This is a genomic window from Ottowia beijingensis (assembly GCF_013423955.1).
Lineage (GTDB): Bacteria > Pseudomonadota > Gammaproteobacteria > Burkholderiales > Burkholderiaceae_C > Ottowia > Ottowia beijingensis.
On the sequence record NZ_JACCKX010000001.1, the window covers coordinates 3,007,897 to 3,065,009 of the forward strand.

A 57,113-nucleotide genomic window follows, 5' to 3' on the forward strand; every position below is an offset into this window, starting at 1 on the left:
CCCGAGGCCGCTGCGGCACCGGCAGCCGCCAAGAAGTCGACCCGCGGCGCGGCGGTGAAACACTGAAGGAACACGCCTTGCAGGCACCGCCTAAAAATTTTTCGGGCACTTGCCAAGCGCGAGAATTTCAGGCTACAATGCAAGGCTTGCAACGCGGGAATAGCTCAGTTGGTAGAGCGCAACCTTGCCAAGGTTGAGGTCGCGAGTTCGAGCCTCGTTTCCCGCTCCAGATTCGCAGCCGGTCCACCAAGCCGGCCGCTGCAACAAAAGGAAGCTTGGCTTCCTTTTTTGTATCGACACTGGCGCGTTAGCAAAGCGGTTATGCAACGGATTGCAAATCCGTCCAGGGCGGTTCGACTCCGCCACGCGCCTCCACTTCTTTCCCCTTGTCTCCTATCCCACGTGCGGCACATCCGGCCGCCGAGCCTGCGACAATGCACGTTTGGCCCCGGTGGTGAAATTGGTAGACACAGCGGACTTAAAATCTGTTTTGTCAAGTCCTTTCTGCTAGAACTACCGAGCCAGAAGGTCAATAGTGACAACAGTTTGCGGGCATCCGAGCTGTAGCTTTGCAGCTAGGCTTGACGGCCAGGGGCCAGCTAGGCGCCAGTAGATGGAGGTAGGTGTTTTCAGTGCGTTGAGCACTACGCCCGAGTGGTGAAATCGGTAGACACAAGGGACTTGAACAATTTGAGCCTTCGGGGAAACGCCCGAAGTGAAGCCCGTCAAAGTCGGCGAACGCCCTGGATGCTCTTGCACCCGAGCCAACGCCGAGCCAAGCCCAAGCTGCCGCTTGGGAAGGTGTAGAGAGCAGACGGCGGGCACCTACGGCCGCAAGGCTATGGTGAAGGCGTGCTCCAGACCACGAACGCCCTGCGTTGAGCAGGGCGGCGGCGAAAGTCGAAGTGGTAAGAAAATCCCTCGCCGAAAGGCGTGCCGGTTCGATTCCGGCCTCGGGCACCAATCCAGAGCCGCCCCTGTTCACGCAGGGGCGGCTTTTCCGTTCTTGGGCTGTGTGCGCTTGAATCCCCGATCCCCGCCATGAACGCCTCCAGCATGTGCGGGATCAGCGTCACGGCATCGATCGCCTCGCCATATGCCTGCGCGTGCAGCGCGGCGTAGCGGTCAAGGTCGGCTTTCAAGCTGGCCGGGCAGGCAAATGTCAGCTTGACGTTCTCGATCTTGGGCAGTGGCCCGAGCCGCAGCTTCTTGGTCGTGCTCATTGCGAAGTTCCCCGATTGAAGAACAGCGGCTGGTACGGTCGCAGCACCAGATCCCGGTTGACGATGATGCGAACCGGCAGGCCGGGCCGGCTGGTCAGCGTCGGCTGGATATTCATATTGCGCCGGGTGATCTCCTGCCCGACCTGATTGATGCTGTCCTGGGCGCTGTCACGTCCGGCGATGACGATGCGGTTGCCGTCCTGGCGGTTCTCCGGCGCGGCCAGCTCTGCGCCGACGCCAAGCAGCGTCGTCAGCACCGCACCGGCAAAGATGCGGTTCCAGTGCCAGTCCACGTCATCCTCCAAGCCCGCGTAGCCGGCCGGGTCGGTGCCGACAAGGTTGTCGAGCGTTAGCGAGGACGTGTCGGGCAGGATGATCCGGTTCCACACCACCTGCACGCGGCTCTGTCCGTAGCTGACCTGGCTGTTGTAGCGCCCGAGGATGCGTGACCCCTGGGGAATCAGCAGGAACTTGCCGGTGGCCGTGTCATAGACCGGCTCCGTCACAGTGCCGATCACGTCGCCCGGCAAGTCCGACTTGATGCCTGTCACCAGCGCGCCGGCGATCACCGTTCCGGCCATCACCTGATAAGGCGACGCGGGCAGCGCCAGATTGCCGGAATTGCGGGTTTCCGTAGAACCGGCTTTCAGGAACGCCTCCTTCTGGTCTTGCCGGTTCTGCACGGCGGTCGGGTCGGCGGGCTGGGCCGCCGTCGAGGCAGGCCCAGCAGCGAGCGGATCGAAGGCCGCAAGCGTGCTTGCAGTCCCCGGCGCTGCCTGCGCGACCGTGGCGGCGGTCTGCCCTTGGCCGCCCGAGCGGAAGAACACCGACGAGGCCGCCGCCGCGTCCGCCTCCTTGCGCAAGGCATCTTCAGGATCATGGCCTGGCGGCGAATAGCCCGGTGTCACCGGCTGCTGCGAAGCGACGATGGCCGGGCCAAGGTCGCCGGGCAACGGCGGCCCCAGCTCGGGCACATCGGGCGGCAAGGCTGGTGGCAGCTTCGAGTAGTCCGTCGGCAGCGCATCCAGCCCTTCGGACTTCGAGACGCGATCGACGTTGTAAAGCTCGGCCTGCTCGCTGGTCCCGCGCCGCTGCGGCTGCAATGACCAGATCGTGGCCCCGAGCACGGCGACCGACAGGCCGCCGGCGAGGATGGCCAGCGTGCGCCGGTTCAGGCGCGTGACCGGGCGCGGCTGGGCGCGCAGCGCCACCGCCTCGGGCGCTACCTTGCCCGTCTGCGGCGTGGCGAGGTCGGGGGTGTCGTCCTGGCTCATGGTCAGTTCCTCCGTGCAACGCCGTCCGTGCGCTCGATTCGCACCACGTCGCCCTTGTCCCCGCCCAGGCGCAGTTCGGCGGCACCGAACAGCCGATCCACGATGTAGTACGGCGAGCGGAAGCGGTAGTTGACCAGTTGCCCGTCGCCTTCTGGCCCGATCACGAACAGCGGCGGCAGCTCGCCTTGCGCGATGCCGGCGGGGAACTGGATATAGACCTTCTGCCCGTCGTCGAAGGCGCGCAGCGGCTTCCACGGCGGGTTGCTACCGCTGACCGCGTAGCGGAAGCGCAGGTTTTCCAGCGACAAGCCGGAGTCCACCGGCGCGGCGGCGCTGGCCGCCTGCGCCTGGCGCTGCAAGGCCAGTATCCGGTCACGCGGATACTCCCAAGAAGCCGACGCCATCCACGTCTTTTCCGTCGAAGCCAACTCCAGCAGGTACGTCCTGCGGTTGGTGGTGATGACGAGATTGGTCTTGAGGCCCGAGCGGATCGGCTTGACCAGCACATTGACGCGCAGGTCAGCACCGCTGCCGCTCGACGTATCGCCCACGATCCAGCGCACGGTATCGCCAGCGGCCACCGTCACCAGCTCCTCGCCCGACTGGAGCGAAATCACGGTCACGCGGCCCACGGCTGCATAGACTTGGTAGAGCGCGCCATCGGTGAACGGCCACACCTGAATCGCGTTGACGTATCCCTCGCGCGTGGGTGCGACGCGCGCCTCGGCATTGGCCCGAGAGACGCGCACCTTCTCGTCGGCTGGCTCCGGCGTGGGCTTGGCGTCCTCGGCTTCGGGCAATGGCTTCAACTGCGCCGGCATCGGCAGCACCTCGGGCACCGCCACCACCTCCACCGGCGCGGGTGGCTCGGGTAGCTGCTGGGCCTGCACTGGCTCATCGAGCGAGATGGTCGGCGGTGGCTTGCCCTGCGTGGCGCAGCCCGCCAGGGCAAGCAAGATCACCGGCAAGGCGGATTTACGGAAAAGATCATTCATGGCTTGGCTCCTTCGGAAGAATCCAGTTCGCGGCTCCACGACAGGCCGTTGACGTAGATGCCCAGGGGTTCTTGCGCAGGCGTTCTTCGGTGCGCGGCGGCTGGAGCACGATGGACACCACGGCCGTCCACCTCTCCAGGCCCGCCGCGGCGCCGTTGACGTAGCGGCGTTCCGTCCAGCGCACGTTGAAAGACGTATCGCTGGCGCGCACGACGCTGGTGATCTGCACCGTCACCGACTCCTTGCCGATGCGCGCGAACGGATCGTTCACACGCGCGTAGTCGTTGAGCACGGCTGCACCCTTGTCTGTGGTGTGGTCGTAGGCGTCCAGCCAGTTCTGCCGCACCACGATCGGGTCGATGGACAGCGACCGAACCAGCGTGACAAAGCGCGCGATGTGGTGCGCCGTCTGCGCATCGCTGGGCCGGTACGGCGTGGCGGCTTCGCCCACGGCGCGCACTTGGCCCGCGTTGTCCACCTCTACGACGTAGGGCGTCACGAAGGACTGCGCCGAGCGCCACACCAGGCCGCCGGCCATCAACAGCGCGAGCGTGAGGCAGCCGAAGGCCATCAGCCGCCAGTTCTTCGCCTGCACGCGCGGCGTTCCGATACGGTCGTCCCACACCTGGCCGGCAGCTTGGTACGGCGTGGCAGGCTGCGGCGTGTCGGCGTAGCGCACCTGCGGTTTTCTGAATCGCATGGTCAGTTCTCCTTGTGAATCGCTTTAGTCGTCGGAGCCGCGCAGGCTCGGGCCTTGCCCCGAGCCGCCACCGTCGCCGCCGCGCAGCGTGTGCGCGGCGGTGGTCGCGGCGTGGGTGAGTTGCTGGCGGCGATGCAGCCGCTTGGCCCAGGCGGGTTGTTCCGGCTTCTGTGCAGCGGCGCCGCCTGCGGGGGCTTCTCCTGCGGAGGCTTGGCCGACTGACGCGCCAGTGTCGGCCGTCGAGCCATTCCAGCCAGCACGGAACGGAGCGGCCATCCGCTGCCCGGCAGCGGAAGCACGGGATGCTGCGGCGCGTCCGGCGGATTGCGCGCCGGTCTTGGCGACGTTGCCCAAGCCCGCCATCGCGCCCTTTGCGCCGCCGCCAGCGGCGGCGGAACCGGCCTGAAACGTCGACTTCGCACTGCTGGCCGCCGACGTTGCGGCGCGCGCACCGCTACCGGCCAGCTTTGCGGCAGCCGGGGCCATGCGCGCGCCAGCAGCCACGGCGCCACCCACGCCCGTCGCGGCGGCACCGATGACAACGGCCGTGCCGGCAGCGCCGACAGCAGCACCGGCCATTGCGCCCGCTCCGAGCTGCGGCGCACCGGACACGAGGCCCGTGGCGATGCCGGGGCCGAAGATCCCGAGCGCCAGCAAGGTGAGCGAGGCCAGCATGATGACCAGCGCGTGGTCGATAGACGGCTCGGCGGGATGGACTTGGAACTGAGCGAACAAGCCCGAGCCGATACCGACGATCACGGCCAGCACGAGAACCTTGACGCCGGAGGCCACCACGTTGCCCAAGACCTTTTCGGCGAGGAACGCGGTCTTGTTCCAGAGCGCGAACGGCACCAGCACGAATCCGGCGAGCGTGGTCAGCTTGAACTCGATCAGCGTGATGAACAGTTGGATCGCCAGCACGAAGAAGCACAAGACCACGACCAGCCACGCGAGGAACATCACCACGATGGGGTCGAGGTTCACGAACACTTCGGGAAAGCCCGCCATCTCGCCGATCTGCTCCAGAATCGGCGCCCCGGCGTCGATGCCGGTTTTCGCCAGCCGGCCCGGCTGCAAGAAGTTCTCCATCGTGATGGCCGAGCCGGTGGCGGTGATGCCCAATCCCGCAAACGAGCGGAACACGATGCTGGCCAGCCAGTTGAAGTTATTGATGATGTAGGCGAAGGCACCGACGTAGAGCACCTTGCGCAGCAGCTTGGCGATCACGTCCTCGCCCTGGCCGGTGGCATGGCTCATGGCCCAATACAGTCCGGCGATCGTCATGTCGATGACGATCAACGTGGCAGTGAGGAACGCCACTTCGCCCCGCAGCAGCCCGAAACCCGAGTCGATATAAGCGGCAAAGGTGTTGAGGAATTGGTCGATGATGGTCACGTCATTCATGGCGTGTCCTCCGGTTCGGCGGGAACGGCCGGCGCCATGCCATCGGCCGGTTCCTCGAAGCTCGGCGGGATCGGCGGCAGGTCGGCCAGCGTCCGGTATTCGTCTGGCCCGGCCTCGCCGGAAAGAAGCGCCGCCGGAAGGCTTCGGCGGCGGCGCGGCAAGCGTCCTCGCCCGTGGCCTGCATGACCTGTCGTGGATGGGCCGTGCATTGTTCGCGCAACGCCTTGAGCCGCACTGGATCGGCGGCCAGGGCATCTGCAAGGTGGCCGACCGGCTGCTCGCCGCAAGCGGCCAGCAGCGCGGTACATAGGACGAGGACGCATCGCATGGCGGCCTCCGTCAGTTGCCGTAGAAGTTTACGGACTGCGGTGTGTACGGCGTGCCGTCACCCAGGAAGCGCCGCCGCACCTCGCGGGCGCGCTCCGTGGCCGCCGCCTGCCGCGCCAGCTCCAGCGAGGCAGCCCGGTCTTGCGTGATCTGAAGCCGCTGCGCTTGGATCGACTGCTTGGCCTGCAAGGCCAGCAACTGGTTCATGGCCTGCATCGCCTGCAGCGCGCCCTCGGCCGACTGGCTCTTGCCCACGAGGTCGGCCAGCACGCTTTCGTCTTCGCCCAGGTTCTGCGACACCTGCGCCTGCATCTGCATGGTGGTCTGCAAGCCGTTGAGCGTGTTCTTCCAACGCTCCTGCGCATCGCGGACCATCTGGTCGCCGGTCACGGTGGCGGCGTACTGCTCCGGATACAGGCGCCGGAACTCCCGATCCAGGTTCGTTACGTCGTAGGCTAATCCCTGGCCTGGGCGATCAGCCGATCGGTCGTCGCCAGATTGGCGCGCAACTGGCCGACCACGCTGGACGGCAGGCTGGCGAGGTTGCGCGCCTGATTCATCAGCATCTGCGCCTCGTTCTGGAGCTGGCGAATCTGGTTGTTGATCTGCTCCAGCGTGCGGATCGCGGTCAGCGTGTTCTGCACATAGTTGGTCGGATCAAAGACGATGCGCCAGGCCAACGCTGGTGACGAGGTCAACAGCGAGAGCGACAACGCGGCGGCGAGCGAAATGGAAAGCGCATGGGTCTTCATGGCTGGTTCTCCTATGGGTGGTCAGCGGTACGAGAGGAACCCGGCGCAAGTCCGGGGAGTGAGGGCAGCAGGTCGGCCGCCCAATCGAGGCTGCGATGGCGCAGCCAGGCGCCCGCGAAGCCGGTTACGCCGGCATCCAGCAGCACGCGATCCATGTCGCGCTGGTCCTGCGGCGTGGAAGCGCCCGCAAAGGCCAGCGTGGCCGGCCCCAGGTCGAGGTCGAACAGGCGATTGCCGAGGCGGGACTGGTAGTAGTAGTCGCGCTTGGGCTGCGCGGTCGCCACGATCTCGATCTGGCGCGAGTTCAACCCGAAGCCCTCGTAGATCGTGCGAATCTGCGGCTCGGTGGCCTGCGGGTTGGGCAGGAAGATGCGGCTGGCGCAGCTTTCGATGATCGCGGGCGCAATGCTCGAATCCTTGATGTCGGCTAGGCTCTGCGTGGCGAAGATGACGCTGACGTTCTTCTTCCTGAGCGTCTTGAGCCACTGCCGGATACGCGCGGCAAACACCGGGTCATCCAGGAACAGCCACGCTTCATCGAGGATCAGCAGCGTGGGCGCACCGTCGAAGCGTTCATCGAAACGCGCAAAGAGGTAATGCAGCACGGCCATGACGGCGGCCTTGCTGTGCATCAACTCCTCCATCTCGAAGCACTGCACGTCGGCCATGCCCATCCGATCGTGATCGGCGTCCAGCAGCTTGCCGTGGGCGCCGCCGAGCACGTAAGGCGACAGCGCCTGCCGCAGCGCGTTCGATTGCAGCAGCACGGAAAGCCCCGTCATCGTGCGCTGCTCCAGCGGCGCACCGGCGAGACTTCCCAGCGCCGACCAGATGGCCGCTTTCTCATCGGGGCCGACCGCCACGCCTTCGTGCAGCAAGCGGCCTTCGATCCATTCAGCGGCCCAGGTGCGGTAGCCCTCGCGGTCGATGCGCGCGAGCGGCTGGAAGGCGATTTCGCCATCCGTGCCCAGGTCGTAGTGTTCGCCGCCCAGGCCGAGGATGGCGGCCCGCATGGAGCGGCCCATGTCGAAGGCGAAGATGCGCGAGCCGCGATAGCGGCGGAACTGCATCGCCAGCGTGGCGAGCAAGACCGACTTGCCCATGCCGGTCGGGCCTGCGACCAGCGTGTGGCCCACGTCGCCGATGTGCGTCACGAGGCGAAACGGCGTGGCGCCATCGGTGCGTGTGACGATCAGCGGCGGGCCGTCGAGGTGGTCGTTCTTCTCTGGCCCGGCCCATACCGCCGACACCGGCATCATGTGCGCCAGGTTCAGCGTCGAGACGATGGGCTGGCGCACGTTCGCATAGGCGTTGCCAGGGATCGAAGACAGCCAGGCATCCACGGCATTGAGCGTTTCGGGGATGGTGACGAAGCCCCGGCCCTGGATGGCGCGCTCCACCATGCGCAACTTCTCGTCTGCGACGGCGGCGTCCTCGTCCGTGACGGTGACGGTCGCCGTCAGATAGCCGAAGGCAACTTGATCGCTGCCCAGCTCCTGCAAGGCAGCGTCGGCGTCGGCGGCCTTGTTGTTGGCGTCGGTATCGACCAGCGGGCTTTCCTGCTGGAAGATCGTTTCGCGTAGCAGCGCGATGACGTTCTTGCGCTTGGCGAACCACTGGCGGCGCAGGCGGGCGAGTTCTCTTTCCGCCTCGGCTTTGTCGAGGCAGAGAAAGCGCGTGCTCCAGCGGTACGCAAAGCCAAGGCGGTTGAGGTCGTCCAGAATCCCCGGCCAGGTCGAGGTCGGGAAGCCCCGCACCGACACCACGCGCAGGTGCTGGTCGCCCAGCATGGGCGCCAGGCCACCGACCAGCGGCGAGTCGGTCAGCAGCGCGTCGATGTGGAACGGCACTTCGGGCACGCCGACGCGATAGCGCCGCGTCGAGATGGTCGCGTGCAGGTAGGTCAGCGTCTGCGCGTCATCGAGCCAGTCAATCTCCGGCATCACGCCGTCGAGCAGGTCAAAGACGCGATCCGTTTCCGCGACGAAGGCTTGCAGCCGCTCGCGCCAGTCCACGCCATTCGTCGGCGTGTTCTCGTAGAGCATCTTGGCTGCACGGGCGCGGGATTCTTCCGGCGGCAGGTAAAGCAGCGTCAGGTGATAGCCGCTCTCGAAGTGATTGCCCGATTCCTCGAAGGCGGCCCGGCGTTCTTCCTCCACCACCCAGGAAAGCGGCTCGGGAAACTCCGAGTGCGGATAATCGGCCGCAGGCCGACGCTCGGCTTCGATGAACAGCGCCCAGCCCGATCCCATGCGGCGCAGCGCGTTGTTCAGTCGCGCCGACGTGGCGATCAGCTCGCCTTGCGTCGCGCTGTCGAGGTCAGGCCCGCGAAACCGGGCTGTGCGCTGGAAACTGCCGTCCTTGTTCAAGACGACGCCCGGCGCGACCAGCCCGGCCCAGGGCAGCCAGTCGGCAAGCAAGGCCGGCCGCTGGCGGTATTCGGCAAGGTTCAGCATGTCGGCATCCCCTCACACGTCCAGCAGCGGCTTGTGCTTGATGTGCCGGGCGAAGACCTGCATGAACTGCGGATCGACGCGAGCGCCCCACACGGCCAGCGAATGGCCGACGATCCAGAACACCACGCCGGGAATCCACAGTTGCAGGCCCAGGCCGACAGCGGCGGCCAGCGTGCCGTTGGCGATCGCCACGGTTCGCGGCGCACCGCCCAGCAGAATCGGCTCGGTCAGCGAGCGATGCAGCGGTACCTCGAAGCCGTCCGCGAAGGTGTCGGGGGCACTCATACGACGGCCCCGCCGGAGAAGCTGAAGAACGACAGGAAGAAGCTCGAAGCCGCGAAGGCGATGGACAGACCGAAGACGATCTGGATCAGCTTGCGGAATCCGCCGGACGTGTCGCCGAAGGCGAGCGCGAGGCCCGTGGCGATGATGATGATGACCGCGACGATGCGCGCCACCGGCCCTTGAATCGACTCCAAGATCGACTGCAAGGGGCCTTCCCACGGCATCGAGGAACCGGCGGCCTGCGCGGTTCCGGCCAGGAACAGCAGCAGCGCGGCCAGCAGCAGCCCTTGCCCCGCAGGGCGGGCCAGGCAGCGCAGCCGCGCAAGACGCAAAGCCGGATTTGCAGAAAAACGGAAAGCAGGAACGTACATCTGCGTCATGGCAGTTCTCCAAGTGAGTGAGGGGATGGGAAGTCGCCGCAGCGGGTGCGGCATCGGGAAGTGGCGGCAGCTCGGGAAACGGCGTTTCCAGCGCGTCCGCCAGTTGGTAGCCCACGCCGTCGAAGCCGACGACGCGGGCGATGCTCTCGATGCGGCGCTTGCGCCCGCGCCCGGCGATGTGGATCACCACGTTGACCGCCTCTGCGATCAGCGCACGCGGCGGGTTCACCGCCACTTCGAGAATCAGTTGCTCCAAGCGCAGCAGCGCGCCGAGCGCGGAGCCGGCATGGATCGTGGCGATTCCGCCGGGATGGCCGGTGCCCCACACCTTGATGAGATCCAGCGCCTCGGCGCCGCGCACTTCGCCAACGACGACGCGATCAGGCCGCAGGCGCATGGACGAGCGAACCAGCTCCGTCATCGACACCACGCCTGCGCGGGTGCGCAGGGGAACGTGGTCGCGGGCGGCGCATTGCAGCTCCACCGTGTCTTCGAGCACCAGCACGCGGTCGCCCGTGGCGGCGATCTCGGCCAGCAGCGCGTTGGCCAAGGTCGTCTTACCGCTGCTGGTGGCGCCGGCGATCAAGACGTTCTGCCGCTCGCGCACGGCGCGAACGAGAAAGCCCGCTTGCGCGCTGGTCATCATCCCGTCGATGACGTACCGCTCCAGCGGAATCACGCCGATGGCGCGCTTGCGCAGCGCGAAGGCCGGCCCCGGCGCTGCCGGCGGCAAGATGCCCTCGAAGCGCTCCCCGGTTTCGGGCAGCTCGGCGGATAAGAGCGGCTGGCCGCGATGGACTTCTGCGCCGACGTGGGCCGCGACGAGGCGGATGATTCGCTCGCCGTCCGCCTCGGGCAGTTCCACGCTCATCGGCGCGCGCCCGCTGGAAAGCCGATCCACCCAAAGGGTGCGATCAGGATTCAGCATCACCTCCACCACGTCCGGGTCTTCGAGCGCGGCGGCGATCAGCGGCCCCATCGCCGTGCGCAGCATCTGGATGCGGCGGTCGAGCGACGTGGCACTCATGGACTGCGGAACGGCGCTCATGACGCACGCTCCTGCGCTTGCGCGGCTGCCGCCGCGTCATCCATCCGCATCGGGTCGGGATGCAGTTCCTCCACCACGTCGCGCACCAGGCTGCGCCCGCGCAGCAGGTGGCGGCCAAGCTGCTCGGTGAACTGCTCGAAGCGCGCCTTGCCCTGGGCACGCGCGGCCTCTTGATGGGCCTCGGGCACGGGCGTGCTGACCGTGAGGTAGTAGCGGATGAACAGCGCCAGCGTTTCGATGGCGATGTTCTGGTCTCGCTCCATGCGCTCGGCATGGCGCGACAGGCGATCAAGCCGCTTCGCGATGGCCGCTTCGCGCTGGTCGGCCGCATCGGGCGACAGCCACGATGCGAGCGCCGCCGCGACGATGGACGACTTGGACACGCCTTTCTTGGCGGCCAGTTCGTCCAGGCGCTTGGCGTGCTCCGGCTGGATGAACAGGTTGAGGCGGTAGTGGCTCATAGCTCGATTCCGTCGTTGGGGTCGAGAGAAGCCAGCCGGGCCGTGCGCTGTATGGCCGGATCAAGCTGGCGCGGAAGGGGAAGCGGCAAGTCGTCGTCGTCATCGAGCAACCCGAGGTCGGCTGCGGGCGCGGCCAGCTCGGGGTCGTAGGCGACGGTTTCGGAGAGTTCGGGCTGACGGCGCGGGCCGCCGTCGTCGGCGGCGTTGCCCAGGCCATCAGCGGACGCAGTGGTCGGAGCGACAGGCACGGTGGGAATCGCCAGCCCGCTCCAGTCGTCGGGCCGCGATGGCGGCACATCGGCGTACTGACCGCCTGCGAGCACAGGCGGCGGCAATACGCGGCGCTTGAAATTGCTGTCCGCGTAATAGCGCAGCTTTTGGCCTTGATCGGCGCCACGCTGGACACCATCACCACGGCTTCATCGGGCGGTAGCTGCATCACTTCGCCCGGCGTCAGCAGTGGGCGCGCGGTCTCCTGGCGCGACACCATGAGATGCCCCAACCACGGGGCGAGCCGGTGGCCCGCGTAGTTGCGCTGCGCGCGCAGTTCGGTGGCGGTGCCCAGCGTCTCGGAGATCCTTTGGCGGTACGCTCGTCGTTGGTGGCGAACGTCACGCGTACATGGCAGTTGTCCAGAATCGAATGGTTCTGCCCATACGCCTTGTCGATCTGGTTGAGCGACTGCGCGATGAGGAAGCTGCGAATGCCGTAGCCCGCCATGAAGGCCAGCGCCGTCTCGAAGAAGTCGAGCCGCCCGAGTGCGGGAAACTCATCGAGCATCAGCAGCAGCTTGTGGCGGCGGGCAATGCCATCGCTGCCATCCAGCGATTCCGTGAGCCGCCGCCCGATCTGGTTGAGGATCAAACGGATCAGCGGCTTCGTGCGGCTGATGTCCGATGGCGGAACCACCAGATACAGCGACACCGGATGTTCGGCCGCGATCAGGTCGGCGATGCGCCAGTCGCAGCGCGAGGTGACTTCGGCCACAGTGGGGTCGCGGTACAGGCCGAGGAAGGACATAGCCGTGGACAGCACGCCCGAGCGCTCGTTGTCGCTCTTGTTGAGCACTTCGCGCGCGGCCGAAGCGACTACGGGATGCGGTGCATCGCCGAGGTGCCGCGTCGTCATCATCCGGTGCAGCGTCAGCTCGAACGGACATGCCGGATCGGACAGGAAGTTGGCAACGCCGCGCAGCGTCTTGTCCTCACCCGCATAGAGCACATGCAGGATGGCGCCGACCAGTAGTGCGTGCGAAGTCTTTTCCCAATGGTTGCGCCGCTCCAGCGCGCCTTCGGGATCGACCAGGATGTCGGCGATGTTCTGCACGTCGCGCACTTCATGCGCACCGCGCCGAACCTCCAGCAGCGGGTTGTAGGCCGCTGACTTCGGATCGGTCGGGTTGAACAGCAAGCAGTGCGAGAAGCGCGAGCGCCAGCCGGCGGTGATCTGCCAGTTTTCGCCCTTGATGTCGTGGATCACGGTGGACGCGGGCCAGGAGAGCAGCGTTGGGACCACCAGGCCAACGCCTTTGCCGGAGCGCGTCGGCGCGAAGGTCAGGACGTGTTCAGGGCCTTCGTGACGAAGGTATTGCCCGTCATGCAGACCGAGGAACACGCCGGCTGGTTGCGTGAGGCCCGCCTTGCGAATGTCCTGCGTGTTAGCCCACCGCGCCGAGCCGTAGGTGGTGACCAGGCGCGCTTGGCGCGAGCGCCATACCGACATGGCGATGGCGACGCCCACGGCGACCATGCCGCTGGCACCGGCAATGGCGCCGCCGGTGTCGAAGACTTCCGGCGCATAAGCGCCGAAGAAGAACCACCACTCAAACAGCTTCCACGGGTGGTAGATCGACGTGCCAAGAAAATCGAACCAGGGCGAGCCAAGGCGTACTTGGTAGCCAAGGGCCGCTGCTGTCCATTGTGTGGCGCCCCACACTCCGGCGATCACGATGCCGAATACCACGGCAATCTGACCGAACAGCACGTTCGTCCCTTGCATGACCTGGCCTCCGATTTCTCCTGCGCTGATTCCTCGCTTGAAAGCAGCACGCATTCGTGCCGCACAGGCGAGGATCAGAGCTGGGTTCGGTGCCGGTCAAAGACCTTTATCGGGAGAAAGGTCGAGCAAAAGCAAGAGTTCGCGCAATAGCGAAGGAAGAAGAAACGCCGCAAGCGCGAGCGCATTGCGGCGTGTAGAGAAATCTTTTTGAGTTTGTGGCGCGGAAACTGCGATCAGAACTTCGGCGGTGTCTCAGGCGGCGTGTAGGGCACGGTTCCATCTCCATAGAACCGCTTGCGCGTGGCCTCGGCCACGCGGTTGCACAACTCGTCACCCAGCTTGGCGCGATCGAGCTTGCACTGTTGGCGAAGCTCCTTGAGCCGTTCAGGGTTGGTCGCAAGTTCCTCAACCGTCGGCACGGCCACCGACGTCGGTGTCTCGGACTGGCCGCAAGCGGCCAGCACCACGGTCAGCAGGAACGATGTGATCTTGTTCATGGCTCACTGTCCTCCGAAATATGAGGTTGAGGCGGGGGCCTGGTCCTGGCGCCGCTGGGCGATTCGATGGAATGCACGCGTTCAATGAATCGCGCCAGGGTTCTCGATGGCTCGCCGGCTGGGCGCAGCAGGTAGGTGGTCAGCACAGGCGAACGGCCTTCGAGGGGACGGGCGACCACGCCAGGCTCGCGGCTGGCCGCAATGTGTGCTGCCCCGGTCAGGCCCAAGGCAAAGCCGGCCGAAACCAGTGCCATCATCAGGTCGCAGGATGCCACTCGCTCGGCAATCAGCGGCTCCGTCTCCGCCCGTCGCAACACCCGCTCGATCTGCTTTGCATGGCCCTCGCACACCTGCGGATCACACAGCACCAGCGGATGACGCAGGACTTCGTCCAAGGGGATGCGCTTGTATTTGAGCAGCGTATGCCGAGCCGGCACGGCCACCATCAGCGAATCGCTCCACACCGGCTCGGCGACAAGCGCTTCACCCACTTCATCCGATTGGGCGAATCCTACGTCGTACAAGTCCTCCTGCAAGCCCTTGATCTGCTGCGACAGCGGAACCTCGAACAAGCGAATCTCTATCTCGGGCTCCTCCTGGCGGCACAACGCCAGCAGGGTTGGCAGGCGCGACGGTGTAATGCCATCGGACAGCGCGATGCGTATTTGGGCGTGAAAGCCGTTGGCCGCAGCCTTCACGCTGTCCCGCGCCTGCTGCAAGGCGGCGAAGACACGTGGCACATGCTCCAGAAACAACTTGCCCGCACGGGTCAGTCGGGTGCTGCGCGTGGTACGCGCGAACAGTCGCGCGCCCAATTCGTCTTCCAGCTCCTTGATGGTTCGTGATAGCGGAGACTGCTCTATGTGCAACCGCTCGGCCGCGCGAGCGAAGTGGAGTTCTTCTGCGACTGCGAGAAAACAACGAAGATGACGTAGCTCCATTCTCTTTATCTCATCACGCTGCATTGCCAGCCGAAGTCGCGCCCCCGCCAGAGAGGCTGACTGTTGCCTCCTTACGAAATACTATTTTTCGTGTGCGCCTTCTCGGCGCCTGCTGTGTGACGATGGCTTTCTAAAGTGATTCTCGAACCACTTTGCGACTCCTTCGGATACGCGAAAGAGTGCGAGAAAGGCGATCACGACAACAGCAACGAAGATGATGTCCTGCAATACCGAGGGCATCGACATCTCCAAGCATACAAATCAAAAACCATATCCGAGCTGCGGATGGCTCGCCGTAAATTCGACGTAAATTCCTGCCCGGCGTCCTCGTCCGAGGATCGGTCCACGCCCTTGCAGTGCGGCGTGTCTTCATCGTGCTTGGAAGGCTCAATGCCTCCTCAAAGTTTACGCAGAATTTATGTGCGAACCCTTTCCCTGAATGGAGAATTTACGGGCCTCTATCGAATACTTGAGTCTGGCTATTTCGCCATTGATTTGCGAAGCAAAACATGCCTCTCAAGAATATTCACCCGACCGCCAAGGTCGTCGCCGTCGCTGGGCTGTTGCTGGGAATGGCGAGCAGCGCGCAAGCGCAGGTTTCAGGCAACGCCACATTGACGTCGGACTACGTTTGGCGCGGGTCCTCTCAAACGCGCGAAGACCCCGCCATCCAGGCGGGGGTCAAGTACGCCCATGAGTCGGGGCTGTATGCCTCCGTATGGGGCTCGAACGTCAAGTTCAAGCCAGACAACGGCGCACGCAGCGAGTTCGACCTTGCCGTGGGATGGAGCGGAAAGATCGCCACGGATTGGGCGCTGGATGTCTATCTCCTGCGCTACCAGTACCCCTCGGCGAATACCAACCTGAACTGGAACGAGATCAACGCGAGCATCACGTGGCGCGACAACTACTGGTTGGCGGTGGGCCACTCGAACAATGCGATGGCCACGGACACGACCGGCACGTATGCGCTGCTCGGCGCCCGCTATCCGATCAACGACCAGTGGCGCATCGAAGGCAGCGTGGCCCGCTACGTCCTCGATAGCGCCTATGCCGACAGCTACACGCACGGCGCGCTCGGTGTCGTTTGGACATTCAAGGCGCCGTTCGAGGCCCGGCTCACGCTGCATGGCTCCGATTCGGCGGCCAAGCGACTGTTTCCCGGCATGGCCGGCTCGCGCGCCGAGTTCGCCATCCAGGCTTCTTTCTGACCGGGGGCGTGATGGCCACAAGCCCCCAAGCAACACGTTGATGGAGTCCGATCATGACTGAGTTTCTTCTCGTATTTGCCCTGGCGATCGGTCTCGGATGGCCGCTCGGTCGCTACCTGGCCGCGGTGATGCGCGGCGCCCCGATGCGCGGCGACAGGCTGTTTCTGTGGCTGGAGCGGCCCCTGTATGCGCTGATCGGCACCAATCCCGAGCGCGGCATGAGCTGGCGCGGGTACGCCGGCGCGTTCCTGCTGAGCAACCTGGTGCTGGCGGTCATCGTGTGGCTGATCCTGATGACCCAGGCGTGGCTACCGCTCAACCCCAACGGCGCGCTCAACATGAGCTGGGACCTGGCGCTGCACACGATGGTGTCCTTCTTGACTAACACCAACCAGCAGCACTACTCCGGGCAGGCCCAACTCTCGTACCTGGCCCACATGACGGGCATCGTGACCTTGCAGGTCATCACGCCCATGATGGGATTGGCGCTGGTCGTAGCGACGCTGCGCGGGTTCTTCGGTGGACGCAATGCGCAAGAGCGCAAGAGCGATGGACAGGAACAGGCCCCGGTGGATGTCGGTAACTATTGGGCCGATGTGATCCGTCCCACGCTGCGCTTCATGCTGCCGCTGTGCCTGCTGTGGTCGGTGCTGCTGACCAGCCAGGGGTGCCGGCCACGCTGGAGGGTGGCCCCGTGGTCGCTCCCGTGGATGCGACGGTAGAAATGAAGGAGCAGAAGATCCCGCTGGGTCCGGTGTCGCCGATGGTCGCCATCAAGCAGCTCGGCACCAATGGCGGTGGCTGGTACGGCCCCAACAGCTCGGTGCCGCTGGAGAACCCCACGCCGCTATCGAATCTGCTTGAAACCTTGGCACTTATTCTGGTCCCAGTCGCGGTAGTGTTCATGATCGGTGGACTGACCGGACGGCGTAAGTTCGCCGGGTTGGTGTTCGGCACGATGTTGACCATGTCCGTCGTGTCGGCGGGATTCGCCATCTGGTCGGAAGGATTCTCCTCGACCTCGCAGGACATCGCGTTGATGGAAGGCAAGGAAGTCCGCTTCGGCGCCGAGCCTTCCGCACTGTGGGCCGCATTGACGACGCAGACATCCAATGGCTCGGTCAACGCCATGCACGACTCGCTGGCACCGCTGACCGGCCTGGTCACGATCAGCGACATGCTGATCAACGCCATTTGGGGCGGCATCGGTAGCGGCTTGCAGCAGTTCCTGACCTATCTCCTGCTGGGCGTGTTCCTGGCCGGCCTGATGACGGGGCGCACGCCGGAACTTTTCGGGCGCAAGATCGAAGCGCCCGAGGTTCGCCTGCTCGCAGTACTCGTGCTGCTGCAACCGCTGATCCTGCTAGGCCTGACCGCCATCACGCTGGCCGTGCCGAGCCTGACGGGGAACTCGAATCCCGGCTTCCATGCCATCAGCCAGGTCTTCTACGAATACACGTCGTCCTTCGCCAACAACGGTTCGGGCTTCGAGGGGTTGGGTGATGCCAGCGTCTGGTGGAACGTCACTGCCAGCTTCGTGCTCGCCGCGGGTCGCTATCCGGCCCTCATCATTCCGCTGGTGATCGCGGCCATGCTCGCGCGCAAGCGCCAAGCACCGGAAAGCGCGGGAAGCCTGCACATCGAAACCCCACTTTTGCGCTCACGCTGATCGCGGTGATCGCCATCCTGACACTGCTTCAGTTCATGCCCGTGCTGGTGCTCGGCCCCGTGGCCGATCACCTGAGCCTGGTCGCGCGTTGAGGAAAACACCATGAACCATACAACCTCGAAAGAACACGCGGGCCGCCGCTCGCGCCTGGATGAGCGCGGCTTCGCGCCTGCCGTGGTCAACGCCTTCATCAAGCTGGCGCCGCAGCACATCATCAAGAACCCCGTGATGGCCGTGGTCTGGCTCGGCACGCTGGTTACGGCGGTCGCCACCCTCGCGGGTTGGGCGCAACCCGGCTTCGGCTGGGCCGTGACCGCGATCCTGCTGATTACCGTGCTGTTCGGCAACTTCGCCGAAGCGGTGGCCGAGTCCCGCGGACGCGGACAGGCGGCGTCGCTGCGCCGAGCCCGCAAGGATTTGATGGCCCGGCGGCTGGACGCCGCCGGCGGCGAGAAGACGGTGCCGGCCGCCGAGCTGCGCCCCGGCGATCATGTCGTGATCGAAGAAGGCCAGTTGGTGCCTGCCGACGGCGAGATCGTCGAAGGTCTGGCGACGATCAACGAGGCCGCCGTGACCGGCGAGTCAGCGCCTGTGCTGCGCGAGGCCGGCACCGACCGTTCCGGCGTGATCGGCGGCACCAAGGTGCTGTCCGACCGCATCGTGGTGCGCGTCACCGCCGAGCCGGGCAACAGCTTCCTCGACCGCATGATCGCGCTGGTGGAAGGCTCCAACCGGCAGAAGACGCCCAACGAAATCGCCCTGGGCATCCTGCTCGGCGTGATGACGCTGACCTTCCTGATCGTCGTCGTGACGCTGCCCTTCATCGGTGGCTTCGTCGGCGTGAACGTCAACGTCGTGCTGCTGGTCGCCCTGCTGGTGTGCCTGATCCCAACCACCATCGGCGGGTTGCTGCCGGCCATCGGCATTGCCGGCATGAACCGCGCGCTACAGGCCAACGTGCTGGCCAAGTCGGGCAAGGCCGTGGAGGTCGCAGGCGACGTGGACGTGCTGCTGCTGGACAAGACCGGCACTATTACCCACGGCGATCGGCAGGCCACTGCGTTCCACGCGCTGGCCGGGGTGGACGCTGCGCAACTGCGTCAGGCGGCGCTGCTGGCCTCGCTGGCGGATCCGACGCCGGAAGGCAAGTCCATCGTCAAGCTGGCACGCGGCAAGAACGAGAAGCTCGATGAACCCGAAGGCGCGCATTTCGTGCCGTTCTCCGCGCAATCGCGCATGTCGGGCGTGGACCTGCCTGGCGAGCGCGTCATCCGCAAGGGTGCGATGGACGCGATCGCGCGGCATGTGCAGATGCTGGGCGGCGTCATCCCCGCAGAACTCGAAGCGCGTGTCGCGGATGTGGCTCGCAAGGGTGCCACGCCGCTCGTGGTCAGCGATGGCCGGCACGTGTTGGGCGTCATCGAACTGTCCGACGTGATCAAGCACGGCATCAAGGAGAGGTTCGCCCGCCTGCGCGAGATGGGCGTCAAGACCGTGATGATTACGGGCGACAACCCGCTCACGGCGGCGAACATCGCGGCCGAGGCCGGTGTCGATGACTACATCGCCGAGGCGCGCCCGGAAGACAAGCTCGCGCGTATCCGTGCCGAACAGACTGGCGGTCGCCTGGTGGCGATGGTGGGCGACGGCACCAACGATGCGCCGGCGCTGGCCCAAGCCGACGTGGGCCTGGCGATGAACTCGGGCACGCAGGCGGCCAAAGAGGCCGGCAACATGGTCGATCTCGACTCCGATCCGGCCAAGTTGCTCGCCGTGGTGGAGATCGGTAAGCAGCAGCTCATCACGCGCGGCGCGCTGACTACCTTCTCGCTTGCCAACGACGTGTCCAAGTATTTCGCCATCCTGCCGGCGCTGTTCGCCGCAACGATCCCGCAGATGGCGGCGCTCAATGTCATGAACCTGTCGAGCCCGAACAGCGCCGTGCTGTCGGCGCTGATCTTCAACGCCATCATCATCCCGCTGCTGATTCCGCTGGCCCTGCGTGGCGTGCGCTTCAAGCCCGCGAGCGCGACGCAACTGCTGCGCAACAACATGCTGGTCTATGGCGTTGGTGGCGTCCTGCTGCCCTTCATCGCGATCAAGGTGATCGACGTTGCGATCTCCGCCATGTTCTCTCTCTGAGGATTCGATCATGTCTCATAACGCAATTACCACTCTCCGCACACCGGGTAATGTGTCCCCGACCATCTCCGACAAGGGCCTGCTCCGCGGCTCCATCGGCCTGGCGATCATTTCGCTGGTCGGTTTCGGTCTGCTGTATCCGCTGGCCGGAGTCGGGCTCGGCCAGGCGCTGTTCCCGAGCACGGCCAATGGCAGCCTGATCGAGCGCGATGGCAAGGTCCTCGGCTCCTCATTGGTGGCGCAGCCGTTCTCGGACGATCGCTACTTCCAGTCGCGCCCCTCCGCGGCCAACTACGATGTGATGGCGGTGGCTGGGAGCAACCAGGCCCGTACCAATCCAGACTTGCGCAAGCGTGTCGATGAGACGCGAGCTGCCCTGGCGCAAAGGTATGGTGTCGAACCTTCCGCCATACCCAGCGATCTGGTCACTCAATCCGGCGGCGGCATCGACCCGCACATCAGTTCGCAAGCCGCCGCCATCCAGATTGATCGCGTGGCACATGCGCGCGGTGTTTCACGCGATGTCATCGAAGGCTTGGTGTCCCAGCATACGGAGGGAAAGCAACTCGGTTTGCTGGGCCAGCCTCGCGTGAATGTGTTGGAGTTGAATCTGGCGCTGGATGCGGTCGCCAAGACGCCTGTGGCCAAGCAATGACTGCACTGAGTCGCTATGTTCAGACCGAAGACCTGCTGCTCGGCTTGGAGGTCGCTGACAAGCGGCAATTGTTCCAGACCATTGGCCTGCATACTGAACGCATCGGCAATTTGCCTGCGGATGCCGTCGCCTCCGCTCTGATGCGACGAGAAATGGCAGGATCGACGGCGTTGGGTCTAGGCGTTGCCATTCCCCATGCCAGGGTAAGCGGTCTGAATCATATTCGCGCTCTGTACGTGCGTCTCGTGCCAGGACTGGACTTCGATGCCCCGGACGCGGCGCTCGTATCCGACGCCCTGGTGCTGCTGGTTCCCAGTCCGGCAAATCAGGAGCATCTTGAGCTTTTGGCTCATGCGGCCTCGCTGTTCTCGGATCGAGCATTTCGAGGGGCCTTGCAAGCCTGCAAGAAACCTATTGAAATCAAAGCATTATTTGATGGATGGACGCCGGAGGCACTTGCGCGATGTGATCCATCACGGATCGGAAACGCAAGGTAAGACGATATGCAGGCAATGACAACACGTTGAGGATTGGGTCTGTCATGGGAACCGAACATGCGGGACAGGCCGACGCCCTATTGGGTGAACTCCGGCGCCAGACGGCGGGACGCCTGACGGTGTTCCTGGGCGCTGCCCCTGGCGTCGGCAAGACCTACGCCATGCTGGCACGCGCACGCGAACTCCACCGCCAGGGGTGGATGTCGTCATTGGTATCGTCGAGACGCATGGTCGCAGCGAGACGCAGACGATGGTCGAGGATTGCCGTTGCTGCCTCGCAAGAAGGTGGATTACCAAGGGCGGCAACTGGAGGAAATGGATCTGGATGGGCTGCTGGCACGCAAGCCGGCCATCGCCCTGGTCGATGAACTGGCCCATCGCAACGCCCCCGGAAGCCGCCATGAGCGACGCTGGCAGGACGTGGAGGAATTGCTCAACGCTGGTATCGACGTTTACACCACGGTCAATATCCAGCATCTGGAAAGCCTGAACGACGTGGTGCATCAGATCACCGGCGTTCGGGTGAGCGAGACCGTCCCAGACGCCGTCTTCGAGCGCCTGCGCGATATCCGCCTGGTCGATCTGCCCGCACGCGAACTGATCGAACGCCTGAACCAAGGCAAGGTGTACCTGCCCGAGCAGGCCGCCCAGGCGCTGCAAGCGTTCTTCTCTCCGTCGAATCTCACCGCGCTGCGCGAACTGGCGATGCAGACCGTGGCTGAGCACGTCGATGCTGACTTGCGCGAGACACGCGCTGCGCGCGGCCTGGAGGGCATTTCCATCCAGCGCCATGTGCTGATCGCCATTGACGGCCGGGGGCAGTCGGAATACCTCGTGAGAGCGGGCGCCCGAATTGCCGAGCGCCGGGGCGCTCCTGGTCGGTGGTCACGGTGGAGACCGGGCGCTCGGCCGATGCCGCCTTGCACACTGACGACCTTGACCGGACGGCCCCCACGCTCAACATGGTTGCGCGTGCGGAGCAGGAGCGCTTGACCGAGATCGACAAGGCATTCGCGCTGGCGCGCAACCTGGGGGCGAGACGGAAGTGCTACACAACACCGACGTCACCCAGGCACTGCTCGATGCCGCCGAGGCGCGCGGCGCACGATCCATCGTGATCGGCCGCTCGCGCGAGCGCCCCATCGCCCGCATCTTCAATCGCACGCTGACGCAGCAACTGTTGCAGCGCGGCGCACGCTACGAGCTGACGATCGTCAGCACGCCGCAGGCCCGGCAGCGGGCGATGCAGTTGCCAGGTCTTGCTGGCGGTGGCCTGACGAAGCGGGAGGCCTTGCTGATCCTGCTGGCCAGCGTCGGCGCCGTCGGCGCGGCGGCCTTGGCCGAGCGCACGCTGGGCTTGCAGGATCTGTCCCTGATCTTTCTCGTGGCGGTCATGCTGGTCGCCTCACGGACCCGCATGCTCTCGGCCGTCATTACTGCCGGGCTGTGTTTCTTGGCATACAACTTTTTCTTCATCGAACCGCGCTACACCTTCCTGATCAGTGCTCATCGTGGTGTGGCCACCGTGTTGCTGTTCTTGGCGGCGGCTCTGATTGCCGGGCGACTAGCTTCGCAACTGCGCATGCAAGTCGTGGCGTTGCGAGCGGCGAACACGCACGCGACGGCCATGCAGAACCTGGGACGCCATCTCGCCAAGGCAGCCGATCTCGGGCAGGTCATCGCAGCAGGCTCATCGGTTCTGCAATCGACCTTGCACGCCGAGGCGTGGATACGCATCAACGGCGAGTTCGGGCCGTCTATGGCCGCAAGCCATCTGACCGAGAAGGACCTGATGGCGGCCGACTGGACGCAGCAGCACGGGCAGGCGAGTGGGCGCTACACGGACACCCTGACCCATTCGTCCTGGTTGTTTCTGCCGGTGCGCTCGGACAAAAACACGCTGGGCGTGGCCGGCTTGAGGTTCCCGTCGGGCATGGGGCGTCTTTCGTTCGAGCAGCGCCGCCTGGCGGAAAGCATGGTGGAGGACATTGGCCAGGCCGCCCAGCGCACGCGGCTGGTGTCGGAACTGGAGGAAGCGCGCGTCACCGGAGAAACGGAGCGCCTGCGGTCTGCGCTGCTGTCGTCGGTGTCGCACGACCTGCGTTCGCCCCTGTCGTCGATGATCGGAGCGGCGGACAGCCTGGCTCGCTACGGCAAGGATATGGGGCCGGAAGATCAGCAAAGCCTGCTGGAGACCATCCATGTGGAAGGCGAGCGCCTGGATCGGTACATCCAGAACCTGCTCGACATGACCCGGCTCGGGCAGCAGGGACTGACGCTGACACGCGACTGGATCGGCATCGACGAACTGGTGGGCTCGGCGTCGCGGCGCCTGCAACGGTACGAGCCCGATGTCCGCATCGAACACGACATTCCACCGGATCTGCCTCCGATCCATGTCCACCCCGCGCTCATCGAGCAGGCTTTGTTCAACGTCATGGAGAACGCGGCGAAGTTCTCCCCTCCGGGGGTGCCTCTCAAGGTGCAGATTCGACGGACAGAGGACGATCAAGTGCAGATCGACATCTCGGATCGCGGGCCGGGCATTCCAGAGGAAGAACGACGGCGTATCTTCGATATGTTCTACAGCGTCGAACGTGGCGACCGAGGCAAGCAGGGAACCGGCCTGGGGTTGACGATCGTCCAAGGTATCGTAGGTGCCCACATGGGTAGCGTCGAGGCGCTGCCTGGCCCGGAAGGCCAAGGAACCACCATCCGCCTGACCCTGCCTTGGGGCGGATACGCGAATCAGGAGACGAAAGAGCATGATGGGACTTCCCAATGAATCGACTCCGGGTGCGTCGTCCGCCCGGATTCTTGTCGTCGATGACGAACCCCAGATCCGCAAGTTCATCGACATCAGCTTGCGGTCGCAGGGCTACGCGACCCTGCTGGCGGGAACAGGCCGGGAGGGCCTGACGCTGCTGGCCAGCAAAGGGGCCGACCTCGTCGTCCTGGACCTGGGGTTGCCGGATATGGACGGGAAGGACGTGCTCAAGGAACTGCGGCAATGGTCGCGCGTGCCCGTCATCGTGCTGACGGTACGCTCCGGCGAGGACGAAAGGTGGCCCTGCTGGACGCAGGGGCCAACGACTACGTGACCAAGCCGTTCGGTGTCGAGGAACTGATGGCACGCATTCGCGCATTCCTGCGCACGGTGGCGACAGGAACGGAAGATGGCCCGATCTACGACGACGGGATGCTCCGAATCGACCTGGCGCAACGGGAAGTGGCCGTTCATGGAGAAGCCGTCACGCTGAGCCGCAAGGAGTTCTCTCTGCTGGCCTTGCTGGTCAGGCAACCGGGACGGCTGGTGACGCAGGCACAGATACTGCGGGAGATGTGGGGGCCGACGCACGAGGAAGATACCCACTACCTGCGCATTCTCGTGGGCAAGTTGCGCCACAAGCTGGGGGACGATGCCTCCGCTCCTCGCTACATCGTCACCGAACCTGGGGTCGGGTTGAGATTCGTCTCGAAGGAACAACAGCCGGCCTGACTCGTTCGCCGGGGATGTCCAAAGTGGCGTTGCGGGTGCGGCTCACCCCAGGGCCGGTCCACGCTGCCGTCCGATCTCCCAGGACACACCGCCGCCGCGCACCGTCGCGGCGAGCTGCTGCCCAAGCCGCTGTTCGATGATGGGCTTCCACGGCACGAGGCTGAACCCTTTGCCGTCATCGAGCATCGCATAGCGCTCGCTGGCGAGCATGACCGAGCGCCGGTAGATACCGGCCACACGCTGCCCATCCGTGACTGGGCGATGCTCCAGGCCGGTCTCGGCGGCAATGTCCCTCGCTGCTTGCGTCAGTTCCCGATTGTGCAGGGTCGCCAGCAGATTGCGGGCGAGGATCACACGCTGCCCGCGCCGCTCGGCCAGCCCCTGTTCGGCCAGGAAGTCGGCGCGCTGTTGCAGGGCGTTCTTCACCTCGCCGCCAAAGCCCAGGTCGCCCAGCCCCTTGCCGCCGCCGATCAACTGCTGATCCAGCCAGGTCGCGCCGACGACGCGGGCCTGCCGCTCGATGGGCAGGTGCGATTTCAGCTCCACCGCCACGCCGCCCAGCCGCTGCGCGTCGTACTGGCGGCCACGCTCGGCCAGGTCGTCCGGCACCTTCCATAGCCCGTCGGCTACACGCTCCACGATGCCGGCCCGGCGCAGGGCTTCCAGCCGGCGGACGTGGGCCGCGACGACCTCCTGCGGGTCGCGGCCGGGCTTGGCCCGGCCTTGCTCGATCGCCAGGTGATGATCGGTGCGGTACAGGCCATCGCTCGCCAGTGTGGCGATGTTCTTGTCGGCCGCCCGCACCTCGGCGGAACCGCGTACCTCCACCAGCGCGCCGGCGGGATAGTTCGCCAGCTCGTCGCGGGTGTTCAACGCGACGTAGTGGGCCTTGCCATCCACGCCGTCGATGACCAGATAGCCGCGGTCGTACAGCTCGTCGGCCAGCCCCTTGCCGGCCACGCGGCCGACGATGGTGCGGCCGCTTCCATCTGCATTCTGGCCCGGCTCGAACACCGCCAGCTCGCGCGGCTGGCCGCTCATGGCCCGCTGCATGGTGCGGATGATGTCGCCGCGCTCGCCCAGGGCGCGCAAGGTCTTCTCCGCGTCCGCATGGACGGCCCAAGTGCCGGGCTGCGTCTCGTCGGCCAGGCCCAGGCGCTGCAAGCGTTGCAGGCGGCCGATCAGCAGCAGGCGCTGGCGTTGCAGCCGGGGTTCGTTGAAGCGTTCGATCTGCACCCGGCCATCCTCGCCGGCCTCGCGCTGCAATGTGCGGTCGAGGCTTGTCCACCGCTCCTGTTCCACCTCGCGCTGCAAGGTCTGCTGGATCTCCAGCTCGGTGCGCGGGCCGAGCCACTCGGTCGCCAGCTCGGCGGCCCGATGGCGGAAGCCGTCGGCGATGTAGTCGCCAGCGATGATGAGGTCTTTGCCGGTATCGTCGCGCCCGCGCACGATCAGGTGGGTGTGCGGGTTGTCGGTGTTCCAGTGATCGACCGCGACCCAATCCAGCCGCGTGCCCAGGTCGGCTTCCATCCGGTTCACCAGATGCCGGGTGTAGGCGCGCAGGTCTTCCAGCTCGGCGCCGTCCTCGGGCGAGAGGATGAAGCGGAAATGGTGCCGGTCATCGGCGCAGCGTTCCTTGAAGGTGTCGAGGTCGGCGGCATCGGTCTGCGGCCCGTAGGCTTGGCCCGGCTCGCCATCGCGGCCCACGCCATCGCGCTCGATGTAGCGCAGGTGCTTGGCGAGCGACTGCGGGCTGACCTGGCGCTGGTTGACCAGCAGGGTCTTGATGGTCACGCGCCGCGACATGGGCGTCAGCTTCGCCCCGGCGAAGCGCGCCGCCGTGTGGCCGCGCCCCAGACGCGAGCCGGGCCGCTGGCCAGTGCCCCTCCCGGTGCCCCCAGCCGTCCCAGGACGGCGCACCGAGGACTTGCCGCTGCTGGCCTTGCCTGCCTGCTGGAGCACCTTGGAAACGAAGCCCTGGCCTCGGTTCTTCGGGGCATTGGGGCGGATGCGGAAATCGTCGTCGCGGCGGTCGGTCATGGCTGCGCTCCTGCAAGCTCTGGCGCGCCCGGTCGTGCGAAGCACGCGGATATGCCTGCATTGGCGCGGGCCTCGCGCCCCACACGGCACGGTGGCGAAGCCGCTCCGTGCCGCGCCACCCCATGTGCAGACAGGCTTTCGACGCGGCCCGGTGCCGCGTCCTTTGTCTTGCCTTCCGCTTTTGCCCTTCGCTGGCGCTCCGGGCAGCGGCGGCCCGGCGGCGCTGCGCGAGCAGCCAGCGCGCCGGCGAACGCGCGAACAAGCGCGATGAGGGCCGCAGGCCGGGCGCGTTCGAGGCAAGACGCCTGCACATGGGACGGCTGCGCCGGAGGCAGCGTGAAGTGCGGTAAGAATGCACCCGCACTGCACGCGCGACGACACGCCGACGAACAGCAGAACGTCACGCCCGATGGCACGACAAGATGCACGGCAACGTGCAGCGAGTCGGCGGCCATCATGGGCGTGACTCCAGCCAGACCGGATGCGCCACGCCGATCACGGCGGATGCGCTGACTGGGCCGAAATAGCGGCTGTCGAACGACGCCGGATTGGTCACACTCAAGAGGAACAGTTCGCCGGGTTCAAGGCGGCGGCATTGCTGCCAGGATGGCAGCGGCCGGCGCCAGCGGTCAGCGGGCAGCACGGCGGCCGAAGGCACGCTGTCGATGCGGACAACGCGGCCAGTGATGCACACCTCCTGCGGCGCGACGGCGCCCACACGCTTGAGCAGCGGCACGCGCGCCGGCAGGTAGCCGCGCTGCGCAGCCAGCGCGGCGGCATCTGGCGGCAGCGTGGTCAGGACGATGCTGCCTACGGACAAAGGACGTGGCAGCGAGCCGGTGCCGTGCTCCTGTGGATCGACGCGATACCAGCCTACCGCCACGCTGTCGGACGGGTTGTAGATCAGACGCGGCATCGGATGCACGAAGGACGCCCAGGCCAGCGCCGCGAGGCCACAGGCGGACAGACCCGCCAGTACGAGGCGGGCGCGCAGGCGCGAGCGAGGACGCGGCGCGGTGCCGGCAGTCGAAACAGCGGTCATGGCATCGCCCTCACGGTCAGCCAGGCGGCGTGCCGTTCGGCCGTGTATTCGGGCAGAGACAAGCGCGCAGCGAGCCGGTTGGCGAGCGTGCGCCAGTACGCGGGCGAGACAGCGGCGGGTGCGATGCCCAGCACCTCGATGGCGTCGATGCGCTCCAGCACGGCGCGCACCTGGTTCTCGCCCTCGGCGTGCAGCAGCAGGCGCGCGCCCGGCTGGACGCCGGGGATGCGCTGCGCCGCGTCCAGCGGCGTGCATGCCTGCATCACCATGAGCTGCCAGCGCACGGTGCCGTAGTCGTTGGCCTGCCAGCGGATGCGGCAGAACATGGCGCCCGGCAGGAACACGGCGCAGCGCCGCCAGCGGTCGAGCTGGTGCGTGCGCGCAGGTTCGCCGAAGCGCAAGTAGAGCTTGAAGCGTGGTTCGATGTAGGCCAGCGCCACGCGCGTCAGCGGCGCGCTGGCCGGCCGGCCGGAAGGTGCTGCGAGCGCAGCCGTGGCCGCGATGGCAACAGGCGCGAGGGCAGACGAAGCGGATGCAGTCATGGCGTGTTCTCCTGCGGTGTTCTGGAAACTCGCGCTCCAGCAGGCCGCGCAGCAGATCGGCCACGGTCACGCCTTGCGTGAAGGCCGACACCTTGATGCGCGCCCGCATGGCGGGCGTGATGTCGAGGGTCAGGCGAGCCGTGTAGAGGTCGCCCTTGCCCAGCGCATCGGCGTCGCCTTGGCGAATCCACGCCTCGGCGTGCGGATTCGCGGGCGGACGCGCGCCGATGCCGACGCGCTTGGCCGTGCGTTTGCTGTTCGGTGGCGGCTTCGTTGTCATGCCGGCCACCACAGCAGTTCGTCCACCAGCGCGGTGATTTCGCGCGCGGCGGCGCTGTCCGGCGCCGTCTCGCGTGCAAGCCGGCCAGCGGCAACGCTGTCGGCGAACACGATGCGCTGATGCACTTCCGCGTGCAGCGCAGGAAGCGGCTGGTCGGCCAGCGCCTGGCGCGCTTCGCGCCCGATCACGGTGGTACTGACGCGCCGATTGATGACGAAGGCCGCGCGCAGCGCAGGCCGGAACACCTGCGCCTCGCGGATCAGCGCCACCATCTCGGCGCTGGCCCACAGGTCGTAGGGGCTGGGCTGCACGGGGATCAGCACGTGCTCAGCCGCCAGCAGCGCGGAGCGCGCCAAGGCGGCGATGCGCGGCGGGCCGTCGATGACGACGTGATCGGCCCGTCTGGCGAGTTCTGGTGCTTCCTGATGCAGCGTTTCGCGCGCGAGGCCCACGGCGCTGAACAGCCGTGGCAAGCCTTGCTGGCTTCTGCGCTGCGTCCAGTCCAGCGATGAACCCTGCGGGTCGGCGTCCAGCAGGACGACGTGCTGGCCGCGCATCGCAAGCTCCCCGGCGATGTGCGTGGCGAGCGTGGTCTTGCCCACGCCGCCTTTTTGATTGAGCAGAGCGACGATCATGGCACGGCCCCCATGCTGGAAAGCCGGACTTTTGCTGCTGCGCTTGGAGCCGAGTGATGGTTGTCCACCGCAGCGGCGTTTCTCTACTAAAAGTTAGAGAAATTAAGTTAGGGAAGTTAGAGCGCGCGCAAACCCAATGCTGGCGCGGATTTGCGGCCGATCGGCACGCCTGATAGCACGATAGGCCCACGCCTGATAGCACGATACCCCGCACGCCTGATAGCACGACGCCATCCACAGGCTTTCCCGGAGTTATTCCCGTGCCGTATGCGGCACGGGCCGGAAGGTCAGCAGCTCCATGCCGTTGTCCGGCATCCGCTCGATGCCCAGGACGTAGCCGGGCAGCGACTGCCGCGCTACAAGCGCGCGCAGGTCGCAGGCGAAGTCGTAGGGCTTCGCGGTACTGCCCGATTTCCGGTGCAGGTAGCGAAAGTCGAACTGCCAGCCGTATGCCTGCTTGCCGCCGTGCTTGCGCACTAAGCGGTACAGCCACCGCTCGATGCCGCCCGTGAGCCGGAAATACGCCGGGTCGATGGTCAGCACTAGGGCGGCGTCGAGCACGCCCGCATAGAACCAGTCCGGCAGGATCAGCTCGATGCCCAGCGGCGTGCCATTGGCATCGGCCAGTTCCTTCCATTCGTTGATCCACGAGAAACGGTGCAGGCGCCGTCCGGTCGTCTCGCGGATGGACGTGGCCACCGTGGTCGATTGCAGCCGGTCGAGTGCGGCCTTGAGCCGCTGGTAGTCGCGCAGCGACTTGCCGCGCCCGATGAAGCGCAGGATCTCGTAGGGCGTCGCGCGCATCAGCCGCGACGGGCGCAAGCCTGCGTCCTTCGCCTCCACGATCTGCGAGGCCGCCCATATCAGCACGTCCGCATCCCAAATCGTGGCGATGCCGTGCTCCTGCGTGCCTTCCACGCGGATCGTCACGTTGCCCGCACGGAAGTCGATGGGCTTGACCCGCTTGGACTTGCCGAGCGAGAAGAACGGATAGGCCATCAAGTCCTGGCTGTCGCGCGGCGCCATGCAGCCAGGCAAGGCGTGGAACAAGTCGAGCTGTTCGCGCTCCTGCGACGGTTTGGACACGGCGGAGGCCACCCGCGCGCCGCCGATCAGCGCGCACGGCTGTCGGCCGAGTGGTGCTCGGCGTATTCGGGATCGGAAGTCGTCTCGAAACTGCGGTCGGCGGCCCAGGCATCGAGGTCGGCCACGGCGTACATGACGCGCCGCCCGAACTTGCGAAAGCGCGGGCCGCCGCCAATTACGCGCTGCTTTTCCAGCGTGCGCGGCGACAGGCGCAGGTATTCGGCGGCTTCGTCGTTGGTGAGATAGCGTTGGGGCTGCGCGGCAGTGGTCGAGACAGTGGCGGCAGGCCGCAAGGGAGCGGGACGCATGGTGTGAACCTCCATCGGTTGAAAGCGCCCGGCCACACAGCGCGACCGGATGGAGGCAGTCTCAAGAAGCGAGGGTTTCCGATCAGGGTCGTTTTGCGTCCGCATCAAAACGACCCTTCTCAAGCGGCGGAAGCCGTGCTAGGCGGCGATAGCCGCCGCGCATCAGCGCATCGCCGCGCCGCACCAGGCGGCGCACCTTCGAGCGCAGGCCGCCGTCGCTGTACCAGTCGGCCACGGCGTCGGCACCGAACAGTCCTTCGCCCACATCGCGCAAGGACGCACCCGCGAGGGTCGCGTCGAGCGCCTGCAAGGTGTGCAGTTCCAGCAGCGCGGAAGGTGTTGGCCTGGGCGTGGTGGCAGCGAAGGTCGCCCCGCGTGCATGACCGCGCACAGGGGCGGCAGTGCCGCTCCGTTGGGCATAGGCCACGGCCATGCCGTCTTCCAGGCCGGGCGCCAGCGCAAAGCGCAGGCAATGGCCTGGGCTGCGCGCGATCAGCGCCAGCTTCTTGCCGTCGTGGAACAGTTGCTTGTGGCCGGGGATGCGCCAGAACGCGAAGGCGGTGGCATCCTGCGGCGGATCAGCGTCGGGGTAGAGCTGCACCACGGCAGCATGACCAGGCAGCCAAGCTGGATGCGCGTCACGCGCATCCAGTGCCGGGTCTTCCAGCAGACGCAAACCCCAGCGATGCGCTGCATCAGGCCGGCGATGACGGCGTAGCCAGTCGAGCCGGTAGTCGGGATGCCTGCGCAGGTACTCCCAAGCGAGCGCGAGCGCATCCAGCCAAAAGACATACAGGTATGCGGCAGTGGGATACCAATGCGCGAGGTGATGAGGATTGACCATGACGCCTCCTCCTGCGAACAGGACTCGCCGCCACGGAAGAACTACGCGCTACATCGCCCTCGTCGGAACGTCATGGGTTAAAAAGGCGGATGGGGCTGTCAAGACCGATTGGCTCCGATGTGTTGCGGTATTCGTCTCAATGCTGCGGCGGCAGCGCCACGACCGGGGACACTGCACAAGCCAGCCTGCCGCAATCCGCGCCAAGCATCCTGTCTATTTGGGTCAGACTGGTGGGGCTACGCCGCAAGAATCTCGATTGAGACTTACCCGGTATGACACCAGACTGAAAAAGTCACAGTAGGCCGTATTCAGTCCGGGATCGCTCCGTCGCGCTCGGCCAGCCGGGTGTACTCCGACAGCGTGCGGGTGGGGCGGAAATAGAGGTCGCGCATCACGGGCTGCCGGCGCGGCCCGACGATGCCGGCCAGCTCGGACAGCTTGACGGTTCCTTGCGCCGGCATTCCGATTCCCAGGTCGATGAGGCCCCAGGCGGTGTCGCCATCGGCGGGATCGAGTGCGGCCAGCAGCCAGGTCACATGCGCGTCCGGCGTGAACAGCCGCACCACGGGCACCGGGTCGATGGCCCGGCCAGCGGCGCGGGCCTCGCCGTTGGCGAGCAGTTGCGCGCGTTCCGGGGCGGTGGTGAGCGGCTGCGGCATGGTCGGCAATCCCACAAATCCAATGGTGCACGAACGCGGTTCCACGTCGAAGCGCAGAACCGCGAAACCGGATTTGCGCCTTCGTGCGCAAGCACGGATGCGGTTCCGTGGCTCTACAGGAACCCGCCGATACGGATTTCCGTAAAAGCACAGGCATTGAATGAACACTATAGATTGTAGCTCTATAGGATGCAATGGGGTGTCATCTTGGTATTTGTGGGGAACCCAAGGTGGCAACAACTTACTCGCTGGCGAAGGCATTGAAGACGGTCAGGAAGGCGCGCGGTTTGAGCCAGGAAGCGTTCTCTGACGTGTCTAGCCGCACCTACATGAGTACCCTGGAGCGCGACCTGAAAAGCCCGACCTTGCACAAGCTGGCCGAACTGTGCGAAGTGATGAAGATCCACCCGCTCACGTTGCTGACCTTGGCGTACTCCGGCGACAGCGAACAGAAAGCCGATCACCTTTTAATGTTAGTTCGACAGGAACTCAAAGAATTGGCTGTGGATGATTCCGGCCAAAGATAGGTTTCTTCAAGGGACTTAAAAACAAACTCCGCACACCATGCCTAAGACTCAACTAAAAAGCTAACAATCGAGAAATTCCGCGCATTGAACGATGTGGCGGTTGAGTTCGGCGATTACATCACTGTTGTTTGCGGGAAAAATGGCACATCAAAGTCCTCGATACTGGGCATAGCTGCGCAAATTTTTAGCTTTGAAAAAGATTACGTCAAGGATGAGTCCCTTGCATTCCGGCAGATTGCAGGAGGGATGTTCAAGTCTCAATACAGTGACCATTTCAGGATATCCGAAAAGTTTGATGTCCCCGGCTCCATGTCCGTGAACATTGATTTGCTTGATGGATATACAAATCAGGCTGCGACCGCCAAACTTGAGCTGATGAAAAGAGGGAAGTCACCCAGGCCTGTGGTTAGGAATAATAGTACAGCGGCCGGAAGCAGCAACACGAGCAGGAATTTTACTCATCCGGTGATTTTTCTTAGCTTGAAGCGTCTTTACCCTATCGCGGCCAGAGACTACAAGCTAGGCGACTTTGATTATCTAGAGCAACACAAGAAAGATTTCATTGCGCTAACGAACGAACTTCTCAATCGCAACGCATCGCTTGCAACAGGGACTGATGGAACAATCAGTTCTGCGGTGGCGCACGGGGAGAACTACGACCAAGACTCTGTTTCGGCGGGTGAGGACAATGCAGGCCAGATCATATTGGCCTTGATGTCTTTCAGAAAGCTGAAGGAAGATTATGCTGACTATAAAGGCGGTTTGCTTTTAATCGACGAGGCTGATGCTGGGCTATTTCCGACTGCACAAGTAAATCTACTGAAGATGCTTGATCGCGAGTGCAAGAACTTGGATCTTCAAGTTGTCATGACTTCGCATTCGCCAGTTCTGATTGAGTATGCATATGAGCAAAGTCGCCAGTTCAGAAGAAAGTACAAGACCATTTATTTGAGCAACACCTATGGCAATGTCCAGGTGATGCAAGACTGGTCATGGGCGCAGATTAGTGCAGACATCAACACAAAGACCATCGATACATCGTCTGGAGTTTCACTGCCTCGCATCAATATCTATTTCGAAGATAAAGAGGCTGAAGACTTTTTGCAACTTTGCTGTACAGGCAGCCAATAAAGAAGTTCACAAACCCGATGTCGGAAGTGTCACTCGGATGCTCCAACTATCTTCAGTTGATCCAGAAGAAAATCCCTGAGTTCTCGGAAAGAAGCATCGTCTGTCTGGATGCAGATCAAGGCTCTCAAGTTACAGGGAAGAGCTATAAGACAGTGACTCTCTTGCCCGGGCATCTCCCGCCTGACCAACTTGTATTCGAGCACTTGTACAATCTCCCTGCCGCACATCCATTTTGGAAAAATGACTTGCAGTTCACAAGAGATGTTTTCACCAATGCAGCTCGCGAGGTTTTGAACGAGTTTTCAATCAACGGGGATTCTGTTGAGGTGAAGGAGCGGGTGGCTGCATACACTGGAACCAAGAAGCCGAGAGAGGTTTTTAAGCGTTTTTATAAGAGTGTCGAATTTCAGAAATTGCTCACCTCTGGAGCCAAGCCCTACAATCCTTGGAAGCATTGGGCAGATAACAATCCAGTGCTTATTAACGAATTCTTGGAAAATTTCAAGACGGCTGTTCACGGTGTGATGAGCATAGGGTATGCTGTGGACGTCACCAAGTTGGCCGCCTTGGAAGTTAAGCCAAGAAAGGTATAACGATGTTCTCAAACAGACTGTATAGCCCTCTGCGCTACCCTGGCGGGAAGGCGCCATTTGCTCCATTCATTGCAAAAATAATGGAAACGAATGGTGTCACGGGAGGGCATTACTTGGAGCCATACGCTGGCGGGGCAGGCGTTGCACTTGATCTACTCTTTCATGGGCACGCAAGTCATATCCATATCAACGATGCTGATCCTGCCGTATACGCTTTTTGGGTTGCTGTAACAAAGCATTCAACTGAGCTTCTTGATTTACTCGAATCCACCCCTATTACCATTGAAGAATGGTTTAGATGGCGAACCATTTTGCGCGAAGATTGCGTTGCCAGCCTAGTCGAGAAAGGATTTGCGACTTTATTCATGAATCGGACGAATCGATCTGGAATTCTCAAGGCAGGCGTCATTGGCGGAAAGAGTCAGAACGGGAACTACAAGCTGGATGCTAGATTTAAGAAGGACGTTGTTGCTTCACGCATTCGTGAAATCGCCCGGCGACAGAGTGACATATCGGTGTATCGTGAAGATTCATTGCGCCTTCTGAATCGCTGCTCGGATTTTCTGCCAAAACAATCTCTGATATACCTCGACCCCCATACTACGTTAAGGGAAAGGGGTTGTATCGAAATTACTACGAGCATGATGACCACGCGGCCATTGCCAAAGTCATTCAACAGAAGAAGTTCAAATGGCCTTGGGTTGTTTCTTATGACAACGCGGAAGAAATTTGTGCCATGTATCGCATGAGCCAATCGTTGAGCTATGGTCTGAACTACACCGCACAAAGACGATATGTTGGTAATGAGGTAATGTTCTTCAGTCAGAACTTGACAGTGCCTGATGAAGCCATTTCTCAAACTAGGGCCGTGAGCTAAAAACGCCCCGCCGCAATGGGCGGGGCGCTGCGGCGGTCACGCCGCTTGGGGCTTGCTGCGCGACCAGATCAGGTCGTGCGTGCCGTCCTCGCCTTCAATCAGGCGGGCATAGACCGGAGCCGGGAACGAAGGGTCATCGAGGGTCACGGACAGGTAGTCCCGCCCGGCCTCGCTGGTCTTCTTCCACGCCGCGCCGATATCGTGGCTGGCGGCCTGAACGCGGAAGTCCGGGGCTTTCTCGCTGTCCCCCTTGTCGTTGGGAACCAGCTTGACCTTGACGTTGAGCGTCAGGGTGCGAAGCGTGCCGGTGAAGCCGTCTTTGTCTGCGGTGAAGGTGCCGATGTTGGCCATGATGATTTCTCCTTTCGGTTGAACAAGGTTCGCGCCCATCGCGTCCTTGTTGTGATCCGGCCGGCGGGGGACGGGCTGGCTGCACCGCTTGCGGTCGAAACGCAGTGGAGAGCCGGGAGGCGAAAAGAATTTGCTGCGCGAGGAAGCCGCGCAGCGGCGGAAATTGTTTTCGCCGGACGGTTGCAGCCATGAAGCCCGAGGCGCAGCCGCGCCCCGCCAGGATTCATAACGAGACAAGGACGCCTTGGGCCGAACCGCTCCGAAAGGAGATGGGGCCAACTCGGCATCCCCGCCCGAAGGCTTCTCCGGCTCGCCCGCTGACGCGGGCCAGGTCAGCCCCGCAACGACAGGCGAGAACGCCTCCGCCACATCTTGCGGTGCCGGTCTTGAGGCGTGGCGTGGAAGTTCCATAGCGATGCCGGGCGGGTTGTCCGTGAACCGTCCATCGTGACGTGATGGGCAGGAACCGCCAGCGTTGAGGACGGCACGCACCTGCACAACCTGCCGCAGCAAGCGCCAGCGTGGTCGCCAGCGCTCCGTTCATCGCGGCGGGGCGCTGGCCGGGCCGATCCGGCGCAGCCGGTTTGGCCGCATCGAGAGGCGCCAAGCTGCGCGCGGCGGGGATAGCCCGCAGGGCTTTCCCTTGGAGGCAAGCGCAGCGCCGCAGGCGCGAAGGCGTGAGGGATTGAAGCCGAATGGCCGTGACAGCGAAGTCGGCACGGGGCGCAGCCCGAAAGCCCGGCGGCGCAGTGCGCCGACACGCCCAGGCAGTTCCAGATTTCCAAACAGGAAACGCGGACATGCCTCTGATGAAATGGGCGCGGCCTACGCTGCGGGGTATGCACGCGGCAAGCCGAAAACTGCTGGTGATTCCTGCGCACCGCGGGCGCTTCGGCTTGCAGGTCCATGCGGGCCTGGTATTGCCGGGCGGGAAGCCCGGTCACGTCAACGCCGCCGCCTGAACTGTGGTGATGGCGACGGCGTTCCGATTCGGCTGTGCGCTTGGAACACCGGGCGCGGCCACTGCCGCGCCCGGATTTTGCGTCCACCGCGTCCAGGTCGGAACGGCCTGGACGCGGTGCTGAACGCGATTATTACTTCGTCTCGATGAGCCACCACACGGCACGCGGCAAGGCGTGGCCCGTGATGGGATGAATGTCGGTGAGGTCGGCGCAAGCCGACCAGCCCGAGGGCGGGCGGTAGCCGCGCACGTCGCCTGCGCCGTGCCAGCGGCGGGCGCGTGCCTTGCCGGGGCGTAGATCGCCGCCATGCGCGGGCGGCTGTTGGTGATGTGGGTCATGGGGCCTCTCCTTCCAGCGAAGCGCCCCGGTCGAGGCCGGGGCGCTTGCCTTCGGCGCGGGTCAAGCGGCCAGCGCCTCGGCGGGTTCATCCGCCCTTGCTTCGGCATCCTCCGGTGCGTCCTGCTCCGGGCCTGCCTCCTGCGCGCTTTCCCGTACTGCCTGCTGCGGGCCTTCGGCCTTGAAGATGGCGGGCATCCAGCCCGTACCATCGGCCAGCCGCTCGGCTTCGCTGGCAATGTCGGCCTTCTTGCGTTTCGCCAGTCGGGTGACGGATTCCGGTGCAAATGCGCCCACGGCATCCAGAATCACGGCCTTGAAACGTGCTTGAAGTAGCCTTCTGCGGTCGGCTTCCACCATGCGGCCATGTCGAGGCCCACGGCCTGCGCCAGTTCCTCGCCGGGCTGGTATGGCGTGGCGCGGGGCGTTACCACGTCCACCGTGGAAGCCACGCACACGGCCAGCAGCCGCACCAGTTCGTCTTGCGACTTCGCCAGCAGCGCGGCGAACAGTTCGGCGCTGTCCTGCGGCAAGGCTTCGCCCGCCAACTCTTGCAGTTCGCGCAGCGCCACGGCGGCGGGCGATTCCGGCCAGTCCGGGGCCCTGCCTTCTAGCCGGTCTTGCGCCGTGAGGCGCACGCCCAGCGGCAGGCCGTCGCCGTAGGCGTCGGGTTGCAAGACGCTCTGCACCATGCCATGCACCAGCGCGGCCAGCGCGACGTGCGGATGCCGCGCGACTTCGATTTGCAGCGCCGCCGTGCGGTGGGCGCTCAACCGCTGCGCCAGCCGGTCGGACAGGCTCGCGGCCTTGGGCGCGTCGTCGGCGTCCTCGTGCTCGTCGTTGGCGGCTTCGCCTTCGGCACTGCCGAAACCGCGCCGCAGCTTTTCCAGCGTGCGCAGCGCCTTGGCCTCGGCTTCGCGCAGCAGGCCGCGATGAATGACGGCCTCGCCGTTGCGGTCGATGGTGACGATGGCACCGGCCACCTCGCGCACCTCGGGGGCGTAGCCTTGCAAGGCGTCCTCCGCGTCTTGCAGTTCCCCGACCACCTGATCGCGCCGCTGTTCCAGCTTCTCGGCCTTGGCCTCGTCCTCGCTGCTTTCACCTTGGTAGGCCTCTTCCAGTTCGGCGTCGATCTTTTCGAGGCGGGTTTCCAGCGAGGCGATGCGGCGGGCCTCGCGGGTGGTCGGCTCGCGGCGGTGGCGCGGGGCGTTTTGGAACGCCTGCCGTTCCTCATAGGCCAGATGCGGCACGGCCTCCACCCATGCCCAGCCCTCGGCGCGCACGTCCTCGGTCAGCGTTGCCAGCTTGTCGCGCACCAGCGTTTCCAGCACTGCGGTATCGGTGAGGTAGGTTCCGGCATCGCCTTCGGCGAACAGGTCGCGGCGGACGCCGCCGCCTGCCTGCCGGTAGGTGTCCAGCCCGACGAAGCGCACCAGCGCGTGCGTGGCGTCGATTTCACGCTCGGTCAGGCGCTCGCGCAGCTTGGACGGGCTGCGCTGCCATTCCGGCGCACCATAGAACGCGGCTTCCTGCGCGGCGTGGTCATCGGTGATGGTCAAGGCCATCAACTGTTCCAGCGTCACGCCACCGGCCCGGTAGTCGGCCATCAGGCGCGGCGAGACGTTCGCCAGCTTCAAGCGGCGCTGCACCACCAGCGGGGACACGCCGAAGTCGGCGGCAATGTCTTCGACGGGCCGGCCTTCCTTGACCAGCGCGGCGAAGGCCGCGAACTGGTCGGCGGGGTGCATGTTCTCGCGCTGCACGTTCTCCGCGAGGCTGACGGTACGGGCGGAAGCATCGGCCACCAGCAGGCACGGCACTTCGTAGTCGGCGGGGATGCGCTTCTTCTTCGCCAGCAGCTTCAAGGCGGTCAGGCGGCGGTCGCCTGCGACGACTTCGTATTGCTCGCCATCGGCGGCGAGGATGACAATCAGGTTTTGCAGCAGGCCGATGCGGGCAATGCTCGCGGCCAGTTCGGGGATGGACAGGCGCGGCATCTTGCGGGCGTTGCGCTTGGAGCGGCGCGGCAGCAACTGCGAGAGCGGAACCAGAATCAGGTTCTTGGACGGGTCGGCCATTTCCAGCGGGGCGGCGGCTTCGATGGCGACGGCTTCGGTTTTGAGTACGGCGTTCATGGTGATAACTCCTTGCGGTTAGGGATGCAGCAGCGAGAGAAGCGGCAAGGGCTGCTGCCTGCCCCTGCCGCGTGGGGATTCAGGCTTTCAACTGGCGCAGGCCATCGGCCAGCAGCCACAGGGCGCGATTGAGGCGCACGCTTTGGTCGATGCCCTGCACGGGCCGGGTGGTCTGGCGGCGGCCATTCGCGGCGCGGGCGGACAGGCCGCCTTTGGTCAAGTTCTCCTGCGTGCGGTTGAACACGCTCCACAGGTCGCGGCGGTCGTCGTCGTGGCGGCGCGGCATCAGGATTTGCGATTCCGTGATGGGCGCGGGCTTGTCCTCGTCGTACTTCAACGCCAGCGCAGCGCGGGCGAACACTTCCGATTCCCCGGCGTCCAGCGTGATGGCGCGCATGGCATCGCGGGATTCATGCGCCCGGTCGAAGCCGTGCAGGACTTCGTAAGCGCCTTCGATCACATGCGCCGCCACGTCGCCCTTGTGCGGCACGCGCACGTCGGCCACGGTGTCGCCGCAGACAAGGCCATTGCTGCAAACGAAGCGGAACATCCCGGCCAGCATCTGATAGCTGCTGGTGCCGTCATGGGAGTTCAGCAGGATGATTTCGTTGGCCTCGCGGCCGTTGATCTGGCTGGAGTGGCGCAGCCGGATCATGTGCTTGGTGTAGTCGCGGCGGTCGTCGTTGCGCACGCGGGTTTGCGTCACCATGAAAGGCTCGAAGCCTTCCCCGCGCAGTTCTTGCAGCACGGTCGCGGTGGGGATGTAGCTGTACCGCTCGGAGCGGCTTTCGTGCGGCGCGTCCGCGAAGATGGACGGGGCCACGGCCCGGATTTGGTCGTCGGACAAGGGACGTTCCGAACGCAGCACCGGGGAACGGGAAGCGAAGCGGGATGCGAGTTGCATGGCATTTCTCCTGACAAAGAAAAAGGGTTTGCTGTTCACCGCACACCGGATTCCTAGATTCGGAAGCCCAGCCTTTCGGCTGTTCGGTGCGGTCGGCACGAGGAACCCGGTTGGCCCTGTTGCCACCGTCTTTCCTGAGTTCATCGCCCGCGACGGTCAGGAGCGCGCGGACGGGGGTCGTCAAGGAGGCAAGCGCAGGGTTGGTGCGGCCCGCAGCGAAGCGAGGACACGGCCCTGCGCGCCTTGACGGCACACGGCCGCGGGCTACAGTCGCGGACAAGGTGATGGAGTCAGGGAAGACGGCTGGACAAGGCAACGGCCTTCCCCACACGCCGACCGCACGGCAAGCGAAGCGCGCAGGCCCGGATCTAGCCCGGATATTTCACCGTAGTAGAGCCACAAACGAGTACGGCATTGCCCTTGTGTGCCCGAAAATCCAGGTGTCGAATCTTGATCAACGAGCGGGCAATGCCGAAGCCAAACTGTACCGAAGAAATTGACGTTGGGAGCATGGACTTTGGCCGGTTGGGCCGGCGCGTGGTGCAGGGGTGTTTTGACGGCGGCAGCATGACCAGCGATGGTGGCGTGATGCTGCTTGGCCAGGTCGATCGCAAGCTGGGCTTGATGGATGCGGCGGCGCGCTGCATCGCCGATCCGCGCAATCCGCTACTGATCACGCACGACGTGCGCGACATGTTGCGCCAGCGGGTGTACGGCCTGGCGCTGGGCTGGGAAGACCTCAACGACCACGGTGCTCTGCGCTGTGACGTGGCTGTGCAGACGGCTGTTGGCGTGGACCACGAGATTGCCAGCGCGCCCACGCTTTGCCGACTGGAGAAATGGGCCGACCGTGCCACGGCGTGGCGGCTGCACGAGGTGTTGGTCAATCAGTTCATCGCCAGCTTCGAGAGCGCGCCCGAAGAGTTGGTGCTGGACTTTGATGCCACCGACAACCCGTTGCACGGCCAGCAGGAGGCACGCTTCTTCCATGGTTACTACGACAGCTACTGCTACCTGCCCCTGTACGTGTTCTGCGGCCAGCAACTGCTGTGCGCCTACTTGAGGCCCAGCAACATCGATGCGGCGCAGCACGCTGGGGCCATCCTCAAGCTGCTGGTGCGCAGACTGCGCCAGAGTTGGCCGCAGGTGCGCATCGTGTTTCGGGCCGACTCCGGGTTCTGCCGCCAACGCATCCTGAACTGGTGCGAGCGCGCCGGCGTGCACTACATCGTGGGTCTGGCGCGCAATGCACGGCTGCAGGCGCGCGTGGCGTTTGCCGAACTCTCAATGAAAGACGAATACGAGCGCAGCGGGGCCAAACAGCGCATGGTCGATGAATTCGACTACGCCGCACAGAGCTGGCCGCACGAGCGGCGCGTGATCACGCGGCTTGAATGGGGCGCGCAAGGCTGCAACCCGCGCTTCATCGTGACAAACCTTGCCGGTGATCCCCAGGCGCTGTACGACGGCGTGTACTGCCAGCGCGGCGAGGCGGAGAACCGGATCAAGGAAGCGCAGGTAGGGCTGTTCGCCACGCGCACGAGCTGCCATGTGCTGCGCTCCAACCAACTGCGCATGCTGCTGGCCGCGCTGGGCTACGTGCTGGTAGAGAGGCTGCGCGCGTTGGCGTTGCAGGGCACAGAGCTGGCCACGGCGCAGATCGACACGCTGCGCATCAAGCTGCTCAAGGTGGCGGCAGTGGTGACGCGCAACACGCGGCGCATCCGCCTGTACCTGGCCTCCAACTGGCCCAGTGCGCAGACCTTCGCGCACGCCATGAGCCAGCTGCGCTCACCCTGAACACACCAGCAGCGCCTGGCCGGCGCGATGACACAAAAACGGCCCGCAACCCAAGCCGGGGTGGGGGTCAGTGCGACGGCATTGCGCATGCCGACCATCACACCCATGGCTGCGGCCAACATCGTGGCCTTGCTCGCTCAAATCCGCGCCGCGATGCCCCGCTGCGCACGCCGTTGGCTACATGCGTGAAATATCCGGGCTAGGAATCCGGGCCTGAGGCGTCAGCCGAGCGGAGCGAGGAACGATGGAAGCCCGGAAGGGGCGAGACGCCGCAGGCGGCTCGATGCGCAGCGCGCACGACAGCGCGACCGGCCATGTTTCTTGGCCGGGGACGCACAGCATTCAATGCTCGATGCACAAGCTCATGCGTCAGTCATGGGGAAACAGGTTCGACAACGACTGCTGTGGTCTGGCCGATCCGGCGCAGCCGGTTCGGCGGTCTTTGAGGGCGCCAAGCACCGCGCGGCGGGGATAGCCCGCAGGGCTTTCCCTGGAGGCAAGCGAAGCGCGCAGCGCCCCACAAGGGGCGCGTAGGCATCACGCCGAGTCGTCAGGGCGCAGGCTGGATTCCGATACCGGCATCCACGGCGATGACGAGTCCAGCAGGTAGCGCGCACCACGCGCGTACAGACCCGACAGCCCGGTGGGCTGGTAGAACCCGGTGACGCGGCGCCGGAACTGCGCGCCAAACTCGTTGGTGTAGATCACCGCGTCGCCGATCTTGAAGCGCAGGGGCTGGCCGTTCTCCGGCGCGAACGGCTTGAGCGCATCGTGCTGCGCAGTGATTTCGATGATGTAGTCGTGATGGCTGCTCATGGCATTGATCTCCTGCGAAGGTTGGAAAAGCGCAAGGAGCGCCTTGCGGCGCTCCGAGGGCCGGCTCAGACAGCGATCCGCCCGGCCAGCCGCGCATCGCGCGCGTAGGCGCTCAACCGCTTCTCGGCGCGGAAAGACAGGTCGCGCTCGATCGGCAGGCCCAGCCCGCCGCGCACCGTCGCCAGCTCGCCCAGGCTGACCCAGGCGATTTCTGGCGCACCCAGGCCCAGGTCACAAAGACCAAAGGCGTGGTCGTGGTCATCGGGATCAATCTCGGTCAGCAGCCAGGTCGCGCCGGCGTCCGGCGTAAACAGCTTGACCACGGGTGCCGGATCGAAGTCCGGGTTCTCCAGGATTCGCGGCCGTTGGCCAGCAGCACGATGCGCTGCTCGTCAGTGATGAGTGCGTTGTTCACGGTGAACTCCTGAAAGGATGCCGGGCGGTATTGCCCGACCCTTCCGGGGCACGGCGCAGCGCAAGCAGTCAGGGGTCAACGACGGCCGCCAGGACGCAAGCGCCATCGGCGCGCAGCCCTTGACGGCGAGAACGCCGTGGCACGATGAAGGAACAGCAAGACCGCCTCTCTCGCACCTCCACGCACCCCGGTTTTCGGCAAGTGCGCAGCACGCGCAGGCCCGCGAGGGCCGGAGTCGCGCGGCCGGGCGCAGCAAAGGGGGCCGAAGCCCCCAAGGGTCAAAGCAGGCCGCGCTCGGCGAATGACGTGGTACGGCTTCCCGCGACGATGACGTGATCCAGCGTGCGAACGTCCACCAGCGCCAGCCCCTGCCGAAGCTGCGCGGTCATCGCCTTGTCGGCCGCGCTCGGCTCGGGGTTCCCACTCGGATGGTTGTGCGAAACGATGACCGCCGCCGCATTGAGCCGCAGCGCCAGCTTCACCACCTCGCGCGGATGCACCTCGGCCGCGTCGATCGTGCCGTGGAACATCTCCACGTAGTCGATCAGCCGATGGCGCGTGTCGAGGAACAGCACCGCGAAGACTTCGTGCTCGAAGCCGGCCAGCTTGGCGCGCAGGTAGTCCTTGACCACAACTGGCGAAGTGAACTCGGCGCCGCGCTGCATCTTCTGTTCGATGACCTGGCGCGCGGCTTCCAGAATCTGGTCGGCGTCCGCCGGCCGATAGCGCCCACGGCCATCGCGCACCATCAGCGGAGTATCGAGAGAGAGGAAAGTTGCGACATGATCGTGCTCCGGTTGCTCGGGCGGAATTGCCCGGAACCGGCGCCAGCACGGCGCAGCGCAAGCAGTCAGGGGTCGCAGACGGCCGCCAGGACGCAAGCGCGCATGGCGCGCGCCGCCCTTGACGGCGAGAACGCCGTGATACGGTGAAGGGAACAGCAAGACCGCCCACACCCGCCCACTGCACACAGTCGGCTTTTGGGGCAAGCGGAGCGCGCAGGCCGAGAGGGCCGGAGGCGTCAGGGTCAAAGCCGAATGGCCGCGATTCGGCACGAAGCGCGGGGCGCAGCCCGCGAACCCGACGGCGGCACGCCGGGACGCCCGGCTATTGCGGCAGCTTCTTGAGCTGCTTCGCCGCACGCGACTCCAGCAGTCGCCGCGTGGTTTCCAGCTCCTTCTGCAACAGTTCGGCATCCGGCAGCACGGTACGGTAGTTCGCCGCCATCACCTTCGTCGGCAAGCCCTCCAAGGCATACCGCGCCAGCGCGTGGCCCTTGTCGGCGCAGAGGATCAAACCCACGGGCGGGTTTTCGTCGGGATACGCCCAATGCTCCTTGGCGTAGTTGCAATACATGTGCATCTGGCCCACGTCCGCATGGGTCAGGCTGCCCAGCTTCAAGTCGATGATGACCAGGCAGCGCAGCCGCCGGTGGAAGAACAGCAGATCCACCCGATACCACGTCTGGTCGATGCGCAAGCGCCGCTGCCGACCGACGAAGGTGAACCCTTCGCCCAGCTCCAGCAGAAAATCCTCCAGCCGCTGGATCAGGGCTGCTTCCAGATCGGATTCCGAATACTCGTCCTTGAGGTTCAGGAACTCCAGCACATACGGGTCTTTGATCGCATCGTCCGGCCTGACGGCATCCTCCGGCCTAGGCGCAGCGCCCTTGACCAGCATCGCCGCCTTGTCCTTCGACAAAGCGGTGCGCTCGTAGAACTGGCTGCCGATCTGCCGGTCAAGCTGGCGCACGCTCCAGCCGCCGCGCAGCGCCTCGGCCTCGTAGAAGCGGCGGGCGTGCTCGTCCTTGACCGACAGCAGCCGCACGTAGGCCGACCACGGCAGCGTGAACACCTGCGCCAGCTCGCCCAAGGCCAATTTCCGAGACACTGTCTCGGATTTCTCGGCAGGCAGCCCGTCGCCCGATTTCCGAGACAGTGCCTCGGAAATCACCGGCCGGGGATAGGCGGCGAAGAACCGCCGCATGTTCTCCAGGTTGTCCGGGCTGAACCCGCGCCCGAAGCGCGCGGTCAGGTCGGCGGACAGCCGGGCAATCAACTGTTCGCCGTACCCTGCGCGCCGTTTGCCCTGTTGCTCGGCCTCCACGATGCGGCGACCAATCTCCCAATAGCTGGCCGTCATCAGCGCATTGACGCTGCGCGCCGCCGCCTGGCGGGCGGCATCGAGCAGTTCCACGATGCCGCCGTGGATGCCGGCGTAGCCGGCAGGCACGGCAGCGCCTTTACTGCTTTGGGCGTCCGGGCGCTCATGCCGTGGCCTCCTGGGGCTGGCGTTGCCGCGCCTTCGTGATGGTCTGGCGCCGGGTCGCCACCAGCTCGGCCGCCTGGCGCACAGGATCGTCCTCGGTGTGGACATAGCGCATGAACATCGCCACGGTCTTGTGCGCTGTCAGCGCCATGCCGACCTTGAGCGGCACGCCCGAATTGGCAATGTCCGTCGCCGAGCGGTGGCGGATGCCGTGGGTGCCGACCTTCGGCACACCGGCACGGTCAGAGATGCGCCGCCACGCCTGATAGTAGGAGTGGGGGCTTAGCGGCTTCTTGTGATCGAGGATCGCAGGGCAAACGTAGGGCGAATCGCCATAGTGGGGGCGCTCTCCAACAGGCGGCGAGCCTCGGCGCTCAGGGGCTTGGACATATCGCCGGTCTTGCTGTCCGGCCAGACCACCCGGCCGTTGGGCAGGTCGAGCCAATCCCATTGCAACAGCAGGATTTCCGACATGCGCGCCGCGAACTCGAATTGCAGCCGGACGGCCAGCAGGTGGATGGGATGTTCTAAGCCCTCGGCCTCGGCCTTCTCCAGATAGGCGAACAGCTTGGTCATCTGGTCGTCGGTAATGAGCCGGGTCGAACCCTTTTCCGGGTACTTGGGCACATGGCGGCAGGGATTGGGCCATCGGGCCGGTAGCCCCACAGTTCGGCCAGGTTGAACATCTTTCGGACGAGCGACAGCACGCGGTTGGCCTGGGTGGGCGACTTCTCCATGCGCTTCATCAGCGCAGTGATGTCGTTGCGCGTGACCTCATGAACCTTCTTGCTGCCGAAGGCTGGGATGACGAAGCTGTCGATCTGGTACTGGTAGCCGGCCTGCGTGCTGGGCTTGTTGTGCGGCTTGGAGTGATCGTCCACGAACCGGCCGCACAGCTCCTGACCGTCGGCGCCTTGCGGGCCTCGGCCTTGTCGAGTCCGGGGTCGCCCCCGCGCCGGACTTCGGCCAGCCAGTCTTGTGCCAGCGACCGGGCCTGTTCGACCGTCAGCTCGCCGAACTGGCCGATTGCCGGCTTGCGCCGCACGCCGGAGTTCGTGCGGTACTGAACCATAAAGACCTTGCGCCCGGTTGGTGTAACCTTGCACAAGAAGCCCGGAACGAGCGTATCCCGGAGTTCCACGTCGCAGGTTTGCGCCTGCGCCGTGTCAACGACGGACTTGGTGAGTTGATTTTCGCCATGAGGTGCTCCTGATAGGCCCCGATTCCAGGGGCCGGCTAGGAGCCAGGCGGAAGGGAACCGGGGCGGTTTGCATCGCGCACCGGGATATGATCGAAGGCATTGGCCTGGGGAAAACCTGCTACAGCAAGCCTCATCCAAGCCCATCGGTAGCCCGGTGCGGATGCCATGCTCTGGCTTAAAATCCGCCGCTTTCCCGAAAGGGAGCGTGCCGGTTCGACCCCGGCCCGGGGCACCACTCGCACACGACAGGACAACGCCATGAGTCGCGACGACGCACCTTTCGAGATTCACGTGCATGGCGACGTGAAATTGCGCACCGACGTGGGCTTCGACGCCCTGCAGGATGCCCTCAAACCCCTGTGGAAATATGCTGGCGCCCGCTCGCTGGCCGATGGCGCCGCCAGCCTGTACGAGGACGAGCCCGGCATCCGCTTCGATCCGCAGCAGCACCTGCTGCAGATGTGCTGGACGCTGCAGGGCGAGGACGACTTCCGCCATCAACTCGACGACCTCTGCATGAACCTCAACGAACTGTCGGCCGCGGGCTCGCAGATCGAGGTCACCTTCTACGACGCCGATTACGACGAGGACGATGAAGACGAGGGCCGCGAGGCGCGCGACGACTTCGTGCTGCTGTTCGTCGGCCCGACGCCCGAGGCCATCATGCAGGCACAGCGCGACCTGCTGGTCGAAGACGTGGTGGCGCTGATGGAGCGCCACTTCGACGGCGCCGAGCTGGGCGGCGTGGTGTCGGAGATCGACAAGCTGTTCCAGGGCCGCTATTCGGCGCTGACCAGCTCGCTGGAACTGGGCAAGCCGCCGCGCGGCCGGGCAGCGGCGCGCCGGGCCACGGCGGTGGCCGCCGCCCGCGTCATCTGCACTGACCGCTTTATGACCGCCTGCGGCGCATGATTTCGGCTCCGCCTCCAATGACGAAATGATGAATGATCGCGCCTGCTGCGCGTGACCGGTGCATCGCGGTTATTCGTCATGGCGCGAAGCGCCGTCATTGAAGGGCCGCCAGGCTGAAGTCATGCGCCGCAGGCGCGTCATCAGTTCACACCGCCTTGTTATGCTGCACCCCGACCGGCCGCCACGTTGGCCGGCGGGAGTGGTTTGCGTGGCCTTGTTTTCGACTGAGGTACTGAACCCCGGCGTGCAGCGGCGCGAGTTGCTGGGCTGGGCGATGTACGACTTCGCCAACTCGGGCTACACCACGGTGGTCATCACCGCGGTGTTCGCAGCCTACTTCGTTGGCGGGGTGGCAGGCGGGGCCGACTGGGCGCCGCTGGCCTGGACGGTGGCGCTGTCGATCTCCTACGCCATCGTCATGCTCACCATGCCCAGCCTGGGGGCGTGGGCCGATCTGCGCGGCGCCAAGAAGAAGACGCTGATGGTGGTCACGGCCGCCTGTGTGGTCAGCACCGCGGCACTGGCCTGGGCGCGGCCGGGCAGCGTGGCGCTGGCGATGCTGCTGATCATCGTCTCCAACACCTTCTACTCGTACGGCGAGTCGATCACGGCGGCGTTCCTGCCCGAACTGGCCCGGCCCGAGGCCATGGGCAAGGTCAGCGGCTGGGGTTGGGCCTTCGGCTACGTCGGCGGCATGTTGACGCTGGCGGGCTGCCTGGCCTATGTGCTGCATGCGCAGGCGCAGGGCCAGCCGGCGTCGGCGTTTGTCCCCGTCACGATGTGGATCACGGCCGCCGTCTACGGGCTGGCCGCGTGCGTCACGTTCTCGCTGCTGCGCGAGCGCGCCAGCGGCGTGGCCGCGGTGGGCGAGCCGGCCAGCTTCGGTGCGGCGCTGGGGCAGCTCAAGGCCACGTTCCGCGAGGCGCGGCGCTACCGCGATTTCATCTGGCTGCTCACCTGCACCATGGCCTACCAGGGCGGCGTGGCGGTGGCGATCACGCTGGCGGCGATCTATGCCGAGCAGATCATCGGCTTCGCGCAGCAGGAGACGATGCTGCTGATCATGGTGCTCAACGTCGCCGCGGCAGCCGGCGCCTTTGCCTGCGGCTACCTGCAGGACCGCATCGGCCACAAGCTGACGCTGAGCAGCACGCTGGTGGGCTGGGTGATCACCTGCATCATCGCCGCGCTGGCCACCACCAAGGGGCAGTTCTGGGTGGCGGCCGCGATCGCCGGGGCCTGCATGGGCTCGTGCCAGTCCATCGGTCGCGCCATGGTGGGCCTGTTCGCGCCCCGCGCCAATCTGGCGGAGTTCTTCGGCCTGTGGACCTTCTCCACCCGCCTGGCCAGCATCGTCGGGCCGCTGGCGTATGGCGTCATCACCTGGGTCACCGGCGGCAACCAGCGCGTGGCCATTGCGGCCACCGCGCTGCTGTTCGTGCTGGGCCTGCTGGCGCTGATGCCGATCAACGTGCAGCGTGGCCGCGCGGCGGCGCTGCAGCCGGTGTGACCGGCGTCAGATCGCCAGCGTCGCGACCGCGGGTGCTGCCGCCCCGGCAGTCGCACCAGGCAGCCAGCGCAACGCCGCAGCGTGCAGGGTCTGGGTGGCGCCGGTTGCCAGCAACCGCAGGTGCCCGGGCGGCGGTGCCACGCTGTGGCCCGGTGAAAAGCGCAGCAGGCCGGTGGAATGCAGCAGGCGCTGGGCATGGCGGGCGACCGGCTGCCCGGCCTCGATCAGCGTGACGCCCGCGGGGATGCGGTGCGCAATCTGCTCGCGGATCAGCGGGTAGTGCGTGCAGCCCAGGACCAGGGTGTCGGTGGCATCACCCTCGCCGCCGAAGGGTGCCAGCGGCGCAAGGTAACGGTCCAGCAGTTGGCGGCTCTGCCCCCGTCGCCGCTCAACGCCCATTGCTCGATCGACGAGGCCAGGCCGTCGCAGGCGATCGGTGTGAACCGCACGGCCGGGTGCGTCTCGCGCATCGCATCGCACAGGGCGCCGAACTTGCGGCTGGCCAGCGCGCCGCGCGTGGCCAGCACGCCCACGTGGCCGGTGCGCGTGTGGTGCGCCGCGGGCTTGAGGGCGGGCTCGATCGCCACCACGGGCCAGCCGGGGTTGTCCTGCCGCACGGCATGGGCGCCGGCCGCGCTGGCGGTGTTGCAGGCGATCACCAGCAGCTTGGCGCCGTGCGCATCGCGCAGGTGCCGCGCGATGGCCAGCGTGCGCTCGGCGACGAAGGCATCGCTGCGCTCGCCATAGGGCGTGTGGGCGCTGTCGGCAACGTAGACGACGTCCTCGCCAGGCAAGGTAGTGCGCAACGCCTGCAGCACCGACAGGCCGCCGATGCCGCTGTCGAACACGCCGATGGGTGCGGCGCGGTCGGTGCTGTGGCGCGGCGGCGTCAAGCGGCCGAGACGGCGATGCCTTTGAACTCGCCGCTGGCGATGCGCTTTTCCCACTCGGCCGGGCCGGTGATGTGCGCGCTGGTGCCGCCGGCGTCCACCGCCACGGTCACGGGCATGTCGACCACGTCGAACTCGTAGATGGCTTCCATGCCCAGGTCCTCGAAGCCGACCACCTTGGCGGTCTTGATGGCCTTGCTGACCAGGTAGGCGGCGCCGCCCACGGCCATCAGGTAGGCCGACTTGTGCTGCTTGATCGCCTCGATGGCGGCGGGGCCGCGCTCGGCCTTGCCGATCATGGCGATCAGGCCCGTTTGGCTCAGCATCATGTCGGTGAACTTGTCCATGCGCGTGGCCGTGGTGGGGCCGGCGGGGCCAACGGCTTCGCCGTCCACCGGATCGACCGGGCCGACATAGTAGATGACGCGGTTGGTGAAATCCACCGGCAGCTTCTCGCCCTTGGCGAGCATGTCCTGAATGCGCTTGTGCGCCGCATCACGACCAGTCAACATCTTGCCGTTGAGCAGCAGGGTCTGGCCCGGCTTCCAGCTCGCGACCTGTTCCTTGGTCAGCGTGTTCAGGTCAACGCGCTGGCTCTTCTCGGTGTCGGGCGTCCAGTCCACCTTGGGCCACAGGTCGAGGCTCGGCGGGTCGAGGTAGACCGGTCCGCTGCCGTCCAGCACAAAGTGCGCGTGGCGCGTGGCGGCGCAGTTGGGGATCATGGCCACGGGCTTCGATGCCGCGTGCGTCGGGTACATGGCGATCTTCACGTCCAGCACCGTGGTCAGCCCGCCCAGGCCCTGCGCGCCGATGCCCAGCGCGTTGACCTTCTCGAACAGTTCCAGGCGCAGCTCCTCGACCTGCGTCAGCTTCTCGCCCCTGGCGGCCTTCTCCTGCAGCTGGTACATGTCCAGATCGTCCATCAGGCTCTGCTTGGCCAGCAGCACGGCTTTCTCGGCCGTGCCGCCGATGCCGATGCCCAGCATGCCGGGCGGGCACCAGCCGGCGCCCATCGTGGGCACGGTTTTCAGCACCCAGTCGACCAGGCTGTCGCTGGGGTTCAGCATCGCCATCTTGCTCTTGTTTTCAGAGCCGCCGCCCTTGGCCGCCACGGTCACGTCCACCGTGTTGCCCGGCACGATCTCGGTGAAGATGACCGCGGGCGTGTTGTCCTTGGTGTTCTTGCGGGCGAAGTGCGGGTCGGCCACCACGCTGGCGCGCAGTGTGTTGTCGGGGTGGTTGTAGCCGCGGCGCACGCCTTCGTTGATGGCGTCTTCCAGGCTGCCGGTGAAGCCTTCCCAGCGCACGTCCATGCCCACCTTCAGGAACACGTTGACGATGCCGGTGTCCTGGCAGATCGGGCGGTGGCCGGTGGCGCTCATCTTGCTGTTGGTGAGGATCTGGGCCATCGCGTCCTTGGCGGCGGGCGACTGCTCGCGCTCGTACGCGCGCGCCAGGTGTTGGATGTAGTCGGCCGGGTGGTAGTAGCTGATGTACTGCAGCGCGGCGGCGATGGATTCGATCAGGTCGTCCTGCTGGATGGTGCTCATGGGGATCCTCTCTAGCGTGTGAATGCTGGCGGCGGCGCAAGGGGCTTCGCGGCTCTGCTACCGTGCCTGAACCCGCCATTTTGACAGGCCGCCCCATGCCCGACGCTGACACCCCCACGCGCGCCGAGCGCGACACCTTCGGCCCGATCGACGTGCCGGCCCACCGGCTGTGGGGCGCGCAGACGCAGCGCTCGCTGCAGAACTTCGACATCTCGGGCGAGCGCCAGCCGCGCGAGATCATCCACGCGCTGGCGCTGGTCAAGCGCGCGGCGGCGGTGGTCAACCAGCGGCTTGGCCTGCTGGATGAGCAGAAGGCCGGCGCCATCGTCGCCGCGGCCGATGAAGTGCTGGCGGGCAGGCATGAGGGCGAATTTCCGCTGGTGGTGTGGCAGACCGGCTCGGGTACGCAGACCAACATGAACCTGAACGAGGTCATCGCCAACCGCGCCAGCGAGCTGCTGGGCGGCGTGCGCGGCGAAGGGCGGCGGGTGCACCCCAACGACGACGTGAACAAGGGCCAGTCGAGCAACGACGTGTTCCCCACCGCGATGCACGTGGCGGCGGTGGAAGCGGTCACGAACCGTCTGCTGCCCGCGTTGCAGAAGCTGCGCGGCAGGCTGGCGCAGAAGTCGCGCGACTTCGCCGACATCGTGAAGATCGGCCGCACCCACCTGCAGGACGCCACGCCGCTGACGCTGGGGCAGGAGTTCTCGGGCTACGTGGCGCAACTCGACCACGCCGAGGCCCACGTCCGTGCTGCATTGCCGCACCTGTGCGAGCTGGCGCTGGGCGGCACGGCGGTGGGCACGGGGTTGAACGCGCCGGCCGGCTACGCTGAGGCCGCGGCGGCCGAACTGGCGCGCCTGACCGAGTTGCCCTTCGTCACCGCGCCCAACAAGTTCGAGGCGCTGGCGAGTTGCGACGCGCTGGTCCACGCGCACGGCGCGCTGAAAGGGCTGGCCGCCAGCCTGACGAAGATCGCCAACGACGTGCGCTGGCTGGCCAGCGGCCCGCGCAGCGGCATCGGCGAGATCACGATCCCCGAGAACGAGCCCGGCTCGTCCATCATGCCCGGCAAGGTCAACCCGACGCAGAGCGAAGCCCTGACCATGCTGTGCGCGCAGGTGATGGGCAACGATGTGGCCATCAACATCGGCGGCGCGTCGGGCAACTTCGAGCTGAACGTGTTCCGTCCGCTGATCGCCCACAACTTTCAGCAAAGCGTGCGCCTGCTGGCAGATGGCATGCGCAGCTTCAACGACCACTGCGCGGTGGGCATCGAGCCCAACCGCGCCCGCATCGACGAGCTGGTGCAGCGGTCGCTGATGCTGGTGACGGCGCTGAACCCGCACATCGGCTACGACAAGGCCGCGCAGATCGCCAAGCACGCGCATGCGCAGGGGCTGAGCCTGCGCGAGGCGGCGCTGGCCAGCGGCCACGTCACGGCCGAGCAGTTCGACGCCTGGGTGGTGCCGGCGGCGATGACGGGCGAGGGCTGAGCCGGCCCGCGATGCGGTGACAGGGCAGGGGGACTTGTCAAATTATTTGATGATTGAAAAACGCATCCAGCGCCCGATGAACGGGCGCCAGCAGCTTCTTTTTTGAAGTTATAAATGGCGTCAATTTGCTATCGCTTGATTAATGCGCTGTGCTGGGTCCGGGCGACGCACCGCGCTCACGGGGACGCAGGCTTCAGGCGCGCGGCTCTCCGCGCGTGCTGCCCCAGGCGCCGGGCCGCTGGCGCCTGGCCCCCACAGGCGTTAGAGTGCGCCAGTCAGAGCTTTGTAAGAGCCTGGCCGGATCATGGCCGGGTTTTGGGCTGGTGCCATGCACGCTGCGTGGCTGGCCAGCAGGTTCTGCATTAAGGCAACAACAGAGGAGACAAGCCAGCATGAGCGCCATTCAATCGGTTCTGGTCGAAAACCGCGTATTCCCCCAGCGAAGCCATCGTCAAGGCCGCCCGCATCAGCGGCATGGACGCCTACAAGGCGCTGTGCGACGAGGCCGAGCGCGACTTCGAGGGCTTCTGGAGCCGCCTGGCCAAGGAGCATGTGGTGTGGGCCAAGACGCCCACGCAGGTGCTCGACGACTCCAACAAGCCGTTCTACAAATGGTTTGCCGATGGCCAACTGAACGCCAGCGCCAACTGCCTCGACAAGCACATGGGCACGCCGGTCGAGAACAAGACCGCCATCATCTTCGAGGCCGACGACGGCGCCGTCACCAAGATCACCTACCGCGAGCTGCTCACCCGCGTGAGCCAGTTCGCCAACGGGCTGAAGGCACATGGCGTCAAGAAGGGCGACCGCGTGCTCATCTACATGCCGATGACCATCGAGGGCATCGTCGCCATGCAGGCCTGCGCGCGCATCGGTGCCACGCACAGCGTGGTGTTCGGCGGCTTCTCGGCCAAGGCGGTGCAGGAGCGCATCCAGGACGGCGGCGCCGTGGCCGTGGTCACCGCCAACTACCAGAAGCGCGGCGGCAAGGAACTGCCGCTGAAGGCCATCGTCGACGAAGCCCTGTCCATGGGCGGCTGCGAGTCGATCAAGAACGTGTTCGTCTACGAGCGCACGCCCACCGCCTGCAACATGGTGGCCGGCCGCGACAAGACCTTCGCGCAGATGCTGGAAGGCCAGAGCACCGACTGCCCGCCCGAGATGGTCGATGCCGAACATCCGCTGTTCGTGCTCTACACCAGTGGCTCCACCGGCAAGCCCAAGGGCGTGCAGCACGCCACGGGCGGCTACATCCTGTGGACCAAGCTGACGATGGAGTGGACCTTCGACCTCAAGCCCGAGGACGTGTTCTGGTGCACGGCCGACATCGGCTGGGTCACCGGCCACAGCTACATCACCTATGGCCCGCTGGCCGCCGGCGCCACCGAGATCGTGTTCGAAGGCGTGCCCACCTACCCCAACGCCGGGCGCTTCTGGCAGATGATCGAGCGCCACAAGTGCAGCATCTTCTACACCGCGCCGACGGCCATCCGCTCGCTCATCAAGGCCTCCGAGGCCGACGAGAAGGTGCACCCGAACGCATCCGACCTGTCGAGCCTGCGCATCCTGGGCAGCGTCGGCGAGCCGATCAACCCCGAAGCCTGGATGTGGTACTACAAGAACGTCGGCGGCGAGCGTTGCCCCATCGTCGACACCTTCTGGCAGACCGAAACCGGCGGCCACATGATCAACCCGCTGCCGGGCGCCACGCCGCTGGTGCCGGGCTCGTGCACGCTGCCGCTGCCGGGCATCCAGGCCGCCATCGTGGACGAATCGGGCAACGAGATGCCCAATGGCTCGGGCGGCATCCTGGTCATCAAGAAGCCCTGGCCCAGCATGATCCGCACCATCTGGAACGACCCGGAGCGCTTCAAGAAGAGCTACTTCCCGAAGAGCTGAAGGGCTACTACCTGGCGGGTGATGGTGCCGTGCGCGACGCCGAGACGGGCTACTTCCGCATCACCGGCCGCATCGACGACGTGCTGAACGTCTCGGGCCACCGCATGGGCACGATGGAAATCGAATCGGCCCTGGTGGCCAAGACCGACCTGGTGGCCGAGGCCGCCGTGGTGGGCCGCCCCGACGAGACCACGGGCGAGGCGATCTGCGCCTTCGTCGTGCTCAAGCGCCCGCTGCCGCACGGCGACGAGGCCAAGGCCATCGCCAAGGAACTGCGCGACTGGGTGGCGCACGAAATCGGCCCCATTGCCAAGCCCAAGGACATCCGCTTCGGCGAGAACCTGCCCAAGACGCGCTCGGGCAAGATCATGCGGCGCCTGCTGCGCAGCCTGGCCAAGGGTGAGGCGATAACGCAGGACACCAGCACGCTGGAGAACCCGGCCATCCTGACGCAGCTGGATCAGACCTACTGATGCCGCGACCGTCGCCATGAAAAAGCCCGCGCACTGCGCGGGCTTTTTCTTGGGCGGCCAGGCCGCAGAGGCGGCCGGGATCGGCTTACTCGAGCGTCAGGATCCAGGCCACGAGCTTCCTGGCCTCTGCGTCGTTGACGCCGGCGTTGGGCGGCATCGGCACCACACCCCAGACGCCGGAGCCGCCTTTCAGGACTTTCTGCACCAGCTTGTCGACGGCAGCACCACCGTCCGGCGCGTACTTCCTGGCCACGTCCTTGTAGGAGGGGCCGACCAGCCGCTTGTCCATGGCGTGGCAGGCCATGCAGTTCCTCGCCTTGGCCAATGCCTCATCGGCCATGGCCGGTGCGGCCGCCGCGGCGAGTGCGGTGGCGAAGGCCCATGCAAGGTGCTTCATGCGCTCTCCTGTTTTTGGTCGGACAATTTGTCGACGATTCTAGGCTGCCGTCTTCAGCCGCCGGTGTCGGAGAAACCGGCAAGACACCATGAAAAAGACCGCACTTGTGCGGTCTTTTTCAGGCAGCCGGCACCAGGGCCGGATGACGCCGGATCACTTCAGGCTCATCACCCAGGTTGCCAGCTTCTTGGCCTCGTCGGCGTTCACGTTGGCGTTGGGCGGCATCGGCACGGGGCCGAAGACGCCGGAGCTGCCCTTCATGATCCTGCCAGCCAGCAGATCCACGGCGCCAGCATCGCCAGCATGTTTCTTGGCCACGTCCTTGTAGGCGGGGCCCACCAGCTTCTTGTCAACGGCATGGCAGGCCATGCAGTTCTTGGCCTTGGCCAGTGCTTCGTCCGCCATCGCCGGTGCGGCAGCGGTGACAGCGGCCAGGGCGGCAAAAGTCAACAGAACACGCTTCATCGTCATATCTCCATCATGGGTAGTTGCGCTACAGTGGTTCAACGCGATTTTAGGATTGCCGGTTGACCTGAGGGAACTCTAAAACTGGCGCACATCAAGGATAAACCATGTATCTGTTGGGCCTCGGCATCATTTTGTTGCTCATGAAGTGGCAGGAAATCGGTCCGGTGGCCACCTGGTCGTGGTGGCTGGTGCTGGCGCCCTTCGTCGGGGCCGCGTTGTGGTGGACCTGGGCCGATGCCTCGGGCTACACCAAGCGCAAGGCCATGGAGCGGGAAGACCAGCGCAAGCTCGACCGCATCAACCGCCAGCGCGAGGCGATCGGCCAGAAGCCGAAAACCGCGCCGCCCCGCCGCCGCTGACATCGACCAAGGCGCGGCAGCCGGGGCAGGGCGCACGGCGGCCAGCACGGAAAGCCATAATCAACGGGCTCGGCGGCTTTGGGGCCGGCGGGCCCAGTTTCGGTTTTCCTGCTTGCAACGGATCTGCTCCATGCCCACCTATCGTTCCAGAACCTCCACCGCTGGCCGCAACATGGCCGGTGCCCGCTCGCTGTGGCGCGCCACCGGCATGAAGGATGGCGACTTCGAAAAGCCCATCATCGCCGTCGTCAACAGCTTCACGCAGTTCGTGCCGGGCCACGTGCACCTGAAGGACATGGGGCAGCTGGTGGCGCGCGAGATCGAGGCCGCCGGCGGCGTGGCCAAGGAGTTCAACACCATCGCCATCGACGACGGCATCGCCATGGGCCACGACGGCATGCTGTACAGCCTGCCCAGCCGCGACCTGATCGCCGACAGCGTGGAATACATGGTCAACGGCCACTGCGCCGACGCCATGGTGTGCATCAGCAACTGCGACAAGATCACACCCGGCATGCTGATGGCGGCGATGCGGCTGAACATCCCGGTCATCTTCGTCTCCGGCGGGCCGATGGAGGCCGGCAAGAGCAAGCTGGCCGTGCCCGGCACGGCACCGGTGCAGTTCAAGAAGCTCGATCTGATCGACGCCATGGTGATGGCCGCCGACAGCGCCGTGAGCGACGCCGACGTGGCCGAGATCGAGCGCAGCGCCTGCCCCACCTGCGGCTCGTGCTCGGGCATGTTCACCGCCAACTCGATGAACTGCCTGACCGAGGCGCTGGGCCTGTCGCTGCCCGGCAACGGCACCGTGGTGGCCACGCACGCCGACCGCGAACAGCTGTTCAAGCGCGCCGGCCACTTGATCGTGGAGCTGACCAGGCGCTACTACGAGCAGGACGACGAGCGCGTGCTGCCGCGCAGCGTCGGCTTCAAGGCGTTCGAGAACGCCATGACGCTGGACATCGCCATGGGCGGCTCGACCAACACCAT

Annotated in this window: 43 protein-coding genes, 2 tRNA genes and 16 pseudogenes (2 of these 61 only partly in view); 24 read left to right on the forward strand and 37 right to left on the reverse strand. The window is 65.4% G+C overall.

Annotated features, from left to right (window positions below):
• The 3 genes and pseudogenes from lon to H0I39_RS14965 all read left to right on the forward strand — a co-directional run.
• Positions 1-66 (forward strand): annotated as a pseudogene (gene lon, locus H0I39_RS14955) (endopeptidase La) (it extends 2,378 nt beyond the left edge of the window).
• 87 nt (positions 67-153) lie between these two features.
• Positions 154-229: transfer RNA gene (locus H0I39_RS14960), tRNA-Gly, on the forward strand.
• Positions 230-301: 72 nt separating this feature from the next.
• Positions 302-375 (forward strand) — tRNA-Cys (locus H0I39_RS14965).
• Positions 376-981: 606 nt separating this feature from the next.
• Here the strand turns inward: H0I39_RS14965 and H0I39_RS14970 are convergent.
• The 15 genes and pseudogenes from H0I39_RS14970 to H0I39_RS15040 form a co-directional block, all read right to left on the reverse strand.
• Positions 982-1,223: pseudogene (locus H0I39_RS14970) on the reverse strand (DUF2274 domain-containing protein).
• Entirely contained in the window at positions 1,220-2,497 is a 1,278-nt protein-coding gene (locus H0I39_RS14975; protein WP_110140683.1) for a TraB/TrbI/VirB10 family type IV secretion system protein, read from the reverse strand. The pseudogene H0I39_RS14970 and the gene H0I39_RS14975 overlap by 4 nt, the downstream one beginning before the upstream one ends.
• A 2-nt stretch (positions 2,498-2,499) precedes the next feature.
• The gene (trbG, locus tag H0I39_RS14980; protein ID WP_167814618.1) at positions 2,500-3,492 is read right to left on the reverse strand and encodes a P-type conjugative transfer protein TrbG; all 993 of its coding nucleotides are present in this window, start codon (positions 3,490-3,492) and stop codon (positions 2,500-2,502) included.
• Positions 3,489-4,192, reverse strand: a pseudogene (gene trbF / locus H0I39_RS14985) (conjugal transfer protein TrbF). Before trbF ends, trbG begins: the two are co-directional and overlap by 4 nt.
• 24 nt (positions 4,193-4,216) lie before the next feature.
• Positions 4,217-5,596, reverse strand: a complete 1,380-nt coding sequence (trbL, locus tag H0I39_RS14990) for a P-type conjugative transfer protein TrbL (RefSeq protein ID WP_103739202.1) — start codon at positions 5,594-5,596, stop codon at positions 4,217-4,219.
• Positions 5,593-5,924, reverse strand: a pseudogene (locus H0I39_RS14995) (hypothetical protein). The gene trbL and the pseudogene H0I39_RS14995 overlap by 4 nt, the downstream one beginning before the upstream one ends.
• Before the next feature lie 11 nt (positions 5,925-5,935).
• Positions 5,936-6,675 (reverse strand): annotated as a pseudogene (gene trbJ / locus H0I39_RS15000) (P-type conjugative transfer protein TrbJ).
• A gap of 11 nt (positions 6,676-6,686) precedes the next feature.
• The gene (gene trbE / locus H0I39_RS15005; RefSeq protein WP_180551028.1) at positions 6,687-9,131 is read right to left on the reverse strand and encodes a conjugal transfer protein TrbE; all 2,445 of its coding nucleotides are present in this window, start codon (positions 9,129-9,131) and stop codon (positions 6,687-6,689) included.
• Positions 9,132-9,143: 12 nt separating this feature from the next.
• Positions 9,144-9,416, reverse strand: coding sequence for a VirB3 family type IV secretion system protein (locus H0I39_RS15010; RefSeq protein ID WP_180551833.1), 273 nt, complete (start codon positions 9,414-9,416; stop codon positions 9,144-9,146).
• Positions 9,413-9,796 carry a TrbC/VirB2 family type IV secretion system protein gene (locus tag H0I39_RS15015; protein ID WP_013721751.1) on the reverse strand — a complete coding sequence of 128 codons (384 nt, stop codon included), beginning with the start codon at positions 9,794-9,796 and terminating at the stop codon, positions 9,413-9,415. Before H0I39_RS15015 ends, H0I39_RS15010 begins: the two co-directional genes overlap by 4 nt.
• Positions 9,793-10,844, reverse strand: a pseudogene (trbB, locus tag H0I39_RS15020) (P-type conjugative transfer ATPase TrbB). The gene H0I39_RS15015 and the pseudogene trbB overlap by 4 nt, the downstream one beginning before the upstream one ends.
• A complete protein-coding gene (locus tag H0I39_RS15025) occupies positions 10,841-11,305 on the reverse strand; it encodes a ribbon-helix-helix protein, CopG family (RefSeq protein WP_180551029.1) in 465 nt (154 codons plus the stop codon). The pseudogene trbB and the gene H0I39_RS15025 overlap by 4 nt, the downstream one beginning before the upstream one ends.
• A pseudogene (locus H0I39_RS15030) lies at positions 11,302-13,303 on the reverse strand (conjugal transfer protein TraG). Before H0I39_RS15030 ends, H0I39_RS15025 begins: the two are co-directional and overlap by 4 nt.
• A 233-nt stretch (positions 13,304-13,536) precedes the next feature.
• Positions 13,537-13,800 carry an EexN family lipoprotein gene (locus H0I39_RS15035; RefSeq protein WP_180551030.1) on the reverse strand — a complete coding sequence of 88 codons (264 nt, stop codon included), beginning with the start codon at positions 13,798-13,800 and terminating at the stop codon, positions 13,537-13,539.
• Positions 13,797-14,741, reverse strand: a complete 945-nt coding sequence (locus tag H0I39_RS15040; RefSeq protein WP_180551834.1) for a LysR family transcriptional regulator — start codon at positions 14,739-14,741, stop codon at positions 13,797-13,799. Before H0I39_RS15040 ends, H0I39_RS15035 begins: the two co-directional genes overlap by 4 nt.
• A gap of 509 nt (positions 14,742-15,250) precedes the next feature.
• Between H0I39_RS15040 and H0I39_RS15045 the strand changes: the two genes are divergently transcribed.
• The 9 genes and pseudogenes from H0I39_RS15045 to H0I39_RS15075 all read left to right on the forward strand — a co-directional run bounded on the left by H0I39_RS15045 (position 15,251) and on the right by H0I39_RS15075 (position 24,414).
• Positions 15,251-15,952 carry a TorF family putative porin gene (locus H0I39_RS15045; RefSeq protein ID WP_180551031.1) on the forward strand — a complete coding sequence of 234 codons (702 nt, stop codon included), beginning with the start codon at positions 15,251-15,253 and terminating at the stop codon, positions 15,950-15,952.
• Positions 15,953-16,080: 128 nt separating this feature from the next.
• Positions 16,081-17,713 (forward strand): annotated as a pseudogene (gene kdpA, locus H0I39_RS24220) (potassium-transporting ATPase subunit KdpA).
• Positions 17,714-17,723: 10 nt separating this feature from the next.
• Positions 17,724-19,763: a potassium-transporting ATPase subunit KdpB gene (gene kdpB / locus H0I39_RS15055; protein ID WP_307776824.1), complete on the forward strand. Its 2,040-nt coding sequence runs from the start codon at positions 17,724-17,726 to the stop codon at positions 19,761-19,763.
• A 52-nt stretch (positions 19,764-19,815) separates the two neighbouring features.
• Positions 19,816-20,418, forward strand: a complete 603-nt coding sequence (gene kdpC, locus H0I39_RS15060; protein WP_308645866.1) for a potassium-transporting ATPase subunit KdpC — start codon at positions 19,816-19,818, stop codon at positions 20,416-20,418.
• On the forward strand, positions 20,415-20,915 hold the full coding sequence (locus H0I39_RS15065) for a PTS sugar transporter subunit IIA (protein ID WP_180551033.1): 501 nt from the start codon (positions 20,415-20,417) through the stop codon (positions 20,913-20,915). Before kdpC ends, H0I39_RS15065 begins: the two co-directional genes overlap by 4 nt.
• Positions 20,916-20,959: 44 nt before the next feature.
• On the forward strand, positions 20,960-21,283 hold the full coding sequence (locus H0I39_RS22415; RefSeq protein ID WP_257645816.1) for a hypothetical protein: 324 nt from the start codon (positions 20,960-20,962) through the stop codon (positions 21,281-21,283).
• Positions 21,183-21,908 (forward strand): histidine kinase, encoded by a 726-nt coding sequence (locus H0I39_RS22420; protein ID WP_257645817.1) that lies wholly within the window; start codon positions 21,183-21,185, stop codon positions 21,906-21,908. The genes H0I39_RS22415 and H0I39_RS22420 overlap by 101 nt, the downstream gene beginning before the upstream one ends.
• A gap of 52 nt (positions 21,909-21,960) precedes the next feature.
• Complete coding sequence (locus H0I39_RS22425; protein WP_308645867.1) at positions 21,961-23,700, forward strand: ATP-binding protein; 1,740 nt, start codon at positions 21,961-21,963, stop codon at positions 23,698-23,700.
• Positions 23,684-24,414 (forward strand): annotated as a pseudogene (locus H0I39_RS15075) (response regulator). The gene H0I39_RS22425 and the pseudogene H0I39_RS15075 overlap by 17 nt, the downstream one beginning before the upstream one ends.
• Before the next feature lie 42 nt (positions 24,415-24,456).
• Here H0I39_RS15075 and H0I39_RS15080 read toward each other — a convergent pair.
• The 9 genes and pseudogenes from H0I39_RS15080 to H0I39_RS15115 form a co-directional block, all read right to left on the reverse strand.
• Positions 24,457-26,454: a relaxase/mobilization nuclease and DUF3363 domain-containing protein gene (locus H0I39_RS15080; RefSeq protein ID WP_180551034.1), complete on the reverse strand. Its 1,998-nt coding sequence runs from the start codon at positions 26,452-26,454 to the stop codon at positions 24,457-24,459.
• A 454-nt stretch (positions 26,455-26,908) separates the two neighbouring features.
• Positions 26,909-27,496, reverse strand: coding sequence for a S26 family signal peptidase (locus H0I39_RS15085; protein ID WP_023087433.1), 588 nt, complete (start codon positions 27,494-27,496; stop codon positions 26,909-26,911).
• Positions 27,493-28,038 (reverse strand): DUF2840 domain-containing protein, encoded by a 546-nt coding sequence (locus H0I39_RS15090; RefSeq protein WP_180551035.1) that lies wholly within the window; start codon positions 28,036-28,038, stop codon positions 27,493-27,495. Before H0I39_RS15090 ends, H0I39_RS15085 begins: the two co-directional genes overlap by 4 nt.
• Positions 28,039-28,048: 10 nt before the next feature.
• Positions 28,049-28,318, reverse strand: a pseudogene (locus H0I39_RS22430) (chromosome partitioning protein ParB); the annotation flags it as partial.
• Entirely contained in the window at positions 28,315-28,953 is a 639-nt protein-coding gene (parA, locus tag H0I39_RS15095; protein ID WP_056932621.1) for a ParA family partition ATPase, read from the reverse strand. The pseudogene H0I39_RS22430 and the gene parA, both read right to left, overlap by 4 nt.
• Before the next feature lie 252 nt (positions 28,954-29,205).
• Positions 29,206-29,979 carry a replication initiator protein A gene (locus H0I39_RS15100; RefSeq protein ID WP_257646183.1) on the reverse strand — a complete coding sequence of 258 codons (774 nt, stop codon included), beginning with the start codon at positions 29,977-29,979 and terminating at the stop codon, positions 29,206-29,208.
• Between the two features lie 86 nt (positions 29,980-30,065).
• Entirely contained in the window at positions 30,066-30,347 is a 282-nt protein-coding gene (locus tag H0I39_RS15105) for a helix-turn-helix transcriptional regulator (protein ID WP_151023895.1), read from the reverse strand.
• A gap of 82 nt (positions 30,348-30,429) precedes the next feature.
• Complete coding sequence (locus tag H0I39_RS15110) at positions 30,430-31,191, reverse strand: DUF2285 domain-containing protein (RefSeq protein WP_180551037.1); 762 nt, start codon at positions 31,189-31,191, stop codon at positions 30,430-30,432.
• 308 nt (positions 31,192-31,499) lie between these two features.
• Positions 31,500-31,850 (reverse strand): DUF2958 domain-containing protein, encoded by a 351-nt coding sequence (locus H0I39_RS15115; RefSeq protein ID WP_180551038.1) that lies wholly within the window; start codon positions 31,848-31,850, stop codon positions 31,500-31,502.
• 230 nt (positions 31,851-32,080) lie between these two features.
• Between H0I39_RS15115 and H0I39_RS15120 the strand changes: the two genes are divergently transcribed.
• From H0I39_RS15120 to H0I39_RS15135, 4 genes are all read left to right on the forward strand, one after another.
• The gene (locus H0I39_RS15120; RefSeq protein ID WP_040435230.1) at positions 32,081-32,377 is read left to right on the forward strand and encodes a helix-turn-helix domain-containing protein; all 297 of its coding nucleotides are present in this window, start codon (positions 32,081-32,083) and stop codon (positions 32,375-32,377) included.
• A 93-nt stretch (positions 32,378-32,470) separates the two neighbouring features.
• Positions 32,471-33,508 (forward strand): AAA family ATPase, encoded by a 1,038-nt coding sequence (locus H0I39_RS15125; RefSeq protein WP_308645929.1) that lies wholly within the window; start codon positions 32,471-32,473, stop codon positions 33,506-33,508.
• A 17-nt stretch (positions 33,509-33,525) separates the two neighbouring features.
• Positions 33,526-34,101, forward strand: coding sequence for a hypothetical protein (locus H0I39_RS15130; protein WP_180551040.1), 576 nt, complete (start codon positions 33,526-33,528; stop codon positions 34,099-34,101).
• A gap of 2 nt (positions 34,102-34,103) precedes the next feature.
• Positions 34,104-34,850, forward strand: a complete 747-nt coding sequence (locus H0I39_RS15135) for a DNA adenine methylase (RefSeq protein WP_257645819.1) — start codon at positions 34,104-34,106, stop codon at positions 34,848-34,850.
• Positions 34,851-35,014: 164 nt separating this feature from the next.
• Here H0I39_RS15135 and H0I39_RS15140 read toward each other — a convergent pair whose 3' ends face one another.
• Entirely contained in the window at positions 35,015-35,329 is a 315-nt protein-coding gene (locus H0I39_RS15140; protein ID WP_019372671.1) for a DUF736 domain-containing protein, read from the reverse strand.
• A gap of 800 nt (positions 35,330-36,129) precedes the next feature.
• On the opposite strand from H0I39_RS15140, the gene H0I39_RS15145 reads away from it, so the two are divergent.
• Positions 36,130-36,291, forward strand: coding sequence for a hypothetical protein (locus H0I39_RS15145; RefSeq protein ID WP_180551041.1), 162 nt, complete (start codon positions 36,130-36,132; stop codon positions 36,289-36,291).
• A gap of 132 nt (positions 36,292-36,423) precedes the next feature.
• Here H0I39_RS15145 and H0I39_RS15150 read toward each other — a convergent pair.
• From H0I39_RS15150 to H0I39_RS15160, 3 genes and pseudogenes are all read right to left on the reverse strand, one after another.
• A pseudogene (locus H0I39_RS15150) lies at positions 36,424-36,629 on the reverse strand (hypothetical protein).
• A 61-nt stretch (positions 36,630-36,690) separates the two neighbouring features.
• Positions 36,691-38,762, reverse strand: a pseudogene (locus H0I39_RS15155) (ParB/RepB/Spo0J family partition protein).
• Positions 38,763-38,841: 79 nt separating this feature from the next.
• On the reverse strand, positions 38,842-39,666 hold the full coding sequence (locus H0I39_RS15160) for a DUF932 domain-containing protein (RefSeq protein WP_040435350.1): 825 nt from the start codon (positions 39,664-39,666) through the stop codon (positions 38,842-38,844).
• A gap of 468 nt (positions 39,667-40,134) precedes the next feature.
• On the opposite strand from H0I39_RS15160, the gene H0I39_RS15165 reads away from it, so the two are divergent.
• A complete protein-coding gene (locus tag H0I39_RS15165) occupies positions 40,135-41,466 on the forward strand; it encodes an IS1380 family transposase (protein ID WP_180550132.1) in 1,332 nt (443 codons plus the stop codon).
• A gap of 537 nt (positions 41,467-42,003) precedes the next feature.
• Here the strand turns inward: H0I39_RS15165 and H0I39_RS15170 are convergent.
• The 5 genes and pseudogenes from H0I39_RS15170 to H0I39_RS15190 form a co-directional block, all read right to left on the reverse strand.
• Positions 42,004-42,282, reverse strand: a complete 279-nt coding sequence (locus H0I39_RS15170; RefSeq protein WP_019372676.1) for a hypothetical protein — start codon at positions 42,280-42,282, stop codon at positions 42,004-42,006.
• 65 nt (positions 42,283-42,347) lie between these two features.
• A pseudogene (locus H0I39_RS15175) lies at positions 42,348-42,697 on the reverse strand (DUF2958 domain-containing protein).
• 278 nt (positions 42,698-42,975) lie between these two features.
• On the reverse strand, positions 42,976-43,446 hold the full coding sequence (gene radC, locus H0I39_RS15180) for a RadC family protein (protein WP_180551042.1): 471 nt from the start codon (positions 43,444-43,446) through the stop codon (positions 42,976-42,978).
• A gap of 358 nt (positions 43,447-43,804) precedes the next feature.
• Entirely contained in the window at positions 43,805-44,929 is a 1,125-nt protein-coding gene (locus H0I39_RS15185; protein WP_180551043.1) for a PDDEXK nuclease domain-containing protein, read from the reverse strand.
• A gap of 34 nt (positions 44,930-44,963) precedes the next feature.
• Positions 44,964-46,106 (reverse strand): annotated as a pseudogene (locus H0I39_RS15190) (tyrosine-type recombinase/integrase).
• A 318-nt stretch (positions 46,107-46,424) separates the two neighbouring features.
• On the opposite strand from H0I39_RS15190, the pseudogene H0I39_RS15195 reads away from it, so the two are divergent.
• Together H0I39_RS15195 and H0I39_RS15200 are read left to right on the forward strand one after the other, a co-directional pair.
• Positions 46,425-47,050 (forward strand): annotated as a pseudogene (locus H0I39_RS15195) (DUF6806 family protein).
• Positions 47,051-47,286: 236 nt separating this feature from the next.
• Positions 47,287-48,588, forward strand: coding sequence for an MFS transporter (locus H0I39_RS15200; protein WP_308645868.1), 1,302 nt, complete (start codon positions 47,287-47,289; stop codon positions 48,586-48,588).
• 269 nt (positions 48,589-48,857) lie between these two features.
• Here the strand turns inward: H0I39_RS15200 and H0I39_RS15205 are convergent, their stop codons facing one another.
• Both H0I39_RS15205 and H0I39_RS15210 read right to left on the reverse strand, forming a co-directional pair.
• Entirely contained in the window at positions 48,858-49,481 is a 624-nt protein-coding gene (locus H0I39_RS15205) for a glutamate racemase (protein ID WP_257645820.1), read from the reverse strand.
• On the reverse strand, positions 49,478-51,028 hold the full coding sequence (locus H0I39_RS15210) for a fumarate hydratase (protein WP_180551045.1): 1,551 nt from the start codon (positions 51,026-51,028) through the stop codon (positions 49,478-49,480). The genes H0I39_RS15205 and H0I39_RS15210 overlap by 4 nt, the downstream gene beginning before the upstream one ends.
• 95 nt (positions 51,029-51,123) lie before the next feature.
• Between H0I39_RS15210 and fumC the strand changes: the two genes are divergently transcribed.
• Together fumC and acs are read left to right on the forward strand one after the other, a co-directional pair.
• Positions 51,124-52,527, forward strand: coding sequence for a class II fumarate hydratase (gene fumC / locus H0I39_RS15215; protein WP_180551046.1), 1,404 nt, complete (start codon positions 51,124-51,126; stop codon positions 52,525-52,527).
• Between the two features lie 392 nt (positions 52,528-52,919).
• Positions 52,920-54,899, forward strand: a pseudogene (gene acs, locus H0I39_RS15220) (acetate--CoA ligase).
• An 85-nt stretch (positions 54,900-54,984) separates the two neighbouring features.
• Here the strand turns inward: acs and H0I39_RS15225 are convergent.
• Positions 54,985-55,296, reverse strand: coding sequence for a c-type cytochrome (locus H0I39_RS15225; protein ID WP_180551047.1), 312 nt, complete (start codon positions 55,294-55,296; stop codon positions 54,985-54,987).
• A gap of 153 nt (positions 55,297-55,449) precedes the next feature.
• Positions 55,450-55,761 carry a c-type cytochrome gene (locus H0I39_RS15230; protein ID WP_180551048.1) on the reverse strand — a complete coding sequence of 104 codons (312 nt, stop codon included), beginning with the start codon at positions 55,759-55,761 and terminating at the stop codon, positions 55,450-55,452.
• Between the two features lie 107 nt (positions 55,762-55,868).
• Here H0I39_RS15230 and H0I39_RS15235 point away from each other — a divergent pair, with 107 nt between their 5' ends.
• Both H0I39_RS15235 and ilvD read left to right on the forward strand, forming a co-directional pair.
• Positions 55,869-56,123 (forward strand): TIGR04438 family Trp-rich protein, encoded by a 255-nt coding sequence (locus H0I39_RS15235; protein WP_180551049.1) that lies wholly within the window; start codon positions 55,869-55,871, stop codon positions 56,121-56,123.
• A 130-nt stretch (positions 56,124-56,253) separates the two neighbouring features.
• Positions 56,254-57,113: the 5' portion of a dihydroxy-acid dehydratase gene (gene ilvD, locus H0I39_RS15240; protein ID WP_180551050.1), read on the forward strand. It continues 1,000 nt past the right edge of the window; 860 of the gene's 1,860 nt are visible here — the first part of the coding sequence; it begins with the start codon at positions 56,254-56,256; its stop codon lies beyond the right edge, outside the window.

Bases quoted from the DNA above. Each gene is read 5' to 3' on its own strand.
- H0I39_RS14975 (WP_110140683.1), bottom strand. From the start codon at position 2,497: ATGAGCCAGGACGACACCCCCGACCTCGCCACGCCGCAGACGGGCAAG.
- trbG (WP_167814618.1), bottom strand. From the start codon at position 3,492: ATGAATGATCTTTTCCGTAAATCCGCCTTGCCGGTGATCTTGCTTGCC.
- trbL (WP_103739202.1), bottom strand. From the start codon at position 5,596: ATGAATGACGTGACCATCATCGACCAATTCCTCAACACCTTTGCCGCT.
- trbE (WP_180551028.1), bottom strand. From the start codon at position 9,131: ATGCTGAACCTTGCCGAATACCGCCAGCGGCCGGCCTTGCTTGCCGAC.
- H0I39_RS15010 (WP_180551833.1), bottom strand. From the start codon at position 9,416: ATGAGTGCCCCCGACACCTTCGCGGACGGCTTCGAGGTACCGCTGCAT.
- H0I39_RS15015 (WP_013721751.1), bottom strand. From the start codon at position 9,796: ATGACGCAGATGTACGTTCCTGCTTTCCGTTTTTCTGCAAATCCGGCT.
- H0I39_RS15025 (WP_180551029.1), bottom strand. From the start codon at position 11,305: ATGAGCCACTACCGCCTCAACCTGTTCATCCAGCCGGAGCACGCCAAG.
- H0I39_RS15035 (WP_180551030.1), bottom strand. From the start codon at position 13,800: ATGAACAAGATCACATCGTTCCTGCTGACCGTGGTGCTGGCCGCTTGC.
- H0I39_RS15040 (WP_180551834.1), bottom strand. From the start codon at position 14,741: ATGGAGCTACGTCATCTTCGTTGTTTTCTCGCAGTCGCAGAAGAACTC.
- H0I39_RS15045 (WP_180551031.1), top strand. From the start codon at position 15,251: ATGCCTCTCAAGAATATTCACCCGACCGCCAAGGTCGTCGCCGTCGCT.
- kdpB (WP_307776824.1), top strand. From the start codon at position 17,724: ATGAACCATACAACCTCGAAAGAACACGCGGGCCGCCGCTCGCGCCTG.
- H0I39_RS15065 (WP_180551033.1), top strand. From the start codon at position 20,415: ATGACTGCACTGAGTCGCTATGTTCAGACCGAAGACCTGCTGCTCGGC.
- H0I39_RS22415 (WP_257645816.1), top strand. From the start codon at position 20,960: ATGGGAACCGAACATGCGGGACAGGCCGACGCCCTATTGGGTGAACTC.
- H0I39_RS15080 (WP_180551034.1), bottom strand. From the start codon at position 26,454: ATGACCGACCGCCGCGACGACGATTTCCGCATCCGCCCCAATGCCCCG.
- H0I39_RS15085 (WP_023087433.1), bottom strand. From the start codon at position 27,496: ATGACCGCTGTTTCGACTGCCGGCACCGCGCCGCGTCCTCGCTCGCGC.
- H0I39_RS15090 (WP_180551035.1), bottom strand. From the start codon at position 28,038: ATGACTGCATCCGCTTCGTCTGCCCTCGCGCCTGTTGCCATCGCGGCC.
- parA (WP_056932621.1), bottom strand. From the start codon at position 28,953: ATGATCGTCGCTCTGCTCAATCAAAAAGGCGGCGTGGGCAAGACCACG.
- H0I39_RS15100 (WP_257646183.1), bottom strand. From the start codon at position 29,979: ATGGCGCCGCGCGACAGCCAGGACTTGATGGCCTATCCGTTCTTCTCG.
- H0I39_RS15105 (WP_151023895.1), bottom strand. From the start codon at position 30,347: ATGCGTCCCGCTCCCTTGCGGCCTGCCGCCACTGTCTCGACCACTGCC.
- H0I39_RS15110 (WP_180551037.1), bottom strand. From the start codon at position 31,191: ATGGTCAATCCTCATCACCTCGCGCATTGGTATCCCACTGCCGCATAC.
- H0I39_RS15115 (WP_180551038.1), bottom strand. From the start codon at position 31,850: ATGCCGCAGCCGCTCACCACCGCCCCGGAACGCGCGCAACTGCTCGCC.
- H0I39_RS15130 (WP_180551040.1), top strand. From the start codon at position 33,526: ATGTCGGAAGTGTCACTCGGATGCTCCAACTATCTTCAGTTGATCCAG.
- H0I39_RS15135 (WP_257645819.1), top strand. From the start codon at position 34,104: ATGTTCTCAAACAGACTGTATAGCCCTCTGCGCTACCCTGGCGGGAAG.
- H0I39_RS15140 (WP_019372671.1), bottom strand. From the start codon at position 35,329: ATGGCCAACATCGGCACCTTCACCGCAGACAAAGACGGCTTCACCGGC.
- H0I39_RS15145 (WP_180551041.1), top strand. From the start codon at position 36,130: ATGCCTCTGATGAAATGGGCGCGGCCTACGCTGCGGGGTATGCACGCG.
- H0I39_RS15160 (WP_040435350.1), bottom strand. From the start codon at position 39,666: ATGCAACTCGCATCCCGCTTCGCTTCCCGTTCCCCGGTGCTGCGTTCG.
- H0I39_RS15165 (WP_180550132.1), top strand. From the start codon at position 40,135: ATGCCGAAGCCAAACTGTACCGAAGAAATTGACGTTGGGAGCATGGAC.
- H0I39_RS15170 (WP_019372676.1), bottom strand. From the start codon at position 42,282: ATGAGCAGCCATCACGACTACATCATCGAAATCACTGCGCAGCACGAT.
- radC (WP_180551042.1), bottom strand. From the start codon at position 43,446: ATGGTGCGCGATGGCCGTGGGCGCTATCGGCCGGCGGACGCCGACCAG.
- H0I39_RS15210 (WP_180551045.1), bottom strand. From the start codon at position 51,028: ATGAGCACCATCCAGCAGGACGACCTGATCGAATCCATCGCCGCCGCG.
- fumC (WP_180551046.1), top strand. From the start codon at position 51,124: ATGCCCGACGCTGACACCCCCACGCGCGCCGAGCGCGACACCTTCGGC.
- H0I39_RS15225 (WP_180551047.1), bottom strand. From the start codon at position 55,296: ATGAAGCACCTTGCATGGGCCTTCGCCACCGCACTCGCCGCGGCGGCC.
- H0I39_RS15230 (WP_180551048.1), bottom strand. From the start codon at position 55,761: ATGAAGCGTGTTCTGTTGACTTTTGCCGCCCTGGCCGCTGTCACCGCT.
- H0I39_RS15235 (WP_180551049.1), top strand. From the start codon at position 55,869: ATGTATCTGTTGGGCCTCGGCATCATTTTGTTGCTCATGAAGTGGCAG.